Origin of the sequence: Saccharopolyspora cebuensis, from assembly GCF_039542665.1 — a bacterium.
Taxonomy (GTDB): domain Bacteria; phylum Actinomycetota; class Actinomycetes; order Mycobacteriales; family Pseudonocardiaceae; genus Saccharopolyspora; species Saccharopolyspora cebuensis.
The window spans coordinates 277751-333608 of the sequence record NZ_BAABII010000016.1; the positions used below are offsets into that span (position 1 = coordinate 277751).

A 55858-nucleotide genomic window follows, 5' to 3' on the forward strand; every position below is an offset into this window, starting at 1 on the left:
CGGGTGCGCCACCTGGCGCTGCCGACCGTGCGCGGCGAGCCGGAGCGGCTGCGGGCGCGGCTCGCCGCGCTGCTGGCCCCGGGGGACGTGGTGATCGCCGACGCGGTCACCGGCGCGGACCTGCGGGCCCTGGTCGAAGCGGGCGTCGCGCTGCCCCGCCCGCCGCACTGGGCCGGTGCCGCCGGGCTCGCCGAGGCGCTGGCCGACCGGGTGCGCCCCGGGCGCACCGCCGCCGCGCTGCCCGCGGTGTCCGGCCCGGTGCTCACCGTCGTCGGCAGCGCCAGCGCCGTCTCCCGGGCGCAGGCGGAGGTGCTCGCCGCGCGGGGCGCGCGGCACGTCGACCTGCCGGTGCGGCGGCTGCTGGCCGATCCGGCGGGTTCCGCGGGGCCGGTGCGCCGCGCGCTCGACGCGGGGGACGCGGTGGTCACCCTCGGCGGACCGGTGGACCCGGCTGCGGCGTCCCGAATCGGCGCCGCGCTGGCCGGGGCCTGCGCCGGAGCGGGCGACGGCGCGGCGCTGCTGGTGCTCACCGGGGGCGAGACCGCGCGGGCCGTGCTGGCCCGGCGCGGCACCACCGCGCTGCGGCTGATCGCCGAACTCGAACCGGGCGTCGTGCTCGCCCGCGCCGACCCCGGCGACCAGCTCGTCATCACCAAGGCCGGTGGCTTCGGCGCACCGGAAGCGCTGCACCGGGCCATCGCCGCGGTGCGACCGGGAAGAGCATGACTGCCCACCATCACCATGGGCGACGCGGCCCGGCTCTGCGGGGTCGACGTGCCCGGCGCCACCGCCGTCGTGGTCTGGGCGCCGGGGCTCAGGTGGGGATCGGGGGTCTGCCCGCGGCGCGCTCCGGTGCCGACGCGGTGGGCAGCGTGCGGGGCAGACCGGGGCGGTGCAGCGCGGAGACGAGCAGCGCCGCGCACCCGGACAGCGCGGCGGCGACCACCGGCGCCGCGGAGGAGCCGCCCGCGGCCGCCACCGCGAGGCCGATGCCGAGCAGGCCGCTGACCGCCTTGGCGCTGTAGACCAGGCCGTGCACCTCGGCGCTGCGCCGGTCCCCGAAGCACTCCCGGGCCAGCGCGGCGAACAGCGGGTAGAAGGCGCCGCCGCCGATCCCGGCGACCAGCGCCGCCACCAGCAGCGGCCCCGGACCGGCGGCGGGCAACGCCAGCAGCAGGAGCACCTGGCCGAACGCCTGGGCGGCCATCACCAGGCGCAGCGCGCGGCGACCGCCGAGCCGGTCGGCGACCGGGATCGCCAGCGCCCGCCCGGCTCCGCCGGTGGCGGCGAAGGCGGCGACGGCGAGGGCACCGACCGCGGGGCCGTGCCCGAGCCGCACCGCCAGCACCGCCAGGACGGCGGCGTTGAACAGCGACACCGTCGCCGCGCAGCACAGCGCACCGGCCATGACCGGCAGCACCGGCGTGCGCAGCGCCTCCACCGCCGAGAACTGGCGCACGGCGGGAGGGGCGCGGAACCGCCCGGGGTGCGCGGCCAGCGCCCACCGCCGGGGATCGACGTGCTCGGGCCACCAGTGCGGCGGCGGGTCCGACAGCAGCAGCCCGCAGCCCAGCACCACGGCCGCGACCACCCCGGCCAGCACCGGCAGCGCGGCGACCGACGCCGCGCCGTCGAGGGCCAGCGCCACCGCGAACGGCGCGGAACCCCAGGCGAAGGCCCCGGTGACCGAGGCGACCCGGGCGGCGGAGCGCTCCGGGAACCACCGGCCCGCGGTCGCGGTGCACGCCGCGTAGACCAGCCCGGCGCCGGTCCCGCCCAGCGCGGAGTAGCCGATCAGCAGCACCGCGAGGTGCTCGGCGCGGGCCAGCGCCAGCAGCCCGAGGCCGGACAGCAGCGCTCCGGCCACGAGGACCGCCCTCGGGGCCTTCCCGGGGCGTCGGCGGGCGACCGGGTAGGCGGCCCCGGCCTGGAACACCGTCCACAGCGCCAGCGCCCAGAGGAGCTCCGGCGCGGTCCGGCCGGTGCTCGCGGTCAGCGCCGGGACCGCGGCGCCGAAGGCGTACTGGCCGGTGCCGACCACCAGCACCGGAACCCGGCAGGCCCACAGCAGCGCGGTGCGGGAGCGGCCGGCGAGCTGCCGGGGGCTCTCGCCCACCCGGTAGGGCCTGCCGAGGTGGTCGCGCAGCACCCGGTGCGCGGGCGGGAGGAAACCGCTGCTCGCTCGGTCCATCGGTCACCCTCCCGAGGTGTCGGGGCTCACACGGCGAACCCGGTCGATTTTCGGCATACTGTATGCAGGAGAACGCGACGAGGAGGTGAACACACCATGCGACGACTGCGTTCCGCCCTGCGCCACTTCGCCCGGCTGCCGCGCGGCTACGCGGCCGACGGGCGGCTGCTCGGTCTCGGTCTGGCGACCGCGATGGAGTCCAGCAGGCGCTCCGCGGGCGGGGACCGGCCGGTCGCCGTCCCCGCGCAGCGGACCCCGCGCTGATCGCCGCGCATCAGCTCGACCGCCGGGCCGACCAGGCGTGCCCGACCCCGGTGAGCCGTTCGTGCACCCACACGAAGCCGATGGCGAACCCGATGCTGAGCATCGCCTGGTAGGCCAGGAACCCCAGCGGGCTCGGCGGCAGCGCGAAGCCGCCGTCGAGCACCAGCCGGGTGCCGACGTCCTGGACCAGCCGGGCCAGCGGGAACCCGATCACCCAGAACAGGGCCACCGGGGCGAACGCGCCGCCGCGCAGCACCCCGTGCGCCCGCAGCGCCCCGTAGCCGATCCCGAGCAGCGCCAGGGGCAGCGCCAGCAGCACCCCGGTGGTCACCGCCCACGCCACCGGAGCCCCGGCGACCAGGGGCAGCACGCCGGCGAACAGCCCCGCGCAGCACGCGATCAGCAGCCCCGGCGCGACCCGGTCCGGGGACAGGGCGACGACTCGACCCATCTCAGCTCACCACCACTCCGAAGCGGAACAGGCTGAAGAACAGCATGCCCAGGTAGAACACCGCTCCCGCGCCGATCACCAGGTTGGTGAACACGTTCGGCCGGATCGGTTTGGGCAGCATCAGGTTGTTCACCAGCAGCAGGACCACGCAGTAGGCGCCCATCGCGAACGTGGACAGGAAGGCCAGGATGTCCAGGATCGCGCTGGGACCGTCGGCCGGGCCGAACAGCAGGATCAGGATGCCGAAGCCGATCACGCCCCACAGGAACCCGGCGTAGAGGTGCGACATCTTCAGCCGCCGCGCCCCCGGCACGAAGTGGTAGGTCATGTCCGCCTGGCCCCGGGAGAACGAGTCGAACAGGCCCAGCGTCGCGTTCAGCCCGATCAGCGCGAGGAAGCCGAGGAACACCGACCCCAGCACCGGGCTGCCCGCGGAGGCGAAGGCGCTGGCCATCGCGTTGAGCGCGGCGTCCCGGTCGCCCTGCTCGATGAGCGTGCGGACGTTGGGGTTCTCCCGCGCCGCGGACTGGGCGAGCACCGTGAACGAAACCGTCACCAGCATCGTCACGCCCCAGAACAGCAGCAGTGCGTCGAAGGTGACCCAGCGCCGCCAGCCCTTCCACTTGCGCATCTCCTCGGGGTCGTCGGTGTCGAACATGAACCCCCGGCTGGGCATCGCCTCTTCCTCACCGGCGTGCCGCAGCCCCCGGATGCGCGGGATGTGCGCCCCCATCCCGGCGCCCTTGTCCCGCAGGTGCAGCGTGTACCACATCTGCTGCATCCCGGAGGGCCCGGCGAAGGCGATCGAGCCGACCACGATGGGGAACCAGGTGGCCGACATCGCCTCCTCCGGGAAGTAGCCGAAGTGGAACATCCCGGTGAGGGTGCTGACGAGGTCGTTGAAGTTGCCGACCATCGCGGCGATCACCGTCGCCCCGATCACCAGCAGCCCGATCAGGAACGACAGCACGTTCTCCAGCAGGCTGTAGATCACCTTGGCCAGGCTGAACAGCACCCCGACCAGCAGCAGTCCGAGGCAGGCCGTGACCACCCACGGGATGCCGGTGATCTCCTCGAACGCCGCCGCGCCCGCCGACAGGTGCCCCGGCCAGATGTAGACCACGATCGCCGTGACGAAGAAGAACCACATCACCGGTTTGGCGATCCGCGCCGCACCGGAGAAGATGCTCTCGCCGGTGGCCATCGCGTAGCGCGCCATCTCCAGCATCACGAACGCCTGCAGCGTGACGCCGATCAGGAACAACCACCGGATCTCCGGGCCGAACACCAGCACCAGGCGCGGCCACATGTAGGACTCGCCCATGCCCACGCCCAGCGCCACCAGGAACACGGTGGGACCGAGCAGGTGCACCGACGGCGGGGACTCGGGCAGCTCGCGGATCGGCATCGGTTCGAGCCGGCCCGCCTTCCACACTCTTGATTCGCCTAACGCGGGCTCCGCGTCTTGGTTTCCAGGTGCCTTCTCAGCGTCCACTCCGGACCTCCTAGTCCGCGATCGATCGAACCGGACGGTGCGGAGCGCGGCAGGGCGCGGGTCGCCCCGGGGCCGGGCCGTCCAGCGCGTTCCTCACCGGTCGCGGCGGGCGAGGGACGGGCTGGTGCGGTCCCGGAGCCGGGGTCGGCGCACGCGGTGTCGGCTCCGCTACCCGAGCAAGCCCGCCGCCCGGGCCCACCGGTACTTGGCCCCGAGCACCGCGACGGGCTTCTCGGTCGTGTAGGGATAGGCGACGATGCCGTGGTCGAACAGGTACTCCGCGGCCTTCTCGACCTCGGTGTCCCCGGCCAGCGAGGCGACGATCGGCTTGTCGATGCCCTGCTCGCGGGCCTCCTCGGCGACCCGCGCGGCGAGTTCGGCGAACACCATCGGCGGGGTGACGATGGTGTGCCAGTAGCCGAGCACGAGGGAGTGGATGCGGGGGTCGCGCAGCCCGAGCCGGAGGGTGGCCTCGTAGGTGCTGGGCGGCTCGCCGCCGGTGATGTCGATCGGGTTGCCCGCGGCCCCGAACGGCGGGATGTGCCGCCGGAACTCGGCGTCGAGGTCGTCGGGCACCTCCATCAGCCGCAGGTCGTTGGCCACGCAGGCGTCGGACAGCAGCACGCCGGATCCGCCCGCGCCGGTGATGATGACGACGTTCTCGCCCTGCGGGGTGGGCAGCAGCGGCACGCCCCGGGCGTACTCCAGCATCTCGTTGAGCCCGGGCGCCCGGATGACGCCGGACTGGCGCAGCACGTCGTCGTAGACCTTGTCGTCACCGGCCAGCGCACCGGTGTGCGAGCTGGCCGCGCGGGCGCCGAGCGCGGTGCGGCCCGCCTTGAGCACCACCACCGGCTTGCGCCGGGTGACCCGCTGCGCGGCCTCGACGAAGGCGCGGCCGTCCTTGAGGTCCTCCAGGTGCATCGCCACGCAGCGGGTGTTGTCGTCCTGCTCGAAGTAGGTCAGCAGGTCGTCCTCGTCCACATCGGACTTGTTGCCCAGGCCGACGATCGCGGACACGCCCATCCGGGTGGTCCGGCTGAAGCCGAGGATCGCCATCCCGATCCCGCCGCTCTGCGAGGTCAGGGCCACGCCGCCGCGCACGTCGTAGGGCGTGCAGAACGTCGCGCACAGGTTGTGCCAGGTGGAGTAGTAGCCGTAGATGTTGGGGCCGAGCAGCCGGATGCCGTGCTCCCGGGCCACCGCGACGACCTCCTCCTGGAGCTCGACGTTGCCGGTCTCGGCGAAGCCGGAGGGGATGAGCACCGCGGCGGCGACGTTCTTCGCCCCGCACTCCGCCAGCGCGGCGGCGACGAACTTGGCCGGGACGGTGAACACCGCCACGTCCACGTCACCGGGGACCTCGCCGATGCTGCGGTAGGCGCGGCGCCCCATGATCTCGTCGGCCTTCGGGTTGACCGGGTGGATGTCCCCGGCGTAGCCGCCGTTGATCAGGTTCTTCATCACCGAGTTGCCGATCTTGCCGTCCTCGTTGGACGCGCCGATGACGGCGATCGACGACGGGTTCATCAGCCGCCGCATCGCCCGCAGCACGTCCTGCTCGGAGTGCCGCACGGGCTCGGCCGGTTCCTCCTCGGACAGCACCACCCGGACGTCGGCGGCCACCGCGCCCGCGGCCGTGGCGAACACCGGGTTGAGGTCCAGCTCGCTGATCCGGGGGAAGTCGTGGACCAGGTCCGAGACCCGCCGCAGGACCTCGGCCAGCGCCTCGGCGTCCACCGGCTCGGCGCCGCGGGCGCCGCGCAGCACCTCGGCGGCGGCGATGTCGTCGAGCATCCCGCGCGCCTGCTCGGCGGTCAGCGGCGCCAGCCGGAAGGTGACGTCCTGGAGCACCTCCACCAGCACGCCGCCGAGGCCGAAGGCGACCACCTTGCCGAAGGTCGGGTCGGTGGTGGCGCCGACGATCACCTCCTGGCCGCCGACGACCTGCTGCACCTGGACCCCGGTGAGGCGCGCCTGCGCGTCGTGCGCCCGCGCGTTGGCCAGGATCGCGCGGTAGCCTTCGCGCACCGCCTCCGCGCCCTCGACGCCGACGAGCACGCCGCCCGCCTCGGTCTTGTGCAGGATGTCCGGGGACACGATCTTCAGCGCCACCGGCCCGCCGAACCCGGCCGCCAGCGCCACCGCCTCGTCCTCGGTCGTGGCCAGCCCTTCGCCGGCCGCGGGAATGCCGTAGGCGTCGCACAGCGCCTTGGCCTCGGGAGCGGTCAGCGCGGTGCGGCCGTCGGCGAGCGCGCCGTCGAGCACCGCGCGCGCCGCGGTCTGGTCGTAGGCCATCTAGATCACTCCGTTCGCCTTGAGCGCGGTCAGCCGGTCCGCGTCGATGCCCAGCCGTTCCTGGTACACCTCGCCGTTGTGCTCCCCGAGCAGCGGCGAGCGGCGCACCGCGACCGGCGATTCGGAGAGCTTGATCGGGCAGCCCACGGTGGTGAACGCGCCCCGCTCCGGGTGGTCCACGGTGACGATCATGCCGTTGTCCGCCAGCGAGGCGTCCTCGATCAGCTCGCGGGTGGACAGGATCGGACCGCAGGGGATGCCGTGGGCGTTGAGGCTGGCCAGCACGTCCCACTTGCCGTGGTGGGCCGACCACTCCTCGATCATCCCGAACATCTTGTCCAGCTTGGACAGCCGCGCTTCCGGGGTGGCCCAGTCCGGGTCCTCGGCCAGTTCCGGCCGCCCGATCAGCCGCGCGATCGGGGCCCAGCCCTGCGGTTGCACGATGACGTAGATGTAGTCGTTCGGACCGCCCGGGCTGCACCGCAGCGCCCAGCCGGGCTGACCGCCGCCGGAGGCGTTGCCCGAGCGCGGCACCTCCGCGCCGAAGGAGTCGTTCGGGTACTCGTCGAGCGGACCGTGCGCCAGCCGCTGCTGGTCGCGCAGCTTGACCCGGCAGAGGTTGAGCACCGCGTGCTGCATCGCCACCGAGACCCGCTGCCCGCGGTCGGTGCGCTCCCGCTGGAACAGCGCCGCCAGGATGCCCGCGACGGTGTGGATCCCGGTCCCGGAGTCGCCGATCTGCGCCCCGGTGGCCAGCGGCGGCCCCTCCTCGAAGCCGGTGGTGCTCATCGAACCGCCCATCGCCTGGGCGACCACCTCGTAGGCCTTGTAGTGCGTGTAGGGGCCCTCGCCGAAGCCCTTGATCGAGGCGTAGATCAGCCGCGGGTTCAGCTCGCGCAACCGGTCCCAGGTGAAGCCCATCCGGTCCACCGTGCCCGGTCCGAAGTTCTCCACCAGCACGTCCGAGGAGGCCACCAGCTCGGTGAACATCTCCTTGCCCTCATCGGACTTCATGTTCAGCGTGATGCTGCGCTTGTTGCAGTTGAGCATCGTGAAGTAGAGGCTGTCGGCGTCGTCGAGGTCCCGAAGCTGGCGCCGGGTGATGTCCCCGGTGGGGGCTTCGAGCTTGACCACGTCGGCGCCCAGCCAGGCCAGGATCTGCGTCGCGGACGGTCCGGACTGGACGTGCGTCATGTCCAGCACCCGGACCCCTTCTAGAGCGCTCATGCCGAGCTCCTTCGGGCGGTGGGATCGGTCGGTGGCCGGCAGCGGGGAGCTACTTGTACATGGTCTGGTTCATCGTTCCGGGCGCGTAGACGTCCGGATCGACCCAGACGTTGATCAGCGACGGCTTGCCCGACTCGCGGGCCCGGCGCAGCGCGGGGCCGATCTCGGCCGGGTCCCGGACCTCCTCGCCGTAGCCGCCGAGCATCCGGGCGAACCGGCTGTACTCGACGTCGCCCAGGGTGTTGCCGACCCGGCCGCGGTCGTCGCCGTACTTGGCCATCTGGCCGTAGCGGATCTGGTTCATCGACGAGTTGTTGCCGACGATGCCGACGAAGGGCAGTCCGAAGCGGACCATCGTCTCGAAGTCCCACCCGGTGAGGCTGAACGCGCCGTCGCCGAACAGGCAGACGACCTCCTTGTCCGGGCGGGCGTGCTTGGCGGCCATCGCGAACGGCACGCCGACGCCGAGGGTGCCCAGCGGACCCGGGTCCATCCAGTGCCCCGGCGACTTCGGCTGCACCACCTGACCGGAGAAGGTGACGATGTCGCCGCCGTCGCCGATGTAGATCGAGTCCTCGGTGAGGAACTCGTTGATCTCGTGCACCAGCCGGTACGGGTCGATGGGGGAGGCGTCGGAGTGCTGCCGCGGCAACCGCTTCTGGTACGCGGCGTCCTCGACCTCGCGCAGCTCGCGCACCCAGGCGCCGCGGCCGGCGGCGCCGTTGTCCAGCCGCCCGGAGGTGGCCTGGGCCAGCGCGGTGAGCACCGCGTCGGCGTCGCCGACGATGCCCAGGTCGACGTCGCGGTTCTTGCCGACGGTGCGGTAGTCGAGGTCGATCTGCACCACGGTCGCCTCGCTGGACAACCGCTTGCCGTAGCCCATCCGGAAGTCGAAGGGGGTGCCGACGATGATGATCAGGTCGGCGTTGTCGAAGGCGTAGCGGCGGGCGAGCTGGAAGTGCAGCGGGTCGGCGGGGGACAGGGTGCCGCGTCCCGCGCCGTTCATGAAGGCGGGCACGTTGAGCTCGCGGACCAGCTTGACCGCCGAGTCGGTGGCCCGGCACCCCCACACCTGGCTGCCCAGCAGGATGCACGGCTTCTCGGCCTTGGTGAGCAGGTCGGCGAGCCGTTCGATGCCGGCCGGGTCGCCGGCCGAGCGCGTCGAGGAGCGGTACTGGCCGCCGGCCGGCACCCGGGCCCGGTCCACCGGCACCCGCGCGTCCAGCACGTCGCGCGGGATCTCCAGGAACGATGGGCCGGGCGCGCCGTGGTAGCACTCCCGGAAGGCCATCGACACCAGGTCGGCGACCCGTTCGGTGTGCGGCACGGTCGCGGCGAACTTGGTGATCGGGCCCATCATGTCGACGTGCGGGAGGTCCTGCAACGAGCCCATCTTGTGCTGGGAGAGCGCGCCCTGTCCGCCGATCAGCAGCAGCGGGCTCTCGGCCCGCAGCGCGTTGGCGACGCCGGTCACCGCGTCGGTGGTGCCGGGGCCCGCGGTGACCACGGCGCAGCCGGGGCGTCCGGTGATCCGCGCGTAGCCGTCGGCGGCGTGCGCGGCGACCTGCTCGTGCCGGACGTCGATGACCTCGATGCCCTCGTCGACGCACCCGTCGTAGATGTCGATGATGTGCCCGCCGCACAGGGTGAAGATGGTGTCGACGCCCTCCGCGCGGAGTGCCTTGGCGACCAGATGCCCCCCGGAGATCAGCGGGGCGTCGGCGGCGTGGTCGGTGGAGGTGTGGGCCATGGCGGAGTCCTCATCCCCTCGGCGATCGGCATACTGCATACCGTATGAGCTTCAGGGATACCGCAGTCGGCCGTGGGTGTCCACCGCCCAGCCGCCGGGTTGCGACGTCCAGGTGAACCCCGCTCGGTCGTCCATTGCGGACGGTGGGTCCGGCTGATTCCGGCCGCGTCGCACCGCGTTCCTCCGACAGGACGATCGGCGCGGTGCGCAGAACGGACGCTTGTCGGGTGGTAGCCATACAGTATACTGCATTCACGAATGCCGGTCCCCCGTCGTCGCGCCCTGTCGTCGTGCCCCGTTGTCGCGTCACGGGCCGCCCGCGGCGGCGAACCCGGTCGGCGTCGGGGTCGGGAACGCGCTCGGCGACCGGCCGGACCGGCGCGTCCGGCTCGAGAGGAGGCACGATGGCCTACACCCGGCTGACCACACCGCTGGTGCGCGACGGCGGTGAGCTGCGCCCGGCGTCGTGGGACGAGGCGCTGGACCGGGCGGCCGAGGGCATCGCCGAAACCGTGCGGGAGCGCGGCGCCGACGCCTTCGGCATGTTCTCCTGCGCCCGCTCGACCAACGAGATGAACTACGTGGCGCAGAAGTTCGCCCGGGCCGTGATCGGCACCAACAACGTCGACTCCTGCAACCGCACCTGCCACGCGCCGAGCGTGGCGGGGCTCGCGCAGGTCTTCGGCAGCGGCGGCGGGACCTCCTCCTACCAGGAGATCGAGGACGCCGACCTGATCGTGCTGTGGGGGTCCAACGCCCGGGAGGCGCACCCGATCTTCTTCCACCACGTGCTCAAGGCGGTGCGCCGCGGCGCCCGGCTGTTCGTGGTGGACCCGCGGCGCACCAGCACCGCGCAGTGGGCCGACCGGTGGCTCCAGCTCGACGTCGGCACCGACATCGCGCTCGCGCACGCCGTCGCGCGGCAGATCATCGCCTCCGGACTGGTCAACCGCACCTTCATCGACCGCGCCACCGAGGGCTTCGACGACTACGCCGCCGACGTCGCGAAGTGGACGCCGGAGGTCGCCGCGCTGGAGACGGGGGTGCCCGCCGAGCTGATCGAGGAGCTCGCCCACGCCTACGCCAACGCCGACCGGGCGCAGCTCTGCTGGACGCTGGGCATCACCGAGCACCACAACGGCACCGACAACGTGCTGGCGCTGATCAACCTGGCCCTGCTGACCGGTCACGTCGGCCGCTACGGCAGCGGCCTCAACCCGCTGCGCGGGCAGAACAACGTGCAGGGCGGCGGCGACATGGGCGCCATCCCGAACCGGCTGCCGGGCTTCCAGGACATCCTGCTGCCCGAGGTGCGGGAGAAGTTCGACCGGAGCTGGGGTTCGGCCATCCCGCCGCGCTACGGCTGGCACCTGACCCAGATGTTCGAGGCGATGGACCGCGGCGAGCTCACCGCCGTCTACGCCATCGGGGAGAACCCGGTGCAGTCCGAGGCCGATTCCGGGCGCACCCGCAAGCGGATGGAGAACCTGCGGCACCTGGTGGTCCAGGACATCTTCCTGACCAAGACCGCCGAACTGGCGCACGTGGTGCTGCCCGCGACGGCCGCCTGGTGCGAGAGCGAGGGCACCTTCACCAACAGCGAGCGGCGGGTGCAGCGGGTCCGCAAGGCGCTGGACGCACCGGAAGGCGCCCGCGACGACATCGACATCCTTTGCGAGCTCGCCCGCAGGCTCGGCCACGACTGGCACTACGACCGGGCCGAAGCCGTGTGGGACGAGATGCGCGCGCTCTCGCCGATGCACGCGGGCATGACCTACCAGCGGCTGGCCGACCTCGGCGGCATCCAGTGGCCGTGCCCCACCGAGGACGGGCTGGAACCCAGCTACCTGCACTCCCGGCTGTGGGCCGACGATCCGGCCGAGCGAGGCGACCCGGCCCCGTTCGTGGTCGTCGAGCACCGGCGGCCGGTCGACGAGCTCACCGCGGAGTTCCCGCTGCGGCTGACCACCGGGCGCCGGCTGGATTCCTACAACACCGGCGTGCAGTCCGGCGGGTTCAGCTCCCCGCTGCGCCGGGGCGAGACGCTGGACCTCAACCCCGCCGACGCCGAGGCGCTCGGCCTGGTGGCGGGGGAGCGGGCCCGGATCACCTCGCGGCGCGGCTCGATCGTCGCGCCGGTGCGGCTGGATCCCGGCCTGCGGCCCGGATTGGCGTTCATGACGTTCCACTTCCCGGACGAGGTGGACGTCAACTCGATCACCATCGAGGCCACCGACCCGGTGGCCGGGACGGCCGAGTACAAGGCCTCGGCGATCCGGGTGGACCGGATCGGCGATGCCGAACCCGCCGCCTGACTGCTCGGACCCGCGGCGCGCGGTGGTGCGGGCCGCGCGCCGACAGCCTCCCGCCAGCCGCACGACCCAAGGAGGCCCCGTGGACCTGCACCTGCTCAGCTCCACGCCGACCGCCGTCGAGCAGGCGGCGATCGACGACCTGCTCGGACCCGGTGACGGCAACGGCCACGGGCCCGCGCCCGGGCGCGACCAGCTGCTGCCCTGCCTGCACGCGGTCAACGACCGGATCGGCTGGATCAGCCCCGGTGCGCTCAACCACATCTGCCGCCGGTTGTCCGTGCCGCCCGCCGACGCCTACGGGGTGGCCAGCTTCTACGCCCTGTTCGCGCTGCGCCCGCGGGCCCCCCGGGTGCTGCACGTCTGCGACGACCTGGCGTGCCGCACCGGGGGATCGGCGGAGCTGGTCGACGCGCTGCACCGCGAACTGGGGCCGCCGGGCGAGGACCGCGGCGGTGTCACCTGGACGACCAGCCCCTGCCTCGGGGTGTGCGAGCGGGCGCCCGCCGCGCTGTCCCTGGCGGCGGGCGACCCGGCCGAGGCGCGGCTGGTGGCCCCCGCCGACGGCGAAGCGGTGGCGGCGCTGGCCCGGGCCGAGGAACCCGGCGAGGAGCCCGAGCCGGTGGTTCCGCAGGCGGGCTCGTCCGGGTTGGCGCTGCTGCGCCGGATCGGCGTGGTGGACCCGGAGAGCCTCGACGACTACCGGGCGCACGGCGGATACACCGCGCTGCGCACCGCGCTGCGGCTGGGGCCCGCCGGGGTGATCCGCGAGGTGACCGAGGCGAACCTGACCGGCCGGGGCGGCGCGGCGTTCCCCACCGGCCGGAAGTGGGAGGCCACCGCCGGGCAGCCGGTGCGCCCGCACTACCTGATCTGCAACGCCGACGAGAGCGAACCCGGCACGTTCAAGGACCGGGTGCTCATGGAGGGCGATCCGTTCGCGGTGGTGGAGGCGATGACCATCGCCGCGTTCGCCACCGGCTGCTCGCGGGGCTACCTGTACCTGCGCGGCGAGTACCCGCGGGCGCTGCGCCGGATGCGCGGGGCGATCGACCGGGCCCGGGAGCGCGGCCTGCTCGGGCGCGACATCCTGGGCGAGCCCGGGTTCGACTTCGACATCGAGATCCGCCGCGGTGCCGGGGCCTACATCTGCGGCGAGGAGACCGCGATCTTCAACTCGATCGAGGGCTACCGCGGCGAACCCCGGACCAAACCGCCGTTCCCGGTGGAGCGCGGCCTGTTCGGCAAGCCCACCGCGGTGAACAACGTCGAGACCCTGCTCAACGTGCCGCTGATCCTCACCGGCGGCGCCGCGGCCTACGCGGGCACCGGCACCGGCGGTTCCACCGGCACCCGGCTGTTCTGCCTGTCCGGGCAGGTCCGCCGTCCCGGCGTCTACGAGGTCCCGTTCGGCACCACGCTGCGCGCGCTGCTGGACCTGGCGGGCGGGACGACCGGCGAGCTGCGCGCGGTGCTGCTGGGCGGGGCGGCGGGCGGTTTCGTCGGACCCGACCGGCTGGACCTGCCGCTGTCGCTGGAAGGCGCGCGCGAGGCGGGCACCACGCTCGGTTCGGGGGTGGTGCTGGTCTTCGACGAGACCGCCGACCTGCCGGACCTGCTGCTGCGCATCGCCGCGTTCTTCCGCGACGAGTCTTGCGGCCAGTGCGTGCCCTGCCGGGTCGGCACGGTCCGCCAGGAGGAGGCGCTGCGGCGGCTGGTCGGGCAGCGGGTCAACAGCAGCGGCGAGGACGATCTGGCGCTGCTGCGGGAGGTGGGCCGCGCGATGCGCGACTCGTCGATCTGCGGACTCGGCCAGACCGCGTGGAACGCGGTCGAATCGGCCATCGATTCCCTGGGCGCGCTGTCCGGAGGCGCGTCCGGGACCACGACGGAGGAGCGGGTATGACCATCGTCGATCTCGGACTGCCCCGCCGGCTGGTGGACATCACCCTGGACGGCGAGCAGGTCAGCGTCGCGGAGGGCAGCACCGTCCTGGACGCCTGCGCGGCGGTCGGCACCGAGGTGCCGACCCTGTGCTACGGCGACACCCTGCGACCGCGCAACGCCTGCCGCGTCTGCGTCGTCGAGGTGGAGGGCTCCCGGACGCTGGTGCCGTCCTGCTCCCGCGAGGTCACCCCCGGAATGGTGGTGCGCACCGACACCGAACGCACCCGGCACAGCCGCAAGCTGGTGCTGGAACTGCTGGCGTCCTCGGTGGACCTGTCCACCACGCCGGGGGTGGACGGCTGGGTCGAGGACTACCAGGCCAGGCCGGAGCGGTTCGGACCTCCGGAGCCGTCCGCCGACGACCGCGACCGGCGGGCCCCGGGCGAGCACGAGCCGCCGGACGGTTCGGTCGCCGCGACCGTCGCCCAGCCCGCCGCGGTGGACAACGACCTCTACGTGCGCGACTACGGCAAGTGCATCCTGTGCTACAAGTGCGTGGACGCCTGCGGCGAGCAGTGGCAGAACTCGTTCGCGATCACCGTGGCCGGGCGCGGGTTCGACGCCCGGATCTCCACCGAGTTCGCCGCGCCGCTGCCCGATTCGGCGTGCGTGTACTGCGGCAACTGCATCGAGGTGTGCCCGACCGGGGCGCTGAGCTTCAAGACCGAGTACGACATGCGCGCCGAGGGCAGCTGGGACGAGTCCCGGCAGCAGCGCACCACCACGGTGTGCACCTTCTGCGGGGTGGGCTGCAACCTGACGCTGCACACCCAGGACAACGAGATCGTGCGGGTCACCTCCCCGCACGAGAGCTCCGTCGGGCACGGCAACCTGTGCATCAAGGGGCGGTTCGGCTGGCAGCACGTCGGGCGGCGGAAGGATTCGCCGTGACCGGCGCGCCGGGGCTCGACCGGCTGCTGCGCGAGGTGGTCGGTCCCGGCGCGGCCGGGACCGATGCGCGCGGCCGGTTCCCCCGCGCGGCGGTGACCGCCTTCGGCGCCGCCGGGGTCCTCGGGCTGACGGTGCCGAAGTCCCGGGGCGGCGGGGGCGGCGGGCTCGCCGAGGCGGTGCGGGTGGTCACCGAGGTGGCGCGGCACTGCGGGTCCACCGCCGCGGTGCTCCAGGCGCACTACGCGGCGGTGGCGGTGCTGGTGCGCTGCGGGCCGCCGGAGCTGCTGCGCGCGGTCGCGTCCGGAACGCACCTGTGCACCGCGGCGGTGGCCGAGGCCGGGCGTCCGGAGGTGCTGCCGACCGGCGCACCGCCGGTCGTGCACGGCGGCGTGGCCGACCTGGTCGGGCGCAAGCGCGGGGTCGTCGCGGCGGGCGAGGCCGACGGCTACGTGTGGGCGTCGGCGGGGACGGGCGGGGTCGCGACCCTGTGGTGGGTGCCCGCCACCGCACCGGGCCTGCACGTGCCCGCGGTGGCCGACGGCGCCGCCGCGGTCGAGGGGATCGGGCTGCGGGGCAGCGCGACGGCCACCATCACCGCCGACCCGCTGCGCGTCCCGGCCTCGGCCGTGCTCGGCGGCGACGGTGGCGGTGCGGAACTGGTGCTGACCGAGCTGCTGCCGTGGTCGCTGGCGTTGGCCGCCGCGGTCGCCACCGGGCTGGTGGAGGCCGTGCTGGCGCGCGCGGTGGAGTGCGTGACCGGCCCGCAGCCGTCCTGGACCCGCTGGCAGGGCCCGCCCACCCGGCAACCGGAGGTCCGCGCCGACCTGGCCCGGATGGCCGGTCGGCTGGCGGCGGCGCGGTCGTCGCTGGACGACGCGGTGCAGGCCGCGACCTGGCGGCGGCCGGAGGCGCTGCGCCTGCTGCTGCAGGCGAGGGCGACGGCGGGGGAGACCGCCGTGCAGGTCGCCGAGCTGGGGATCAAGGTCTGCGGGCAGTCGGCGTTCCGGGCCGATCTCGGCGTCGAGCGGTGCTTCCGGGACGCGCACGCGGCGGGATTCGGCCCGTTCGGCACCGACGACGCGCTCGACCTGCTGGGGCGGCTGCTCTGCGATCTGCCGCTGCTGACCTGAGCACCTGCCGCCGCCCGCGCGGCGCCACCACCCGCGCCGCCGCGGGCCGGTCGCTCAGTCCTCGGCGCGCTCCAGGTAGGACTCGCGGGTGTGCTCGGTGTGCTCCCGCATGAGGCGCGCGGCCAGGTCGGCGTCGCCCTTGGCGATCGCGTCGATCAGCGCGGCGTGCTCGTCCCAGGACTTCTTGCCGCGCGATTTGGCGACCGGGGTGTGGTACCAGCGGACCCGGCGCGCCACCTGCCCGGCCAGCTCGCCCAGGATCTTGTTCCCGGACATCGCGGTGATCTGCGTGTGCAGCTCGGCGTTGGCGCTGACCACGGTGTCGATGTCGTCGGCCTTGAGCGCCGCGACGCCGCGCTTGTAGGTTTGCTTGAGCGCGGCGACGCCCTCCTTGGTGGAGTGCAGCGCCGCCAGCCGCGCCGATTCGGCCTCCAGCAGGGTGCGCACGCCGAGGAGCTGGTCGGCTTCCTCCGGGGTGGGGCTGTGGACGAACGCGCCGTAGCCCGGTCGCAGGTCGACCCACTCGTCCTTCTTGAGCCACTGCAGCGCTTCGCGCACCGGCTGCCGCGACACGCCGAGCATTTCGGCGAGTTCCTTCTCCACCAGGTGCCTGCCGGGCGCCAGCTCACCGGTGATGATCATCTCCAGGATGGCGTCGTAGACGGTCTCGCGCAGCGGCACCGGGCGCGCGACCTGGCGGCCGGACGCGGCCTGCGGCACATTCGAGGGCAGCGACATGCGGAGGACTCCGAGGGGCGTTCGGGGCCGACCGGTGTGTCCGGCCGACTCGTCGGATTTAGCATACAGTATGCGGGCGCGCGGTTTGCGGTGCGGCGCGCCGAATTCACCCGTTCGTCCACTGAGGACCACCGCTGGGCCGAACGGATGGAACGCGCCGGCATGCCTGGACACGCCGACCGGGGCGGGACTACAACGGCGGAACGGGACGGTGATCGGGCTCACCGCGCAGCACCGCAGTCGGCCGCCCCGCCTCGGAGGCGCTGATGGACGTGCCCGGCCACCTGTGGATCCCGATCGCCGTCGTCGCGGTCGCGCTGCTCCTCCGCGAGTCGTTCGCGGCGTGGCGCACCGACGGCGAACTCCCGCCCGGCCGCGCCGTCGCCGCGCTGACCGGTCATCTCGTGCTCGGCGCGCTGCTGTGCCTGCTCGTGCTGCTGGTCTCGGGCGGTGCGGCGGGAGGCGACTTCGGCGCCGCCTGGCTGCACTCGCTCGCCGTCAACGTCGACAGCGCCCTGGTGCTGCTGCTCCTGGTCGAGCTGGTCGACGTGCCCCGCGGCCTGCTGCTGGTGCTGGCGGTGCTCGGCACCGCCGCGGCGCGGGTCGTGCTGCTCGGCCTCGGTGCGCCCGGCGGGATGTCGTGGCTCTCCGCGGTGTTCGGTGCCGCGCTGCTGGGCGCGGTGTGGTTGCACCACAGGCGCGCGGAGCAGCCGCCGGGTGCGCTGCCGCGGGTCGCCGCGCGGCCGGTCGCCGCGGTGGCGTTCGGGGTGCTGGCCGCCGTGGTGTTCGCCGGTCACGCCACCGGGACCGGCGGTGCGCCCGGCGCGGTGCTCGCCGCGACCTTGCTGGCGCTGGCCGCGCTGCGCCCGCTGTGCGCGCTGCTGCGGACCCTGCTCGGCCGCGGCCCGGCGGCGGTCGGGCTGACCGCCGTGCTGGTGTTCGTCGGGGCGAAGTCGCTGCTGGCGGTGCTGCCGGGACCGGACCCGGCGCACGACCCGCGGGTGGTGCTGCTCTGCCTCGGGATGCTCGCCGCGACCGCGGTCCTCACCGCGATCGGCACCACCCGCGAGGCCACCACCTCGACCCGCCCGAGTGATCCATGACCCGTGCGGGAACGCCGGGGCCGGTGGTGCCGGGCTGAGCGGACCGCAGCGCTGTGCCCCGGGCTCCTCCGGGTGGCCTGCCAGCCCCGGAAGGGGTGGGGCTGAACTCCCCGGACGAGCTCAGCCGTCACACCGCTCGATCACTACGTCCTCGAGCTCATCAAACCGTCGAAGGTGTGCCCGTTGTCGCCGAGGGTGTCGGCGGCGAAGTCACCCACCTCGACCAGCGCGGGGACGGCGTAGGTTTCGTTCATGGTGGTTACCTCCGTGCCGTGGACGGTGGTGCCCGGTCGGGGCGCCTGCCTTGGGATCGGCCGTTCTCCGGGTGGGTTGAGGGGTTCGTGGCGTGGGTTCACCCGTGTTCCGCAGCGATGCCGCTCGATCGTGGATCACCACCCGTGCGCCTCAGAGGGCGTCGGCGATGGCCTTGCCCAGGTCTTCGGTGCCCGCCCCGCCCCCGAGGTCGGGGGTGCGCGGTGCGGATTGGTCGCCCAGCACCTGCTCGATCGCCCGCACCACGTCGGTGGCGGCCTCCGGCTGGCCGAGGTGGTCGAGCATCATCGCCGCCGACCAGATCTGGCCGACCGGGTTGGCGACGCCGCGCCCGGCGATGTCCGGTGCGGAGCCGTGCACCGGTTCGAAGGTCGACGGGTAGATCCGCTCCGGGTTGATGTTGCCGGACGGGGCGACGCCGATCGTCCCGGTCACGCCCGGGCCGAGGTCGGAGAGGATGTCGCCGAACAGGTTGCTGGCCACCACCACGTCGAAGCGCTCCGGGCTCATCACGAACCGGGCGCAGAGGATGTCGATGTGGTCCTGGTCGACCCGCACGTCGGGGTACTCCGCCGAGATCGCGGCGAACCGCTCGTCCCAGTAGGGCATCGAGTGGAAGATGCCGTTGGACTTGGTCGCCGAGGTGACGTGCGGTTTGTCCAGGTCGCGGGCCAGCTCGAAGGCGTACCGCATGATCCGGTCGGTGCCCCGGCGGGTGAACGCGGCGGTCTGCAGCACCAGCTCGGTCTCGGTGCCCTCGCCCTGCCTGCCGCCGAGCTGGGAGTACTCGCCCTCGGTGTTCTCCCGGACGACCCAGAAGTCGATGTCGCCGGGCTGCTTGTCCCGCACCGGCGGGGTGACGCCGGGCAGCAGCCGGACCGGCCGCAGGTTGACGTACTGGTCGAACGCCCGCCGGATCGGCAGCAGCAGGCCCCACAGCGAGAGGTGGTCGGGCACGCCCGGCCAGCCGACGGCGCCGAGCAGGATGGCGTGGTGGTCGCGGAGCCGGTCCAACCCGTCGTCGGGCATCATCGCCCCGGTGCTCAGGTAGGTCTGGCAGCTCCAGTCGAAGTGCCGGTAGCCGACCTCGAACCCGTACTTGGCGCTGACCACGTCGAGCACCCGCAGCGCCTCGGGCACGACCTCGTTGCCGATGCCGTCACCGGGCAACACGGCGATCTCGTACTGCTGCACACGCACCTCGCTCATTCCTGCGGTTCCGCTTGGCGCCATCCAACCCGCTCGGCGGCCGGGAGCCAAGGGGTGGGCTGGCGCGTGGCGCCGGCAGCGGCTACCAAGGACGGGTGGATGCCGCTGAAGCGCTGCGCGAGATCGCGTTCTGGCTGGAGCGCGCCTCCGCGCCGACCTACCGGGTCCGGGCGTTCCGCCGTGCCGCCGAGGCGGTGCGGGACCGCGTCGAGCTCGACGACCTGATCGCCGCCGGCCGGCTGACCTCGGTGCCCGGCATCGGCAAGACCACCGCCGCGATCGCCGCGCAGGCCCGGCGCGGCGAGGTGCCGGACTACCTGCGCGCCCTGCGCGAGGAGGCGGAGGTGCCCGCCGAGGGCGCCGAGCTGCGCGCCCGGTTGCGCGGTGACTGCCACACCCACTCCGACTGGTCCGACGGCGGCTCGCCCATCGAGGAGATGGCGCGCACCGCCGCCGCGCTCGGTCACGAGTGGGTCGTGCTCACCGACCACTCACCGCGGTTGACGGTGGCCCGCGGGCTCAGCGCCGAGCGGCTGCGCGAGCAGCTCGACGTGGTCGCCGCGCTCAACGAGCGGCTGGCGCCGCTGCGCATCCTCACCGGCATCGAGGTCGACATCCTCGACGACGGGGCGCTGGACCAGGACCCGGACCTGCTCGACGAGCTCGACGTGGTGGTCGCCAGCGTGCACTCCAAGCTGCGGATGGACGCCGCGGACATGACCCGGCGGATGTGCGCGGCGGTGGCCGATCCCCGCGTCGACGTCCTCGGGCACTGCACCGGGCGGATGCTCAGCGGGAACCGGCAGCGCCCGCCCTCGGCGTTCGACGCCGAGGCGGTGTTCACCGCCTGCCGGGACCACGGCGTCGCGGTGGAGATCAACTCGCGCCCGGAGCGCAGCGACCCGCCGGACGAGCTGATCGGCCGCGCCCTGGAGCTGGGGTGCGAGTTCAGCATCGACAGCGACGCGCACGCCCCGGGCCAGCTCGACTGGCTCGGCCTCGGCTGCGCGCGGGCCCAGCGCTGCGGCGTTCCCGCCGAGCGCGTGCTCAACACCAGGTCCCGGGAGGAGCTGCTGCGCCGGACCCGGCGCTGAGGCGTCAGGCCACCTGGAACGAGCGCTTCGCCAGCCCCATCCAGAAGCCGTCGACGACCTGCTCCGGTGGGGTCGACGGATCGGTCGCGGCACCGAGGGTGACGAACATCGGCGCGAAGTGCTCGGCGGTCGGGTGCGCGTAGGGCATCCCCGGTGCCCGGTCGCCGAAGGCCGCCAGTTCGTCGACGGCGCCCCGGGCCAGGGCTTCGGCGGTCCACGCGTCGAACTCCCGGGACCAGCCGGGTGCGGCGGCGTCCGGGCGGGGGTCGGCCAGGAACGGCAGGCCGTGGGTGGTGAACCCGGAGCCGACGATGAGCACGCCGGCCTCGCGCAGGGGCCGCAGCCTGCGGCCCAGCGCCAGCAGCCGCTCCGGGTCCAGCGTGGGCAGCGACATCTGCAGCACCGGGACGTCGGCCTCCGGGTACATCACCAGCAGCGGGACGTAGGCGCCGTGGTCCAGCCCGCGGCGGGGCATCCGCGCCACCTGCTCGCCGGCCGGCATCAGCGCTTCGACCTCGGCGGCGAGCCCCGGGGCCGCCGGAGCGGGGTAGCGGGCCTGGTAGTAGCGCTCCGGGAAGCCCCGGAAGTCGTAGGTCAGCGGCACCCCGGGATCGGTCGCGCCGAGGACCAGCGGCGCGGACTCCCAATGCGCGGAGACGATGAGGATCGCCCGGGGCCGGGGCAGGCGGTCGGCCCAGCGGGCCAGTTCGCTCGTCCACCGCGCGTCGTCCACCAGCGGCGGCGCGCCGTGGCTGAGGTAGAGGGCGGGCATCGGATTCATCGGGCCTCCTTTTTGAAGCTTCAAGTAAATCCTACGCCCCCGCCGTCCGTATGCTGGCGATGTGCAGGAACCGCGATGGCTCACCGACGTCGAGCAGCGCGCCTGGCGGAAGTTCGCCGCGCTGATCACCGTGCTGCCCGCCGCCCTGGAGTCCCAGCTCCAGCGGGACGAGGAGCTCACCCACTTCGGCTACTGGGTGCTGGCGATGCTCTCGGAGGCCCCCGGCGAGGAGTTGCGGATGACCGAACTCGCCACCCGCGCCAACGCCTCCCCCTCGCGGGTGTCGCACGTGGTGGCCCGGCTGGAGCAGCGCGGCTGGGTGGTCCGCCACCGCGCGCCCGCCGACGGCCGGGGCAGCGTCGCCGAGCTCACCGGCGCGGGCCGGGACAAGCTCGTCGGCGCCGCGCCCGGGCACGTCGACAACGTCCGCTCGCTGATCTTCGACGGCCTCACCGAGCGCCAGGTCGCGCAGCTCGACGAGCTGTGCGGGGCGATCCTGCACCGCATCGACCCCGACGGCGAGCTCTGCACCGAACCGCCGGGCTGAGCCGCCCCGGCGCTAGGCCGGCTCCACCGCCTCGTCGCGCTCGGCGAACTGGGTCCGGTGGAGCTCGGCGTAGAGCCCGTCGCGGGCCAGCAGCTCCTCGTGGGTGCCGCGTTCGGCGATCCGGCCCTCCGAGATCACCAGGATCCCGTCGGCCTCGCGGATGGTGGACAAGCGGTGCGCGATCACCAGCGCGGTCCGCCCGGACAGCGCGGTGCGCAACGCCTGCTGCACCGCGGCCTCCGATTCCGAATCCAGGTGCGCGGTGGCCTCGTCGAGCACCACGATCGGCGGTGCCTTGAGCAGCAGCCGGGCGATGGCCAGCCGCTGCTTCTCCCCGCCGGAGAGCCGGTAGCCGCGGTCGCCGACGAGCGTGTCCAGCCCTTCGGGCAGCTCGCCGAGGAGGTGGCCGAGCTGGGCGGTGCGCAGCGCGTCGAGCAGTTCGGCGTCGGTGGCCCCGGGGCGGGCGAGCAGCAGGTTGGCCCGGATGGTGTCGTGGAACAGGTGCGATTCCTGGGTGACCACGCCGACGTGCGCGTACAGCGAGTCCAGCCGGGTGTCCCGGACGTCGACCCCGCCGATGCGCACCGCGCCCGCGCTCACCTCGTAGAGCCGCCCGGCGAGCTGGGTGATCGTGGTCTTGCCCGCGCCGGAGTGGCCGACCAGCGCGATGGTCTGCCCGGGTTCGGCGCGGAACGACACCCCGCGCAGCACCTCGTGCGCCGGGGAGGTGTCGGTGCGGGCCACCGATTCCAGCGAGGCCAGCGAGACGTCGGCGGCGGCGGGGTAGCTGAACGAGACGTCGTCGAACTCGACGTCCGAGGCCCCGTCGGGCAGGGCGCGGGCGTCCGGCTTCTCCTGGATCATCGGCCGCAGGTCCAGCACCTCGAAGACCCGGTCGAAGCTCACCAGCGCGGTCATCACGTCGACGTGCACGTTGGACAGCGCGGTCAGCGGCCCGTACAGCCGGGACAGCAGCGTGGCCAGCGCGACCAGGGTCCCCAGCTCGAAGGCGCCCGCGAGCACCAGACCGCCGCCCAGGCCGTAGACCACCGCGGTGGCCAGCGAGGCCAGCAGGGTCAGCGCGACGAAGAACACCGTGCTGTAGACGGCCGAGGTCACCCCCATGTCCCGGACCCGGGCGGCCCGCTCGGAGAACCGGTCGGACTCCTCGTCGGTGCGGCCGTAGAGCTTGGTCAGCATCGCCCCGCCGACCCCGAAGCGCTCGGTCATCAGCGAGCTCATCTCGGCGTCGTAGCGCATCCGCTCGCGGGTGATCCGCTGCAGCCGGCGCCCGATCCAGCGCACCGGCAGCAGGAACAGCGGCAGCAGCGCCAGCGCGATCAGGGTGATCTGCCAGGACAGGGTGAACATGGTGGCCAGCACCAGCACCAGGCTCAGCACGTTGGAGACCACTGAGGACAGCGTGCTGGTCAGGGCCCGCTGCGCCCCGATCACGTCGTTGTTCAACCTGCTGACCAGGGCGCCGGTCTGCGCCCGGACGAAGAACGCCACCGGCATCCGCTGCACGTGGTCGAAGACCTCGCGGCGCAGGTCGTAGATCAGGCCCTCGCCGAGCCGGGAGGACAGCCAGCGCTCCAGCATGGTCAGCACCGCCTCGGCGATCGCCACCCCGGCCACCGCCAGTGCCAGCCACACCACCACGGCGAGGTTCCGCGGCACGATGCCGTCGTCGATGATCGCCTTGAACAGCAGCGGGTTGACGATGCCGAGCGCCGCCGAGATCGCCACCAGCACCAGGAACGGCACGATGATCCGGGAGTAGGGCCGCGCGTAGCGGAAGATCCGCCCGGCCAGCCCCGGCGACAGCCGCTGCCGCGTCACGGAGTCGTCGCTGGTGAAGGAGCGCATCGTCTCCCAGCTCGCGTTCATGTCGTTCCCTTCGCGCGCATCGCTCGGTCCGCCCTCGATCCTCGGACGTCCAGCGCGGTGGAGGTCAAGGCCGCCACCGGCAGCAGCACATCTTCCCAGGCGGTGCGCACCGGCGAGCGGGGATGCACGAGCTCGCGCGGCGGTCCGGACGTGCCGGGCGTCCGACCGCGGGCGCAGCGGGCCGCGAGGTCCCACCGCCGCGCGAGCTCGCGGGCGCTCAGGCCTCGACGCCGACGTAGGTGAACTCCCAGGAACCGTCCCGGCGCGCGCGGTGGCGCTCGTAGACCACGACGGCGCGCACGTGGGGCGATTTCAGCGGCATGGTGATGCGGGGGATCGGTTTGCCGGACGGGTCCGCCGACACCGAGACCTCGTGACCATCTTCCGGTCCGCCGCACAACCGGACCCGGACGTCCTCCACGAGGGACTCCCTTCCTTGATCGTCAACGACAGTACTGCGACCTCGTGGCGAGCGTCGACGTTCCGCGGTTCACTTGATCGGGTAGGGGGTACCCGTTCCGGCCGTCGCCGCGCCGTCGCTGGTGCCGACGGCGGGGCGGCGCTGCGCCGCCCGGCGGCGCGGTGGTGCTGTTCCACTCCGGTGGAAAGCCACCGCGCCGGTTCACACCATCTCGGTGATCGCCGGATCGAGGCCGAGCACCGCCCGGCCGTAGATCTCCGCGTTGACCGCCGGGTTGGCCACCGCGTGCCGGGTCGCGGTCTGCACGTCGCGCAGCAGCCGATTCAGCGGATCGCTGTCGGCCAGCGCCCCGGCTCCGTAGGCGTCGACGAGCACGTCCACCGCCTCGCGGCACTCCCGGACGGCGTGCGCGGCGCGCAGCCGCATCCGGGCCCGCCGCAGCCGGTCCGGCAGCACGCCGCGGTCGGCCGCCCCGTCGACCTCGGCGGCCAGCGCGTGCGCGGTCGTCCGCGCCACGTCGGTCTTCGCGGTCGCCTCGGCCAGCGCGAGCTGGACCGCGGTGGAGTCGCTGAGCCGCCGGTAGGTGGTGAACGGCACCGACCGGTGCTCGGCCTGCGCCAGCACGTGCTCCAGCGCGGCCTCGGCCATGCCCAGCACCGGGCCGAGCAGGCAGGTCAGCAGCGTGGGCACCAGGGCGGTCCGCAGCCGGGCCGAGTGCCGGTGCTCGGCTCGGCCGTCGAGCACCGCGCGGGTGCGCAGCAGCCGGTGCTCGGGGATCGCGAGGTCCTCGCCGACGAGCAGTTCGCTGCCGGTGGCGCGCATCCCGAGCGTGTGCCAGGTGTCCCGGACGGCCAGCTCCTCGATCGGCACCAGCGCCCACGCCGCGGGCCCGCCCGGCTCGTCCAGCGCCACGCCCAGCATCGCCCAGCCGGAGTGCCTGCACCCGGAGGCGGGGGCCCACCGCCCGGACACCCGCCAGCGGTCGCCCTCGTGCCGCGCGGTCGCCTTCGGCGTCAGCACCTGGCACACCCGGGTGTCCGGGGCGTCGCCGAAGACCTCGCGCTGCGCGGCGTCGGGGTACTGCGCGGTCAACCAGTCCCCGCAGCCGAGGATCATCACCGCCCAGGCGGCGGAGGGATCGCCCTTGGCGAGCTCGGCGGTGGCGTCGACGACCACCGCCAGCTCGTGCTCGGCGCCGCCGAAGGCGCGGGGCACCATCATCCGGAAGAACCCGGCGGACTCCAGCGCCTCGACCACCGGTCCGGCCAGCCGGCGCTCCCGCTCGCCCCGCTCGCGGTGCTCGGCGAGGAGCTCGCGCAACGCCCCCGCGCGCTCGACCGGGCCCGGCCTGTCTTCCTCCGGCATGAACACCCTCCCGTCGCCCGGTCCCAGTGTGCCGGTCGGTCCGGTGCCGGGGCGGGACGGGCCGGGGCGGCGCCTCAGGGCAGGACGAGCACCCGCAGGGTCCGCGGACCGTGCACGCCTTCCACCCGCTTGAGCTCGATGTCGCTGGTGGCCGACGGACCGCTGATGAAGGTCAGCGGGCGGGCCGGGTCGAGGCGGTGCAGCGCGGCCGGGACGTCGTCGACGATCTGCGACTCCCGGAGCACGCACACGTGCACGTCCGGCACCAGCGTGACCGCCCGGCGGCCCTGCCCGGGTCCGTGGTCGAGCACGATGGTGCCCGTCGACGCGATGCCCACCACAGCCGTGGTGACCACCGCGTCGACCCGGTCGAGTTCCGCCGCGCTCAGCTCGTCACCATCGCTGAGCAGCTCGAACGATCCCGCGGGCGGATACCACGCCTGGGGTAGTCCGCTGGGGGTGAGCACCCGCTCGGCCCCGCCCAAGGCGGTGGTGATGCGCCCGGGCAGGTCCTCCGGCCCGATCCGCTCGATCTCGGCCCGGTAGTCGGCGACCCGCTCGCAGAACAGCGCCACCGGGTCCGCGACGTCCCGCGACGTCGCGTAGTCCCGGGGGATGTCCGCCCGGGGCGTGCGCTCGGTGCCCGCCAACGCCTCCCGCACCCGTCGCAGGACCGCTTCGCGCGCGTTCACGACTTCTCCTCCCGGGTTCGGGTCCACCAGGACCGGAAGCTCTCCGCCGCGGGCGCCGGCGCGTCCCGGGCGTCGGTCCAGCGGGACAGCGGGGCGGGCAACCGGCCGATCCGCCCGCGCCGCCACAGCAGCCGCCGCCCCCAGGACGCCACCCGCTGCGCGGCGGCCAGCCTGCGGGCGTCGCCGAGCACCCAGGACGCCGCGGCCAGCGCGGCCGCCACCGGCCACGACCGGGGGCCGCGCTGCTCGTCCACGACCCGGGTGCGCAGGTGCACCAGCAGGCTCGGGATGTCGATCGCCACCGGGCACACGTCGTAGCAGGCGCCGCACAACGACGAGGCGTAGGGCAGCGACTTGTCGATTTCCGAGGCGGTGCCCCGCAGCTGCGGGGTGAGCACGGCGCCGATCGGTCCGGGGTAGACCGAGCCGTAGGCGTGCCCGCCGGTGCGCTCGTAGACCGGGCAGACGTTGAGGCAGGCGGAGCAGCGGATGCACCGCAGCGCCTGGCGCCCGACCTCGTCGGCCAGCGCGTCGGTGCGGCCGTTGTCCAGCAGCACCACGTGGAACTCCTGCGGGCCGTCGCCCGCGGCCACCCCGGTCCAGGTGGAGGTGTAGGGGTTCATCCGCTCGCCGGTGCTGGAGCGCGGCAGCGATTGCAGGAACACCTCCATGTCCTGCCAGGTCGGGACCAGCTTCTCGATGCCCACCACGCTGATCAGCGTCTCCGGGAGGGTCAGGCACATCCGCCCGTTGCCCTCGGATTCCAGCACCACCAGGGTGCCGGAGTCGGCCACCGCGAAGTTCGCCCCGGAGACCGCCACCTTCGCGCGCAGGAACTTCTCCCGCAGGTGCTGCCGCGCCGCCTCGGCCAGCCGCACCGGGTCATCGGTCAGGTCCTCCGGTGCGGGCGCGCCCGCCGCGCCCATCTCGCGCCGGAAGATCTCCCGGATCTCGGCCCGGTTGCGGTGGATGGCGGGCACCAGGATGTGGCTCGGGGCGTCGTGGCCGAGCTGCACGATGAGCTCGGCGAGATCGGTCTCCCAGGCGTCGATCCCGGCCGCGGCCAGCGCCTCGTTGAGCTCGATCTCCTGGGTGGCCATCGACTTGACCTTGACCACCTCCCGCTCGCCGGTGGCCCGGACCAGGTCGGTCACGATCCGGTTGGCCTCCGCCGCGTCGCGGGCCCAGTGCACGGTGCCCCCGGCCTCGGTCACCGCGGTCTCGAACCGCTCCAGGTAGGTGTCCAGGTGGGACAGGGTGTGCGCCTTGATCGCCGCGCCCGCCGCGCGCAGCCCGTCCCAGTCGTCCAGCTCGCCGACCACCTCGGCCCGCTTGGCGCGGATCGTCCCGGTGGCCCCGGCGAGGTTGTGCCGGAGCTGGGAGTCGGCCAGCGCGTCCTCGGCCGCGGTGGGGAACGCGGGCATCCCCAGATGGGTGGTCACGGGAGGTCTCCTTCCGTCGCGGCGAGGATCTCGGCCAGGTGCAGCACCCGCACGCCGGAGCGCTGGCGGGACAGCAGCCCGCCGATGTGCATCAGGCACGAGCTGTCCCCGGCGCAGAGCACCTCGGCCCCGGTCTCGGCGGCGTGGCGCGCCTTGTCCGCGCCCATCGCCACCGACACGTCGGGGTTCTTCAGCGCGAAGGTGCCGCCGAACCCGCAGCACTCGTCGGCGTGCGGGAGCTCGGCGAGGTCCAGCGAGCGCACCGCCCGCAGCAGCCGCAGCGGTCGGTCGCCGACCCGCAGCAGCCGGCTGGAGTGGCAGGTGGGGTGGTAGGTCACCCGGTGCGGGAAGTAGGCGCCGACGTCGGTCACCCCGAGCACGTCGACGAGGAACTCGGAGAGCTCGTAGGTGCGCGGCGAGGTCCGCTCGACCGCCCGGGACAGCCGCCGGTCGCCCGCCGCGACCAGCGCGTGCTGGTGGCGGACCGAGCCGGCGCAGGAACCCGACGGGGCCACGATCGCGTCGTAGTCGGCGAACGCCTCGACGTAGCTGCGCACCGAGGACTTCGCCTGCCGCCGGTAGCCGGTGTTGGTGTGCATCTGGCCGCAGCAGGTCTGGGCCATCGGGAACTCCACCTCGACCCCGAGCCGCTCCAGCAGCCGGGCGGTCGCTTTCGGCGCCTCCGGGAACAGGGTGTCCCCGAGGCAGGTCGCGAACAACGCCACCCTCATGCGCCACCACCTCCTTCGGTTCCGATCATCATGGGAGCATCCAGGACAGGACGGTGGACTGCAGGTAGATCAGCGCGCACAGGACCAGGAGCAGGCCGAGGCTCCACTTCAGCACCGCGCGCAGGATCGTGGACTCCGCCCCGGCCATGCCGACCGCGGTGGCCACGATGGCGAGGTTCTGCGGGCTGATCATCTTGCCGACCACGCCGCCGGCGGTGTTCGCGGCGACCAGCAGCGCCGGGTCGACGCCGACCCGTTCCGCCGCGACCTGCTGCAGGCTCGCGAACAGCGCGTTCGCGCTGGTGTCCGAGCCGGTGACCGCCACGCCGACCCAGCCGAGCACCGGGGAGAAGAACGCGAACGCGGAGCCGATCCCGGCGATGGCGGTGCCGATCGTGGTGGTCTGGCCGGACTGGTTCATCACGTACGCCAGGGCGAGGACGCTGACGATGGTCAGCCCCGACCACCGCATCGACACCACGGTGCTCCCCAGCTCGGCCAGCGCCGTCCGGAGCTTGAGCCGGTACACCAGGGCCACGCCGAAACCGCACAGCAGCAGCAGGCTCCCGGGTGACGACAGCCAGCTCAGGGTGAACACCGCGGTGTCCGACGGCTCGCCGGAGGCCGACAGCAGCGCCTCGTGCAGACCGGGCCACGGGATCTCGACGTCGGTCGCGGCCAGCGCGTCCTCCACCGGCCCCCACAGCTTGGCCACCGAGAACACCGCGATCACCAGCAGGTACGGGAACAGCGCCAGCAGGACCCGGCCGGCGCCCAGCCGCTGATCGGGCGCCGGGGACGCCGCGTCCTCGCCGGCCAGCCGGGACCGGGCCGCGTCGCTGTCCGCGGGCTGCCAGAAGCGCAGCAGGGCGAGCAGCGCCACCGCGCCGGCCAGCGCCGAGACGATGTCGGTCAGCGGTACCGAGATGTAGTTGGCGCACACGAACTGCGCGAGGGCGAACGCCGCACCGGTGACCAGCGCCGCCGGCCACGTCCGGCGCACCCCGCGCCGCCCGTCCACGACGAACACCAGCAGGAACGGGACGACCAGCGCCAGCAGCGGGGTCTGGCGGCCGACCACGGCGCCGATGTGCTCGAAGGGGATCCCGGTGAGCTCGCCCGCGGTGATGATCGGCGTGCTCAGGGCGCCGAAGGCGACCGGTGCGGTGTTGGCCAGCAGCACCGCGATCGCCGCGCGCAGCGGCGGGAAGCCGATCGCGACGAGCATCATCCCGGTGATCGCGACCGGGGCGCCGAACCCGGCGAGGGCTTCCAGCAGGCCGCCGAAGCAGAAGGCGATCACCACGGCCTGGATCCGCGGGTCCGGGGACAGCAGCGAGAAGGTCGCGCGCAGGTCCTCGAAGTGACCGCTGCGCACGGTCAGCTGGTAGAGCCAGATCGCGGTGATGACGATCCACAGGATCGGCAGCACGCCGAACGCGGCGCCTTGGGCCGCCGACATCAGGGCCATGCCGGTGGGCATGCCGTAGCCGAGCACGGCGATCAGCAGTGCGGCGGCGAGCCCGGACAGCCCGGCCCAGTGCGCCTTGACGCGCAGGGCACCGAGCAGGACGAACACGACGAGCAGGGGAACCGCGGCCAGCAGCGCGGACAGGCCGAGGCTGTCCGCCACCGGAGCGGTGACCGGTTGGTACACGAGTGCGACACCTCTCTGTGTCGTTGACCTTTGTATGGTCAGACCAAGAGCTGGAGGTACCGTAGAGATCGCTCGTGGGGCTTGTAAAGGGGGATGGGTGACCGGTTCGGAGATCGACGAGCGCGGCGGTTGGCGGCCGGTCGCCCGGGCACGCACCTACGAGCTGGTCATCGACCGCATCGAGGAGCAGATCGTCGGCGGTCAGCTCGGGGTCGGGGACCGGCTGCCCCCGGAGCGGGAGCTGGCCCAGATGCTCGGCGTGAGCCGCGCGGCGGTCCGGGAGGCGTTCCGCGCGCTCGAAGCCCAGGGCGTGCTGCGCATGGCCGTCGGCACCGGCCCGGACTCCGGGACGACCGTCGCCGCGCTCACCAGCCAGGCGCTGACCCGGCTGCTGCGGCTGCACGTGGGACTGGCCAACTTCCCGCTGCGGGACGTGGTGGAGGCCCGCGTGGCGCTGGAGCGCGCCAGCGCCCGCAGCGCCGCGCAGGGGGCCTCCGCCGAAGACCTGGCCGAGCTGGACGCGATGCTCGCCGAGATGGACGATCCCGAGCTGGACCGGGACCGGTTCAACGAGCTGGACACCGCCTTCCACGTCGGCCTCGCCGAAGCGGGCGGCAACCGGCTGGTCGCCGACATGACCACGGCGATCCGGGAATCGCTGCGCCGCCCGCTGCGGCAGGCCTTCCACGACCTCGGCGACGCGTGGGAGGTCATCGCCGCCGGCCTGCGCGAGGACCACCGGCGGATCGTGGCCGCGCTGCGCGAGGGCGACGCCGATCTGGCCGAACAGCGGGTCGAGGAGCACATCCGGGGCTTCTACGCGAAGATCCCCGGCATCGGCTCAGCGGGGTAGGGCGCCGCTGCGCGGGTTCGGCGCCACCCGCAGGTCCGCCTCGATCCGCCGCGCGGCGTCCAGCAGCGGCGGCAGCAGGCGCTCCCGCGCTTCGTCCGGCGTGGTCCGGCTGGCGTGGGAGGAGATGTTGACCGCCGCCACGACCCGGTCCGAGCGGTCCCGCACCGGTGCGGCGATCGACCGGAGCCCGGCCTCCAGCTCCTGGTCCACCAGCGCCCAGCCCTGCTCCCGGATCCGGTCCAGCTCCGCGCGCAGCGCCGCCTCGGCGGTGATGGTGTTCGGTCCCAGCGGCGCCAGGTCGGAACCGGCCAGGCGCTCGTCGAGCTCGCCGGCGGGCAGCTGGGCCAGCAGCGTCCGACCCATCGAGGTGGCGTAGGCCGGGAACCGGGTGCCGATGTTGATCGAGACCGTCATGATCCGCGAGGTCGGCACGCGGGCCACGTAGACGATGTCGGTCCCGTCGAGCACCGACACCGACGCCGACTCGTGCACCTCGGCGACCAGCGCCTCCAGGTGCGGCTGGGCGATCTCGGGCAGCGACACGCTGGACAGGTAGGCGAATCCGAGCTCCAGCACCCGGGGGGTCAGCGCGAAGACCCGCCCGTCGGTCCACACGTAGCCGAGGTGGACCAGGGTGTGCAGGAAGCGGCGGGCCGCCGCGCGGGAGAGCTCGGTGGCGCGGGCGACCTCCGCCAGCGTCATCTCCGGGTGCGCCTCGTCGAACGCGCGGATCACCGCGAGCCCGCGGGCCAGCGACTGCACGTGGCCGGAGGTGGCTTCCCCGGCGTCGTCGGCGTTCACTCGGCCTCGTCGAGGATCGCGGCGGCCCGCCCGAAGGCGGTGTTGGCGCGCGGCACCCCGGCGTAGATCGCGACGTGCATCAGCACCTCGCGGATCTCCTCGGGGGTCACGCCGTTGCGCCGGGCCGCCCGCACGTGCATGGCGAACTCGTCCTCGCAGCCCAGCGCGGCGAGGATCGCCAGCGTCAGCATGCTGCGGGTGGTGCGCGGCACGCCGTCGCCGTGCCACACCTCGCCCCACGCGTAGCGGGTGATGAAGTCCTGGAAGCCCTCGGTGAACGGGGTGATCCGGGAGTTCGCCCGGTCGACGTGCTCGTCGGAGAGCACGGCGCGGCGCACCCGCATCCCGGCCTCGCGGCGGCTCCGGTCGTCCGCGGGCGGCGCGGCGGTGAAGTGGTCGAGCAGCAGGCGGTTCACGGTCTCCGGCTGTTCGGCGTTGGCCAGGTGCGCGGCGGGGGAGAGCACCTCGACGCGCGCGCCGTCGATCCCGGCGGCGATCCGCTCGGCGTGCGACGGCGGGGTGGCCGGGTCCTCGGCCCCGGCGACGACCAGGGTCGGCGCCTGGATCGACCCGAGCCCGTCGAGCAGGTCCATGTCCGCGATCGCCTCGCAGCACGCGGCGTAGCCCTCGTCGTCGGCGGCGGCGAGCATCCCGCCGAACTTCGCCACCACGTCCTCGCGGTCGGCCATCGCCGGGGTGAACCACTTGGGCAGCGAGGGCTGCACCATCGCGCGGGTGCCGTCGGCGCGGACCGCGGCGGCGCGCTCCCGCCACATCGAGGCGGGGCCCAGCGCGGCGGAGGTGCAGATCAGCACGAGCCGGTCGATCCGCTCCGGCGCGTGCTCGGCCAGCCACATGCCGGTCATGCCGCCCAGCGACACCCCGGCGAAGTGCGCGCGGGCGATGCCGAGCTCGTCGAGCAGCGCCAGCACGTCCCCGCCGAGATCGGCCAGCGAGTAGGGCCCGGGACCGCCGGGCGTGCCGCCGTGGCCGCGCTGGTCGTAGCGCAGCACCCGGAACTCCCGGGACAGCGCGGGGACCTGCTCGTCCCACAGGGTCAGGTCCGTGCCGAGCGAGTTGGACAGCACGACGACGGGGGCGTCCTGCGGTCCGGTCAGCTCGTAGTTCAGGTTCACCGGTTCTCCCGTTCGGTGTGCGCGGTCAGTGCTCGGTCGATGAAGGCGGCGGCCGAACCGAGGTGGTCGGCGGGCTCGGTGGCGGCGCGGACCTCGTCCGCGGACAGCACCGCGCGGACCCGCTGGTCGTCCAGCAGCTCGGCGCGCAGCGACGTGCCCCGCTCGACCGCGCGGCGGCACACCTCGCTGACGAGGTCCTGCGCCTCGGTGCGGCCGAGCGCCGCCATCAGCGGGCCGGTGGCCGCCTCGGCCATCACCAGCCCGCGGGTCAGGTCCAGGTTGGCGGCCATCCGGTCCGGGTGGACCCGCAGCCCGGCCAGCAGCTCCCGGGTGCGCGCGGTGGCGGTCGCCGCCAGCCGGAGCAGCTCGGTCAGCGGTTCCCACTCCGCTTGCCAGCCGCCCGCGGCGCGCTCGTACTCCTGGGGCATCGCCGCGAGCAGGGTGGCCGCCAACTGCGGGATGCGGCGGGTGGTGGCGGTGACCAGCACCGCCCCGACCGGGTTGCGCTTGTGCGGCATGGCCGAGGAACCGCCCGCCTTGCCGTCGGTGAGCTCGCCGACCTCGGTCTGGGCGTGCAGCGCGACGTCCTGGGCGATCTTGCCCAGCGCGCCGCCCACAGCGCCCAGCGCCCCGGCGAGCTCGGCGATGCGGGTGCGGTCGGTGTGCCACGGCACCACCGGCTCGGCCAGCCCGAGCCGTTCGGCGACCCGCGCGACCACCTCGACGCCGGAGCCGCCCAGCGACGACAGGGTGCCCGCCGGGCCGCCGAGCTGCACCGCGAGCCGTTCGTCGCGGACCCGCACCAGCGCGGCGGCGGCCTCGTCCAGCGCGGTCAGCCAGGTCGCGCAGCGCAGCCCGAACGTCGTGGGCAGCGCCTGCTGGAGCAGCGAGCGGCCGATCATCGTGGTGCCGCGGTGTTCCCGGGCCAGCCGGGCGCACTCGTCGGCCGCCGCGCTCAGGTCCGCCAGGAGCGGGTCCAGGACCCGGCGGGCGAGCAGCATCGCGGCGGTGTCCACCACGTCCTGGCTGGTCGCGCCCCGGTGCACGTGCGCGCGGGCGGCCGGGTCGACGAGTTCGCCGAGGTCGCGCACCAGCGCGATGACCGGGGTCGCCGAGTCCGCCGCGCGGGTGGCGAGGGAGGGGACGTCGAACAGCTCGGCGCGGCACCGGGCGGCGATGGCGCTCGCCGCCTCCTCCGGGACGAGCCCGGCGTCGGCCTGGGCGGCGGCCAGGGCCGCCTCGAAGTCCAGCATCGCCTGCACCCAGGCGGTGCCGCTGGTGCGCCGCCGGGCCTCCTCGGTGCCGAACACGGCCCCGAACAGGTCGTCCTCGTCCTGCACTGCATCCCCCCGATCGTCGTCGCGCGCCGGGTGCGACCTCCTCGGCCGCGCCCGGCGCGGCCGTCTACACCGCGAAGAAGACGGTCTCGTCCTCGCCCTGCAACCGGATGTCGAAGTGGTAGTCGGCTCCGCTCGCGGCGGCGATCAAGGTACCGCGCCGCCGCTCGTCCACCGCGGAAAGGACCGGGTCGGCGGCGTTGGCCGATTCCTCGTCCGGGAAGTAGATCCGGGTGACCGCCCGGTTGAGCATCCCGCGCGCCAGCACCGTGACGTCGAGGTGCGGGGCCTCGACGGCGCCGTCCGGAGCCGGCAGGGGACCGGGCTTGACGGTGCGGAACCAGAAGCGCCCGTCGGCGTCGGTGGCGCAGCGGCCGAAGCCCTGCCAGCCCGAGGACTCCGGCCTCGGGTCGGCGGGGTGGTCGAACCGGCCCCGCGCGTCGGCCTGCCAGATCTCGATCACGCCGTCCGGCACCGGCTGGCCGGCGCCGTCGGTGAGCCGCCCGCGGACGATGACCGCGGCCGGGTCGCCCTCGCGGACCAGCTCGGGGCCGTCCGGCCAGACGATGCCGCCGGGCAGGGCGTAGAACGGGCCGACCGTCTGCGACGGCGTGGTGGCCGGGGGAGTCTGCGCAGCCATCAGTCGTCGTCCTCCTCGTCCTCGAACACCGCGGCCTGCTCGCCGCGCAGCACGATGTCGAACTTGTAGCTCAGCGCCCACTCCGGCACCGTGCTGTCCAGGTCGAACCGGGAGATCATCCGCTCCCGCGCCTTCGGGTCGCGCACCGAGTTGAAGATCGGGTCCTGGCCGAACAGCGGGTCGCCCGGGAAGTACATCTGGGTGATCAACCGCTGGGTGAACGCCTGCCCGAACAACGAGAAGTGGATGTGCGCCGGGCGCCAGGCGTTGTCGTGGTTGCGCCACGGGTAGGCGCCGGGCTTGATGGTGATGAACCGGTAGTTGCCCTCGGAATCGGTCGTGCAGCGCCCGGTCCCGGAGAAGTTCGGGTCCAGCGGTGCCGGGTGCCGGTCGCCCTGGTGCAGGTACCGCCCGGCCGCGTTGGCCTGCCAGATCTCCACCAGCGCGTTCGGCACCGGCTTGCCGCCGGAGTCCAGCACCCGGCCGCTGACGATGATCCGCTCGCCGAGCGGTTCGCCGTTGCGGGCGTGCTGGAGGGTGAGGTCGTGGTCGAGCTCGCCGACGCGGTCGTGGCCCAGCAGCGGTCCGGTCACCTCGGTGAGGTGGTGCGGGAGGTACTGCAGCGGCTGCTTCGGGTGGCGCAGGGCCGAGGAGCCGTACTCGGGCGTGTCCAGCGCGGGGTGGGAGTCGTCGTCCCGCGCGTAGGTGGGCAGGACCAGCCCGGCGGGCGTCCTGGTCTCGTTGGTGGTCATCGCAGCTCCAGTGTGTGCGTTCGGCGGGTCAGGCCTCGAGGACGACGGCCAGTCCCTGACCGACACCGATGCAGATGGCGGCCAGGCCCCAGCCGCCGCCCGCCCGGCGCAGCTGGTGCGCCAGGCTGCCGAGGACGCGGGCCCCGGAGGCGCCCAGCGGGTGCCCGATGGCGATGGCCCCGCCCTGGACGTTGACGAGTTCCGGATCCAGCTCCGGCCACTCCGCGAAGCATGCCAGCGATTGTGCCGCGAACGCCTCGTTGAGCTCCACGGCGGCCAGGTCGCCCCAGCCGATCCCGGCGCGCCGCAACGCGATCTCGGCCGCCCGCACCGGGCCGATGCCGAAGACGTCGGGGTCCACGCCCGCCGCGCCCCGGCCGGCGATCCGGGCCAGCGGCTCGGCGCCGATCCGGTCGGCGGCGCGCTCGCTGCCGATGAGCAGCGCGGCCGCGCCGTCGTTGAGCGGCGAGGAATTGCCCGCGGTGACCGTGCCGTCGGCGCGGAAGACCGGCTTGAGCCCGCCCAGCGACTCGGCCGAGCTGTTCGCCCGGACGCTCTCGTCGCGGGTCACGTCGGTGCCGGGTACCGCGACGACCTCCCGGTCGAACAGCCCGGCGTCCCAGGCCGCGGCGGCGCGCTGGTGGCTGCGCAGCGCGAAGGCGTCCTGGGCCTCGCGGTCGATCCGGTAGCGGTCGGCGAGCACCTCGGCGCTCTCGCCCAGCGCGATGGTCCAGCGCTCGGGCATCTCCGGGTTGACCATCCGCCAGCCGAGGGTGGTGGAGTGCAGCGTCCCGTGCCCGCGGGGGTAGGCGCCCTCGGGCTTGGGCAGCACCCACGGCGCCCGGCTCATCGACTCGACGCCGCCCGCGACCACCAGCTCGGCGTCGCCGACCTGCACGGTGCGGCTGGCGTCGATCGCGGCCTCCATGCCGGAGCCGCAGAGCCGGTTCACCGTCGCGCCGGGCACGCTGGTCGGCAGCCCGGCCAGCAGCACGGCCATCCGCGCCACGTTGCGGTTGTCCTCGCCGGCGCCGTTGGCGTTGCCGAACCGGACGTCCTCGATGGTGGCCGGGTCGAGGCGATCGTGCCTGCCGGTCAGGGCGCGCAGCACGTGGGCGGCCAGGTCGTCGGGGCGCACCCCGGCCAGGCCCTTGCCGTAGCGGCCGAACGGGGTCCGCACCGCGTCCAGGACGTAGGAGTCGTTCACCGTGCCTCGCTCGTGGTCGCCTGCAACGCGCGCAGGGTGGTCAGTTCGGTGTCGGTCGGCGGGGCGACCGCGTCGAGTTCGCCGGCGACGCGCAGCGGCCAGCCGACCGCCTCGCGGGCCTGCTCGACGGTGGCGCCGGGGGTCAGGGCGGTCAGCGTGAGCTCGCGGGTGCCGGGGTCCGGTTCCAGCAGGCCGAGATCGGTGATGACCTTGACCGGACCCCGTCCCCGCAGCCCCAGCGCCGCGCGGTCGTCGGGCCCGCTGCCGTAGCCCACCGAGGTCACGAAGTCGAGCTTCTCGACGAAGCTGCGCCGGCCCAGCCGCATCACGATGAGCACCTCCCGGCAGGAGGCCGCGATCTCCGGCGCACCCCCGGCCCCGGGCAGCCGCACCTTCGGGTCGGCGTAGTCGCCGCCGATCACGGTGGTGTTGATGTTGCCGAAGCGGTCGACCTGGGCGCCGCCGAGGAAGCCGATGTCGATGCGGCCGGGCTGCAACCAGTAGTTGAAGATCTCCGGGACGCTGACCACCGAGTCGGCGGTGTCGGCGAGCACGCCGTCCCCGATGGACAGCGGCAGCCGGTCCGGCTTGGCGCCGAGGGTGCCCGACTCGTAGACCAGCACCAGGCCGGGGGCGTGGGTGCGCCGGGCCAGGTTCGCCGCCGTGCTGGGCAGGCCGATGCCGACGAAGCACGCCGCGCCGTCGCGCAGCGAGCGCGAGGCGGCCACCGTCATCATCTCGTCCGCGCTGAACTCCGTGCTCATCGCGCGCTCCCCTCCGGCCGGGCGGCGGTGCCGGGCAGCACCTCGGTGGCCAGCCACTCCTCGAACTTCTCCCGGTCCCGGCTGATCGGGTCCCAGCGCCGGTAGTAGGCGTTGTCCCGCTCCGAGTAGCCCTGCGCGTAGGACGGGTGCGCCCCGCCGGGCACCTCGGCGACGGCGGTGACGGCCCACGCGGGCAGCACCACCGAGCCGGGCCGCGGGACCAGCTCGTCGACGATCTCCTCGACGGTGACCAGGGAGCGGGCGGAGGCCAGCACGGTCTCCTTCTGCACGCCGGTGATGCCCCAGAGCTGCACGTTGCCCGCGCGGTCGGCCTGCTGGGCGTGGATGATCCCGACGTCGGGGTTGATCGCCGGTACGGCCGCCAGCTCCTCGCCGGTGAAGGGGCAGGTGACCGTCTTGATCGTGGCGGTGTTGGCCGGCAGGTCGGTCCCGGCGTAGCCGCGCAGCACCGCGAACGGCAGGCCGGAGGCGCCCGCCGCGTAGCGGTTGGCCATGCCCGCGTGGCTGTGCTCCTCGATCTCCAGCGGGACCGGCCAGGAGTTCTGGATGGCGTCGCGGAACCGGTGCAGCGAGCCGACGCCCGGGTTCCCGCCCCAGGAGAAGATCAGCTTCCGCGCGCACCCGGCACCGATGAGCTGGTCGTAGACGATGTCCGGCGTCATCCGGACCAAGGTCAGGTCCTTCTTGCCCTGCCGGATGATCTCCTGCCCCGCCGTCACCGGGATCAGGTGGGTGAAGCCCTCCAACGCCACCACGTCGCCGTCCTGGACGAGCTCCGCGATGGCTTCGGCGAGCCGCAGGATGCGTGCCACCCCGACCAACTCCACTCTGTACGCATTGTGAACATTTGTTCTTGATGCGAACGATAGGGCGCACACGAACGAAGGTCAAGGGAGGAATGCGCTGTCGTCCCTGGTCGCAGGGCTGTCGCGGCGCACGTTCGCGCCGGTCGCGGGGGCTGAACCGATTCGCCCGTCCCGCACGTCGACCGCCCGGCGGTCGGGGGGCTCAGAGTTCGCCGTTGTCCGGCAGGGCGTCGTGGGGCAGGCCGAGCACGTCGATCGCCGCCGCGGCGGCCGCGTCGGCCTGGAGGTAGCCGGTCTCGCCCCACGCCAGCAGGTCGCCCGCCTTGCCGGGGTGGACCAGCAGCCGCCGGTAGGTGCGCCCGCTGTCCGGGTCGGGCGCGGCCGGGTGCACGCCGATGATCACGGCGGCCATCCGGACCTGCGCGTACGGCGAGATGCCGTCGTCGACGAGCTGGTAGCCGAGGTAGTGCGGGAAGGCGATGTCGAGGGTGACCTCCTCCATCGTCTCCCGCCGCAGGATGTCGGCGTAGCGCCACTCGCCCGGCTCCGGACGTCCGCCGGGCAGCGAGTGCTTGGTGCGGTCCAGGCGGATCAGCAGCCGCCCGTCCGGGACGAAGAGGAAGCCGTAGACCTGTCGCACCGGGAGCGGTCCGGGCACGGCCTCGGTGTGCCAGGAGAACCTGGGCATCGGGGCTCCCTTCCCTCGGCGCGTGGACGATCACCCTAACCGAGGTGGACCCCTGGTCCGCCGCGCCGCGCCGGGCCGCTCCAGCCCGCTGACACGAGAAAGAACTGTGGCCTGCTTCACAGTTCATCGGCCGGTTGCTATACCGATCTGCACCGGCCGTGCCGGGCCTGCGGGACCGGGCGCGCGGCCGCCCCTGGCGAGGAGGCACCGATGCCCGCTCCAGCCGATCGCGAAGCACCCCGTGCCGGGGCCGTGGCCCCCGAACTGCCCAGCACCTTCCTGCCCGCCGCCACCTACCGCTCGCTGCCCGAACCCCGCGGCTTCCGCACGATCTTCGGCGCGAGCATCATCCTGACGGCCACCGCGATCGGCTCCGGCGAATTCGTGCTGTGGCCGTACCTGACCTCCCAGGTCGGTCTCGTCCTGATGTGGACGGCGGTGCTCGGCTTCTTCATCCAGTACGTGCTCAACATGGAGATCGAGCGCTACACCCTGGCCACCGGCGAGACGGCGGTCAGCGGCTTCACCCGGATCTGGGCGCCGCTGGGCGTGATCATCACGGTGCTGGCGGTGGTGCCGAGCCTGTGGCCGGGCTGGGCCACCGGCGCGGCGACCACCTTGACCTACGTGGTCGGCGGGGGAGACCCGGTGCCCATCGCGATCGTCGGCATGGTCGCCATCGGCTCGGCGCTGACCCTGTCCAAGCTGGTCTACCGCACCGTCGAGCAGGTGGAACTGGTGCTGGTCGGCGGGATCGCGGTCTTCCTGGTGGTGGCCGCGTTCGTCGGCACCACCGGCGCGGACTGGCTGGCCTTCGGCGCCAGCTTCCGGCACGTCGGGACCCTGCCGCCGATCGAGGAGGTGGGCGGGGTCGCCGCGCTGCTCGGCGCGATCGCCTTCGCCGGGGCCGGGGGCGGCAACAACCTGGTGCAGAGCAACTGGGTGCGGGACAAGGGGATGGGGATGGGCGCGTTCCTGCCCCGGGTGGTCTCGCCGTTCACCGGCAAGGAGGAGGCCGCCGCGGCCACCGGCCACATGTTCCTCGACGACGAGGACAACCGCCGCCGCTGGAAGGGGTGGTGGCGGGTGGCCAACGTCGAGCAGTTCTTCACCTTCTTCGTGCTCGGCTGCGGCACCCTCATCATCATGTCCGTGCTCGCCTACGCCACGGTCTACGGGATGTCCTTGCCCTCCGGGGAATTCGACTTCATCCGGGCCCAGGGCGAGGTCTTCGGCGAGCGCTTCGGCGCCTGGTTCCGCACCGCCTTCTGGATCGCCGGGACGATCGCGCTGTTCTCCACCCAGCTCGGCACGATGGACTGGGTCAGCCGGATGGCCGCCGACACGCTGAAGGTCTCGTTCTTCCGCAGCAGCACCAGGGTCACCGAGAGCCGGATCTACTTCGCGATGGTCTGGCTGCTCATCGCGGCGGGCTCGACGATCCTGCTCGTCGGGTTCCAGGAACCGCTGGTGCTCATCCTCATCTCGTCGTCGGCGGGCGGCGTGGTCATGTTCCTGTACTCGATGATGCTGATCTACACCAACCGGCGGTTCCTGCCGCGCTCGATCCGGCTCGGCGGCTGGCGGTTGCCGATGATGCTGTTCGCCGTCGCGTTCTACGGCTACTTCTCGATCGCGCTGCTGGTCGAGCAGTTCGGCAAGATGTTCTGAGCGGTGGCGGCGGGCCCCGGACCGCGGCCCGCCGCCACCTTCCGTCAGCGCTGGAACCGGTCGGTGTGCAGACCGCGGAGGAACGCGGCGAACTGGTCGCGGCTGACCGCGAGGGTCCGCCGCCGGGTCTGGTCGGCGTCCTCCTTCGAGTCCTGCACCAGCACGGCCCCGCCACAACCGGCGACCAGGACGCATTGACCGCCGCCGCTGCCCGAACGGCTCGACTTGCGGAACCGGACCGAACCCGCTGCTGCGACTGCTTCAGTGCCGTTCATCCCTTAGCTCAACCCCTTCTCGGTCTTCTCGATCAGACTGAGGCTGTCCTGCGGGGACAGGGCGATGCTCTGCACTGCGGCGAAGACGTAACCATACCGCCGGATCTCCGCCTGTCCCTCGTGAAAAGTCCAGCTCGTCTGTCCGTCGATGTACACCGCCTCTGGATCTTCCGCCTGCGACCACTGGAAGCACCGGGTCGAGCAGCAGCGCGCGGACCCGGTGCCGACGCCGCGTTCGCCGGAACGCTCCACCTGCGCCAGCCCGGATCCGCGGCTGCTGGCGGCCGTGCTCGCCGGGCTCCGCCGCTGGTGACTGGCGCCCCGGCCGGCCGCGCGGTTCGGCGAGCCAGGTGGGCGACTCCGCGGCGGTTCCCCTTTAGGGTGATCGAGTTCGGTCGTCCAGGAAGGGACAGCATGTCCGAGACCACCGTCGTGGCGCCGGCGCGCGCCCGGGGCGCCGTGTCCGCGCTGTTCCTGCTCAACGGGGCGACCTTCGCCAGCATGGTGCCGCGCTACCCGGAGGTCAAAGCCGGGCTGGAGCTGTCCGGCACGGCCTTCGGCGCCGCCGTCGCGGCGGCCCCGGTGGGGTCCATCCTGGCCGGGCTGGTGACCGGTGCGCTGCTGCGGCGCTGGCGATCCGGCCAGCTCGCGGTCTGGGGTTCGGCCCTGCTCGCCGCCGACGTCGTGCTGGTCGGCGTGGCGGGGCAGTGGTGGGCGCTGGCGGGCGTGCTGCTGCTGTGCGGGATGCTGGACGCGGTCGTCGACGTGTCGATGAACGCGCACGGGCTGCGGGTGCAGCGCCGCTACGGCCGCTCGATCGTCAACTCCTTCCACGCGCTGTGGAGCATCGGGGCCATCGTCGGCGGGTTGCTCGGGTCGCTGGCCGCCGGGCTCGCGGTGCCGGTGGCGGTGCACCTGGCGATCACCGGCGCGGCGACCGCGGGCGCCGCCCTGGTCGCGCGGCGGTTCCTGCTGCCCGGGCCCGACGACGCCGAACGGTCGGAGTCGGCCCGCCCGGCGGGCCGCCGCCTGCTGCCCGGTCCCGCCGCGCTGCGCCCGCTGGTGCTGCTCGGCCTGCTGTGCGCGTCGGCCGCGCTGATCGAGGACACCGCGGCGTCCTGGGGCGCGGTGTACCTGCGCGGGGACCTGGGCGCCGCCCCCGCGCTGGCCGGCCTGGTGTTCGTCGCGCTGCAGTCCACGCAGGCGGTGGGGCGGTTGTTCGGCGACCGGTTGGTGAACCGGTTCGGCGCCCGTGCGGTGGCGCGGTCGGGAGCGGTTCTGGTGGTGGTCGGCGTGGGCGGTGCGCTGCTGTGGCCGTCCGTGCCGGGCACGGTGCTGGGCTTCGCGCTGGCCGGGTTCGGCGTGGCCACCGTGATCCCGGCCGGGTTCAACGCCGCCGACGACGTGCCGGGGCTGTCGGCCGGGGTGGGGCTCACGGCGGTCGGCTGGGTCTACCGCGTCGGCCTGCTGGCCGGGCCGCCGGTGGTCGGGGTGCTGGCCGATGCGGCGGGCTTGCGGTTCGGGCTGCTCGTGGTGCCCGCGGTCGCGGTGCTGATGCTGCTGCTCGCCGGACGGCTGCCCGCCCGGCGCACTTAGCCCAGCAGCTTGGTCAGGAAGGAGCCGACCCGGCTCACCCGGCGGACCCGGACGTGCTGCCCGGCAACGCCGTGGATCTCCCAGAGCTGCCCGCAGTCCTCGCACCGCCACATGCCGATCCGCGAGCTGTCGGGCTCGCACGGGTGTCCTCGGCGTCCTCGTCTCATCCGCCCTCCCTCGGCTCGGTGCCGCTGCCGATCAGATCACGCCCCGCCGGTGCTGGACAGCCGCCGACGGGGGCGTGATCGGGTGAACCGGTCACCTGCGGCGCCGACCGGGCTCCGCGCCGCCCGGTACCGCTACTGTCCGGGGCGAAGCCGGGAGGATGGATTCCAGCATGAAGAACAAACCGCCGTACGCGCTGGCCTCCGTGGACAACGCGCTGCTGCTGTTGCAGATGCTGCGCGACCAGGGCGCGGTGCGGGTCAGCGAGGCGGCCGAGGAGCTCGGCATCGCCCGCTCCACCGCGCACCGGCTGCTGGCCATGCTGGTGTACCGCGACTTCGCCCTCCAGGACGACCGGCGCACCTACGTGCCCGGTCCCGCGCTCGGCGCCGATCAGGTGCTGGGGCCCGCGAACCAGCCGTTGCGCAAGGCGCTGCACCCGCACCTGGAGGCGTTGTGCGAGCGGGCCCGGGAGACCGCCAACCTCATGGTGCGGGTGGGCACCCAGACCCGGTTCCTGGCCAGCGCGGAATCCGACCAGGTGCTGCACGTGGGGGACCGGCGCGGCACGATCCTGCCCGCCCACCGCTCCTCCGGAGGCAAGGCGATGCTCGCCGAGCTCGACCGGGACCGGCTGGAACAGCTCTACCGGCCCGGGACGCCCGAATCGGTGCTGCCCGACCGGGAGTGGAAGGCGCTGCTGCGCGAGCTCGCCGCCGCCCGCAAGCAGGGCTACGCGCTCAACCGGGAGCAGACCGAGACCGGGGTGTCGGCGGTGGGCATGGCCCTGCACGACGGTTCCGGGCAGGTGGTCGGCGCGCTGTCGGTGTCGGCCCCGACGGCGCGGTTGGGCGCCGACCGGATCCCCGCCGTGGTGCGGGAGGCGCGGAGCGCGGTGGCCCGGGCCGAGCAGGACCTCCGGTCGCTGCCCGAGTGGTGAAGTTCTGCCCAGCAGAAAACGGCCCGCAGCGGGCTCGCCGCGTCCGCGGAGCGGAGGAACTCGGCGGGCCCGGCGCCGCCGAGCACAGCGGTCCGCTGTGGACGTCGTCCGGCCACGAGGGACCCGCACCGCGCAGCGGTGGCGGACGCACCCGAGCACCACCCGTCCCGCTTCCGGGATCCGGCGCTCGCCCCGGTCAGGTCGGCCGGGGGCGCCGGCGGTCCAGCAGGTGCGGGTCGCCGCAGCCGTGGTTGAGCGCGGGCAGCGCGGTGGGTTCGGTGCGGGCCGACTCGCGCACGGTGAGGAAGGCCAGCACTCCGCCCGCCGCGCACACCCCGGCCGAGATGAGCATCGCCCGCCCGAACCCGGCGCCCAGCGCCGCGCCCGCCTCGGTGCCCGACAGCCCGGCCAGCAGCGGCAGCACGGCGATGGCGATCAGCCCGGCCATCCGGGACAGCGCGTTGTTGACCCCGGAGGCGACCCCGGCGTGGTGCTCGTCGACGGCGCCGAGCACCGCGGCGGTCAGCGGGGCCACCGTGATCGACAGGCCGAGGCCGAACACGACCACGCCCGGCAGCACTCCGCCGAGGTAGGTGCTGCCCGGGACCGCCCAGGTCAGCAGGGCCAGCCCCGCGCCGCACACGATCGGGCCGACCGTCATCGGCGCCCGCGCGCCGATCCGCTGCGCCAGCGCGCCGATCCGCCCGGACAGCAGCAGCATCATCGCGGTGATGGGCAGCGTCGCCACCCCCGCCTCCAGCGCGCTGTAGCCGAGGGATTGCTGGAGCTGCAGGGTGAGCAGGAACAGCGCGCCGCCCAGCGCGGAGTACACGGTGAGCGTGGTCAGGTTCGCGCCGGTGAACTGCGCGGAGCGGAACAGCTCCAGCGGCAGCAGCGGTGCCCGGACCCGGCTCTCCACCACCGGGAACGCCACCAGCCCGCCGATCCCGACGACGAGCGCGGTGGTGGTGATCGCGGTCCACCCCGAGGACGGGAGCTCGATGAGCGCGTAGACCGAACCCGCCAGCCCCGCCGTGATCGCGGCGGCGCCGAGCAGGTCGGGCGCCCCGCCGAGGTCGGGGTTGCGGGTCTCGGTCACCCGGCGGAGGGCGAGCAGCGCGGCGAGGGCGATGGGCAGGTTGATGAAGAACACCCAGCGCCAGGACACCGCATCGACCAGCCAGCCGCCGAGGAACGGTCCGACCGCGGTGGCCACCCCGGTCATGCCCGCCCACCGGCCGATGGCCTGGCCCCGGTCGTCGTGCCGGATCGTGGAGTTGATCAGAGCGAGGCTCCCGGGCACCAGCAGCGCCCCGCCGACGCCCTGCACGAGCCGGGCGACGATCAGCGCCTCCGCGGTGGGGGCCAGGCCGCAGCCCAGGGACGCGGCGGTGAAGACGATCAGCCCGAGGGTGAACACCCGCCGCCGCCCGTACCGGTCGCCGAGCGCGCCGCCGAGCAGCAGCAGCGCGCTGAGGGTCAGCAGGTAGGCGTCGAGGACCCACTGCAGCACCGACAGGTCGCCGCCCACGTCGCGGCCGATGGCGGGCAGCGCCACGTTGACCACCGAGCCGTCCAGGAACGCGACGCCGGAGCCGAGGATCGCCGCGGTCAGCAACCAGGTCGCGGCCCGCGAGCGCAGCGGGGTGCCGCCTGGCCGTTCGGTCGCCATCGGCCGAGGGTAGGGGCCCGCGGCAGCACCGGCCCGACGTTCGGAATACCGGACGGCGTTCGATATTGCTAACCTGGAGCCGTCGCCGCGGGGCGAGCCCGCTACCATGTCCGGACGCCGCTCGCCCGGCGGCGGTGGCTGACGACTGGAGAGGGGCGCTGGCGGTGGCACGAGCGGTTCCGGCGGTGGAACGGGCCTTCGACGTCCTGGAGCTGTTCCTCGACGTCCCCGAGCTCAGCGCCCCCGAGATCACCGCGAAGCTCGGGTTGCCCCGCACCACGGTCCACGAGCTGGTCGGCACCCTCGCCGAGCGCGGCTACCTGACCACCTCCGGCGGCAACCGCTTCCGGCTCGGGGTCCGCAGCTTCCAGCTCGGTGCGGTCTACGCCGAGCGGCTCGACCTGGCCCGGGAGGGCCAGGCGGTCGCCGAGGAGATCGCCGAGCGCTGCCAGGAGACCGTGCACGTCGGGGTGCGCGAGGGCGCCGGGGTGCTCTACGTGGCGAAGGTGGACAGCAGCCACCCGGTGCGGATGGTCTCGGCGGTGGGCCGGTTGCTGCCCGCGCATTGCACCGCCATCGGCAAGGTGCTGCTCGCCGCGCTGCCCCGCGCCGAGTTCGACGAGGTCTACCCCGAACCGGAGCTGCCCGCGATGACGGCGGGCAGCATCACCAGCCGCGCGGCGTTGCTGGACGAGCTGGCGGCGATCGCCGGCGGGGGAGTGGCGCGCGAGCACTGCGAGTCCAACGACGCCGTGGCCTGCGTGGCCGCCCCGGTGCGCGACCACAGCGGCGCGGTGGTCGCCGCGATGAGCATCTCCGCGCCCATCCTGCGGTGGAACGACGAGGTGGAGCAGGCGCTGCGGGAACTGGTCGCCGAGGGCGCGCAGCGGCTGTCCGAGCGCCTCGGTTCCGCGCCCGCGGCCTGAGCACCCGAGGTTGGCCCGCCGCGGAGCCCGGGTAACCCCGGCCCGGGAGGCGGTAGTCGATGGCCGAAGTGCCGGAGCAGCAGGACGAGCAGTGGTTCCTCGACCGGTTCGGTGGTGGTGGTCCCGGTGCGGGCGGCGCCGGTTCCGCGCTGCTGCGCGACGTCGCGGCGGTCCGGGCGGAGCTGTACCGCGCACCGGACGCCGCGGGCGTGCTCGACCGGGTGGCCGCCGCGGCGGTGGCGGCGTTGCCGGGCGCGGGGTGGGCCAGCATCACGATCCGGGACCTCGGCGGGGAACTGCACACCCCCGCCTACACCGACCCGAGCGCACTGGTGGTCGACGACCTCCAGGAGGACAGCGGGGAAGGGCCGTTCGAGGAGGCGACCGCGGCCGCGGGCACCGGGATGTCGGGCAGCCCCGACCTCGCCCGGGAACCGCTGTGGCCGCGGTTCGGCCCGCAGGCGGCCGGGTACGGCATCCGGGCGGTGCTGGCGACCGGGATCTTCCCGCCGCACAACCGGCCCGCCGCGCTGAGCGTGTGCGCCACCGAGCCGCGCGGGCTGGCGGCCCTGGACCCGGACGTGGCGGTGCTGCTCGCCGGGTTCGCGCTGCCCGCGGTGGAACGGGCGGCCGGCCCCGCCGTCGACGACCTGCGCGCCACCGCGCTGCTGCCGCCGGTGGACGACGACGAGATCCTCGGCGGGGCGACCGCCGCTCTGGTGGACAAGCGCGGGCTCAGCATCGCGGAGTGCTACCCGGTGCTGCGCCGGGCGGCCCGCGAGCTCACCTCGGTGGCCGGCTGATCAGGCCCGGATGATGACCACCGGGCAGGTGGCGTGCTGGGCGACCCGCTGGCTCACCGAACCCAGCACCGCGCCGTAGAAGCTGCCGTGCCCGCGGCTGCCGACCACCAGCAGTTCCGCCCCGTCCGAGGCGTCGATGAGGATCTGGGCGGCGTCGCCGTGCCTGAGCTCGCGCTCGATGCTGTCCCGCGCGCCGCGCTCGTCCTCGACCGCCTCGACGGTGTCCTCCAGGGACTTGGCCGCCGCCTTCTCGAAGTCGTCCGGCGGCATCGGGCCGCCCTCCCAGCTGTAGAACGCCGGGTACTCCCAGGAACCGATGGCGTGGACGGCGGCGCCGGACAGCGCGCCCTGCCCCGCGGCCCACCGCAGCGCCGCGCGCGACGAGTCCGACCCGTCGACACCGACGACGATCCTGCGCCCTTCGGTCATCGCGATCCTCCTTCCACTGTGGTCGTGACCGTGCCGGGACCGACCGCCTCGGCGACCAGCTCGTCGGAGAGCTCGCGCAGCCGAGCGCGGGCGGCCGGGTCGAAGGCCTGGTCCAACGGGCGGGATTCCCGGGAACCGTGGAAGAAGCGGCCGGTCACGCCGTCGAAGGCGGGGTCGGTCACCAACCGCAGGGCGGCGTCGGCGCCGTCGCGCACGGTGTTGACCGGGGTCACCCCGGCCTCGCGGACCATCGCGGTGTTCATGTACGTCGCCGGGTGCAGCGCGTTGGCCTCGACGCCGCGGCCGCGCCACCGCTCGGCGAGGTCGAAGGTGAACATGATCTGGGCGAGCTTGCTCTGCGCGTAGGCCCGGGTGCCGGTGTAGTCCGATTCGACCAGCGGGTCGGCGAAATCGATGGTCCGCTGCCCGGCGGAGGCGATGCTGAGCACCCGGGCGGGCGCGGAATCGAGCAGCAGCGGCTCCAACGCGGTGATCAGCCGGTAGCCGGCCAGGTAGTTCACCGCGAAGCGGAGCTCGATCCCGTCCCGGCTGACCTGGCGCGCGCCGTCCGGGCCGCCGGTGCCGATCCCGGCGTTGTTCACCAGCGCGTCCAGCCGGGGGCAGCGGGACCGCACGTCCTCGGCGAGCCGGTCCACCTCGTGCAGCGCGGCGAGGTCGGCGACCAGCACCTCGACCCGGTCGTTGCCGGTGCCGTCGGTGATCTCCGAGCGGGCCTGCTCGACCCGCACCGGGTCGCGGCCGTGCAGCAGCACCCGGCGCCCGGTTCCGGCCAGCAGCTCGGCGAGGACGCGCCCGAGGCCGTTGGTCGCGCCGGTGATCAGAACCGTCTGCTCGTGGGGAGTGCGCACGGGCCGCTCCGGTCGTCGTCGGGATGGGCGGTCCTCCCCAGTGTGCGTACCGGAGGCCGCCGCTGTCATCCGCGGCGGCGTGTCGGGGCGGAAGTCGCCCGACCTGGCGACCCGCGCGCACCCCGGGTGTCCGGGGAGACCTGCGGGGAACCTGAGGTCCATTGTGTACTGATCATGGCAGCGGGGGGAATTCGTCGACCCGTCCGGGTATTCATTCGGTGATGTGCTTGTCACCGATTGTGACTCGGGGCTACACCTGGGATTCGTGTGACGGAAGACGACGTGCCAACCGAAGGAGTCGAGCGACATGACGACCAGTGGTGATGGCTCCACCGCACGCTACTTGGTGCTGCTGGAGGACGACGCGACCATCGTCGGTACCCGCGAGTTGCACCGGCTCACCGGCATCCGGTGCGCCGACACCGCCGACGCCTCCGGTGCCGGACCGGCCGAGCTGTTCCGGGACGCGGGCGGCATCGTGCTGCACGACCTCGGCGTCGCCCTGATCTCGGCGGCCCCGGACCAGGCGAGCGCGTTGCAGAGCGCCCTCGGCGGGCCGATCGCCGCGTTCGAGCAGGAACGCACCGTGCACGCGATCGGCGAGGCCGGTGCCGCCGCCCCGCCGGAGGGCGAGCACACCTGGGGCCTGCGCGCGGTGGGCGCCGACCGGGCGCAGCAGACCGGCGCCGGGGTCCGGGTGGCGGTGCTCGACACCGGCATGGACCTCAAGCACCCGGACTTCGCCCAGCGCGACATCGTGACCGGGACGTTCGTGGACGGCCAGGACGTGCAGGACGGCCACGGCCACGGCACCCACGTGATCGGCACCGCCTGCGGCCCGCGGACCTCCGAGGCCGGACCCGGCTACGGCGTCGCCTCCGAGGCCAGCATCTACGCGGGCAAGGTGCTCGGCGACAACGGCTCGGGCACCGACAGCGGCATCCTGTCGGGCATCCAGTGGGCGATCTCCAACGGCTGCGCGGTCGTGTCGATGTCGCTCGGCGCGGCCACCCAGCCGGGCCAGGCGTACTCGCAGGCGTTCGAGCGGGTCGCCCGCCGGGCCATGGAGCGCGGCACGCTGATCATCGCGGCGGCGGGCAACGAGAGCCAGCGCTCGACGGGCGCCATCGCCCCGGTCGGGCACCCGGCGAACTGCCCGTCGATCATGGCGATCGGCGCGACCGACCAGCAGGACCAGATCGCGGACTTCTCCTCGGGCACGGTCGACCAGATCGGTCAGGTCGACCTGGTCGGCCCCGGGGTGGACGTCTACTCCAGCTGGCCGGGCGCCGAGCGCTACCGCAAGATCAGCGGGACCAGCATGGCCACGCCGCACGTCGCCGGGCTCGCAGCGCTGCACGCGCAGCAGCACAAGGAGCGGGCGTGGGGCCTGTGGGCGCGCCTGTCGCAGGTCGCGCGGCGGATGCCGCTGCCGTCCACCGACGTGGGGGCGGGGCTGGGCCAGGTGCCCTGACCCGCGTGCGGCGGGCGATCGGGGCCGGCGGGGTCATTCGCCTTCCTCGATCGCCTGCGCGGCGACCCTGGTGGACAGGCCGAGGTCCTCGGCGGCGGCCGCGGCCTGGTCCAGGGCGACCTGGGTCGCCGAGGGCTCGGCCACGCTGGTGGACTCGTAGCGGGCGGCCAGCGTGTCGAGCTGCCGGGCCAACCGGGCGCCCGCGGCGGTGAGGGCGAGCAGAGCCTGCCGGGCCGCTTCCTTGTCCGCGGCCGAACTCACCCGCCGCCGGGCGCGCTGCTCGATCTCCCGCCCAGCGCGGGAGATCGACTCGGCGGTGTCGCCGACGTCGCCCCACGATGCGCTGCTGTCCATCTCACCTACTCCCGTCGCCGCCCGGACGCGGCCCGGGCGACTCTCGGGCTACCCGGCGGCCGAGGTCGACACACCCGGGCTCAGCGGCCCAGGAGTGCGCGGGCGCGGACCCCGGTGACCGCCGCGGCCGCGGCCAGCGCCACCCCGGCGCGTCGCCGCCGCGGCACCGACACGCGGCGTCCGAACACCGCGTAGCCGGATTCCACGACGCGGTCGAGGATCTCCCCGTAGAGCGTGTGCGCGGTGGCCACGCAGGGCCGCGATTCCGGGGCGAGCAGCTCGATCCCGGGCCGGGCGGCCCGGTAGTCGGCCCGCACCCGCGCGACCTGCTCGGACAGCGCCTGGCGGACCCGCCGGTCGGGACGGCCGGTGCGACGGCACCACTGGAGCCGGTCGCGGTCCACGCCGTGCACGGCGAGCTCGTCGGCGGGCAGGTAGACCCGTCCCCGGTCGAGGTCCTCGCCGACGTCGCGGATGAAATTGGTCAGCTGGAAGGCGCGGCCCAGCGCCGCCGCGTAGGGCGCTGCCTCGGCCGGGCGGGACACCGTGCCCAGCACCGGCAGCACCTGCAACCCGATCACCGCCGCCGACCCGTGCACGTAGGCGTCCAGCGCCGCGCGGTCGGGGTACTCCCGGACCGACAGGTCCATCCGCATCGAGGTCAGGAAGTGGTCGAACAGCGCCGGGTCGATGGCGTAGCGGCGCGTCGTGTCGACCAGCGCCGCGACCACCGGGTCGGTGCTGCCGCCGTCGCGCAGCCCCGCGCGCAGCACGGACTCCAGGCGGTCCAGCTCGGCGTCGCGCTGCTCCGGCGGTCGCCGCCGGTCGTGGTCGTCGACCACGTCGTCGACCCAGCGGGCGAAACCGTACAGCGCGTGCACCGCGGGCCGCTGCCGGGCGGTGAGCATCCGGGTGGCCAGGAAGTAGGTGCGGCCGTGGAGCGCGTTGAGCCGCCTGCAGCGCAGGTAGGCGGCGCGCAGCCGGGCGTCCCGGACGCCCGCCGCATCCAGTTCGCGCCGGGAGTTCGCCGACGGACGGGGACCTGGACGCATACCGGAATCTCAGCACACGGCACCGGTCGGGGTGCGCACGGTCGCGGCCGCAGGTGAACCCGATCACGAGGAGCGCGGAGGGTGACCGACGACACCGTTGCCCCGCGGATCGCTGACTGTTGAACGATTCACCGATATGCTCGCCGGGTCACCGCGCACACCCCCTCGTGCGGTGTCCGATGCCCAGGGCCTGAACCCCCAGCAGGCCCTGGGCATCCCCCGCCCAGCGCTCCGGAAACCCAGCGCTCCGGAAACCCAGCGCTCCGGAAGCCCAGCTCAGGAAGCCCGGCGGGCGCGCCCGCCGCTCGCCTCGGCCACCGCCGCCTCCAGCTCGTCGCGCTTCATCTTGGACCGGCCCCGGATGCCGAGCTCCCGGGCGCGGTCGTCGAGCTCGCCCTTGGTCAGCTCCGCCAGTTCCGACCGCCGGCTCGACCGCGAGCCGCCGCGGGACGACCGCGCCTGGTCGACGCTGCGGCGCAGCGCTTCGGTGAGGTCGATGACGTCGGTGGCCTCCGGGGGCGGTTCGGCCGCCTCCGGCACCGCTCCTTCGGCCTTCTCGGCCAGCAACCGCTCGACCTCGGCGGTGTAGGTGTCGGCGTACTCCTCGGGTTCCCAGGAGCCGCTCATCGACTCGATGATCGTGGTCGCCATCTGGAGCTCCTTGCCCGCCGGTTCGGCCTGCGCGGCGTCGGTGTCCAGGATGTCGGCGGGATCGCGGATCTCGTCGGCGAAGAAGAGGGTGTTGAGCGCCAGAGCGGTGTCGTCGGCGCGCACCGCGGTGAGGTACTGCTTGCCGCGCAGCACGAACCGCGCGATGCCCGCCTGGTTGGTCTCCTGCATGGCCTGGCGGAGCAGGTTGTAGGGCCGGAAGTTGTCCTTCTTGTTCGGTGCCAGCCAGTAGGTCTTCTGGAAGAACACCGGGTCGATCTCGTCGAGGTCGACGAAGGTGGTGATGTCGATGGTGCGGGACCGCCCCGGCGCGATCTCCTCCAGCTCCGAGGGCTCCACGGTGATCACCGCACCGCCGATCTCGCGGCCCTTGACGATGTCGTTGTAGTCGACCTCATCGCCGGTCCGCTCGTTCACCCGCCGGTAGCGCACCCGGTCCGCGGTGCCCCGCTGGTACTGGTGGAACGCGATCGTGTGGTCCTCGGTCGCGGCGTAGAGCCCGACCGGGATGGTGACGAGGCCGAAGTTGATCGAACCCGTCCAGATCTTGCGCGGCATCGCTGCCTCCCTCCGCCCGGCGCCCGCCTGCCGAGGTCTCCACCATGCGGTGACCGCCGCGTGATCGCCAGATCCGCCGAGGCTCAGCCGGTGACCAGGCAGTGCCCGCCGTCGGGGGTGCGCTTGGTGCGCCCGCGCGCGGCCAGCAGCTCCAGCAGCGGCACCGCCACCCGCCGGGAGGTGCCCAGCGCCTGCCGCGCCTGGCTGAGGGTGAACGGTTCGGGCAGCTCCGCCAGCCGCTGCACGGCGGCGTCCAGGGCGTCGGGCAGCAGCACCAGGCCGGGGGCGAGCCGCACCAGCGCGCCGGTGCGCTCGGCGGCGGCGAGTTCGCGCTCGCCGAGTCCGAGGGCGTGGAGCCGGTCGGCGGTCGGGGCCTGGAACGGTTGCTCGGCGAGGTCGGCGCGGATCGCCTCCACCGCCGCGCGCACCCCCTCCGGCAACCGGTCGGACGACCCGATCCGCCCGTCCCGCGGCGCCAGCCCGGCGGCCCGGGCCACCGCCTCGAACAGCGCGGCGTCGGGCAGGCCGAGCGCGCGGCGGGCGGCCTCGGCGGGCATCCCGTCGTCGAGCGGGTGGGCGCGCTGGTGCTCGCGGACCAGGCCGGGCAGCCGGGCGGCGAGCTCGTCCCGGCGGCGGTCGTCGAGCAGCCAGGGGCCGGCCGACGGCGGTGCGGCGCCCATCCCGCGCAGCTCGTCGACGTGCACCAGGCCGCGGCGGCGCAGTTCCGCGGCCGCGTCGGGACGGCCGGTCAGCCCGGCCAGCTCCGCGGCCCGCGACCGGGCCGCCCCGCGGCGGGTCAGCGCGGGCGGTCGCACGTCGAGCACCACGAGCCCGCCCGCGATCCGGTGCGCCCCGGGATCGCGCAGCAGCGCCCGGTCCCCGATGCGCAGCGGCAGCGGAACGGAGGTGGTGAGCCGGGCGGTGTCCGCGCCCAGCGGCCGGACCCGCACCGGCACCGCGGCGGCGCCGACGTGCAGCACCGGCTCGCGCGGCAGCGCCGCGGCATCCGGCACCCGGGCGTCGAATTCGGTGACGTCGAGCCACCGGCCGGGCGCGAGCAGCGCATCGCCCCGGCGGACCTGGTCCAGGTCCGCGCCGCGCAGGTTGACCGCCACCCGGGCCACGCCGGTGACCTCCGCCGCCTCGGTGCCCAGCGCCTGCAGGCCGCGGACCACGACGTCCCGGCCTGCCGGGTGCAGCCGGAGCCGCTGGCCGACCCGCAGCCGCCCGGCGGCCAGCGTGCCGGTCACCACCGTTCCGGCGCCCCGGATGGTGAACGCCCGGTCCACCCACAGCCGGGGATCGGCCTCCGGGTCCGGTTCGGGCAGCCCGCCGACCAGGTCGGCCAGCGCGGCGCGCAACCGGTCCAGGCCCGCGCCGGTGGTGGCGCTGACCGGTACCGCGGGCACGTCGGCCAGCGCCGTGCCGTCGAGCCGTTCGCGGGCCTGGGTGAGCGCGTCGGCGGGATCGGCGAGGTCGCAGCGGGTCACCGCGAGGATCCCGTGCCGCACGCCCAGCGCGTCGAGCGCGTCGAGGTGCTCGGTGGACTGCTCCTGCCAGCCCTCGTCCGCGGCGACCGCGAGCAGCGCGGCGGGCACCGGGCCGATCCCGGCGAGCATGTTCGGGACGAACCGCCCGTGCCCGGGGACGTCGACGAAGGCGACCCGTTCGGCGTCGAGGTCGGTCCAGGCGAAGCCGAGGTCGATGGTCAGCCCCCGGCGGCGTTCCTCGGCCCAGCGGTCCGGTTCCATCCCGGTGAGCGCGCGGATCAGCGTCGACTTGCCGTGGTCGATGTGCCCGGCGGTGGCGATCACGTGCATCAGCGGACTCCCAGCACGGTGCGGCGGAGGAGGTCGTCGTCGTCCGGGGCGAGCGCGGCGAGGTCGAGCAGGCAGCGCCCCTGCTCCAGCCGGGCGAGCACCGGCGGTTCCCCGGTGCGCAGCGGCGCGGCGTAGTGCTCGGGCAGTTCGACGGCGGCGCTGGGCAGCTCGACGCCCGGTGCGCCACCGCCGCCGACGGTCGCCGCCGAGTCCCGCGCGGTGGCGGGGACACCGGCCGCGGCCAACGCGTCGGCCAGCCGGTCGGCGCGGAGGCGCAGCTGCTCGGGGTCCTGCCGCAGCGCGCGCTCGACCGGCGTGCGCGGGCCGCGCAGGGTGGCTTCCAGCGCGGCCAGCGTCAGCTTGTCCACCCGCAGCGCGCGGGCCAGCGGATGCCGCCGCAGCCGCTGGACGATCTCCTCGCGGCCCAGCAGCAGACCCGCCTGCGGTCCGCCGAGGAGCTTGTCCCCGCTGGCGATGACCAGGTCGGCGCCGTCGGTGAGGCTGGTGGTGGCGTCCGGCTCGCGCGGCAGCACCGGGTGCGGGCGCAGCAGGCCGGAGCCGATGTCGGCGACCACCGGCACGTCGAGCTCGCGCAGCGCCGCGACCGGGACGTCGGCGGTGAAGCCGCTGATCACGAAGTTCGACGGGTGGACCTTCAGGATGAAACCGGTGTCCGGGCCCAGCGCCGCCCGGTAGTCGTCGAGCCGCACCCGGTTGGTGGTGCCGACCTCGCGCAACCGGGCGCCGGTGGCGGTGAGCAGCTCGGGGATGCGGAACCCGTCGCCGATCTCGACCATCTCGCCGCGGGCGAGCACGATCTCGCGGTCCTGGGCGAGCGCGGTGGCGGCCAGCGACAGCGCGGCCGCTCCGTTGTTCACCACGTGCGCGGCTCCGGCCGCGGGCACCTCCTCGGTGAGCGCGCGCAGCACCGACGCGCCCCGGGGCCCGCGCTTGCCGGTGCGCAGGTCGAGCTCCACGTCGGTGGTGCCCGCGGCGTGGCGCAGCGCGTCGACCGCGGCCTCGGACAGCGGCGCGCGACCGAGGTTGGTGTGCAGCAGCACGCCGGTCGCGTTGAGCACCCGGCGCACCGCGCTGGCCGAGGCGGGCAGCCCGGCCAGCGTCCGTTCGACCACCTCGCCGGGGGCGATCTCGTCGTCGCGGGCGCTGCGCTGGGCCTCGTGCACCGCGCGCTTGACCAGGTCGGCGCCGAGGCGGGCCACTTCCCGGGCCACCTCGGGCTCGCTCAGCACCCGGTCGGTCCCCGGGATCTGCCGTCGGGTGTCCACCATGCCGGGCACTCTAGAGGGCCGCGCCGCGCCGGGCTGATCAGCCCGCGACCTTGCCAATGGCCGTTGACAACGTTGGTTATGCTCCGCTCATGCCGCCTACCTCGGAGCCGCCTACCTCGGAGCCGCAGCCCACGGAGCCGCAGCGCTGGGTCGACACCGCGGACGGGCTGCGGCTGCCGGTCTGGGAGCGCGGCGACCCCGCCGCGCCGACGGTGCTGCTGGTGCACGGCTATCCCGACGACCACGCGGTGTGGGACGGGGTCGCCGACGTGCTCGCCGAGCGCTTCCACGTGGTCGCCCACGACGTGCGCGGCGCCGGGCGGGCCGGGGTCCCGGCGCGGCGCTCCGGCTTCCGCCTCGACCGGCTCGCCGAGGACCTGCGCCGGGTGGCC

At 74.0% G+C, this 55858-nt stretch carries 55 protein-coding genes (2 of these 55 cut by a window edge); 18 read left to right on the plus strand and 37 right to left on the minus strand.

Translation table 11 applies throughout. The annotated features are described in order from the left end of the window. Positions 1–726: the 3' portion of a four-carbon acid sugar kinase family protein gene (locus tag ABD976_RS21445; protein WP_345365991.1), read on the plus strand. The gene continues 450 nt to the left of window position 1, outside the view; the window shows 726 of its 1176 coding nt (coding positions 451–1176); the start codon falls outside the window, past its left edge; it ends in the stop codon at positions 724–726. A gap of 88 nt (positions 727–814) precedes the next feature. Here the strand turns inward: ABD976_RS21445 and ABD976_RS21450 are convergent, their stop codons facing one another. Then, positions 815–2191, minus strand: a complete 1377-nt coding sequence (locus ABD976_RS21450; protein WP_345365994.1) for an MFS transporter — start codon at positions 2189–2191, stop codon at positions 815–817. Positions 2192–2287: 96 nt separating this feature from the next. On the opposite strand from ABD976_RS21450, the gene ABD976_RS21455 reads away from it, so the two are divergent. Further along, positions 2288–2455 (plus strand): hypothetical protein, encoded by a 168-nt coding sequence (locus ABD976_RS21455; RefSeq protein WP_345365996.1) that lies wholly within the window; start codon positions 2288–2290, stop codon positions 2453–2455. 10 nt (positions 2456–2465) lie between these two features. Here the strand turns inward: ABD976_RS21455 and ABD976_RS21460 are convergent, their stop codons facing one another. The 5 genes from ABD976_RS21460 to ABD976_RS21480 form a co-directional block, all read right to left on the minus strand. Continuing rightward, positions 2466–2906, minus strand: coding sequence for a hypothetical protein (locus ABD976_RS21460; protein WP_345365998.1), 441 nt, complete (start codon positions 2904–2906; stop codon positions 2466–2468). 1 nt (position 2907) lies between these two features. Next, complete coding sequence (locus ABD976_RS21465; RefSeq protein WP_345366000.1) at positions 2908–4314, minus strand: Nramp family divalent metal transporter; 1407 nt, start codon at positions 4312–4314, stop codon at positions 2908–2910. A gap of 255 nt (positions 4315–4569) precedes the next feature. Next, a complete protein-coding gene (locus tag ABD976_RS21470) occupies positions 4570–6699 on the minus strand; it encodes an acetate--CoA ligase family protein (RefSeq protein ID WP_345366002.1) in 2130 nt (709 codons plus the stop codon). Next, positions 6700–7926: a formyl-CoA transferase gene (gene frc / locus ABD976_RS21475; RefSeq protein ID WP_345366004.1), complete on the minus strand. Its 1227-nt coding sequence runs from the start codon at positions 7924–7926 to the stop codon at positions 6700–6702. It lies immediately after the preceding gene. A 49-nt stretch (positions 7927–7975) separates the two neighbouring features. Further along, positions 7976–9676 (minus strand): thiamine pyrophosphate-binding protein, encoded by a 1701-nt coding sequence (locus ABD976_RS21480; RefSeq protein WP_345366005.1) that lies wholly within the window; start codon positions 9674–9676, stop codon positions 7976–7978. Positions 9677–10080: 404 nt separating this feature from the next. Here ABD976_RS21480 and ABD976_RS21485 point away from each other — a divergent pair, with 404 nt between their 5' ends. The 4 genes from ABD976_RS21485 to ABD976_RS21500 all read left to right on the plus strand — a co-directional run bounded on the left by ABD976_RS21485 (position 10081) and on the right by ABD976_RS21500 (position 15956). Next, positions 10081–11991 (plus strand): molybdopterin oxidoreductase family protein, encoded by a 1911-nt coding sequence (locus tag ABD976_RS21485; RefSeq protein WP_345366006.1) that lies wholly within the window; start codon positions 10081–10083, stop codon positions 11989–11991. Positions 11992–12070: 79 nt separating this feature from the next. Further along, complete coding sequence (locus tag ABD976_RS21490) at positions 12071–13894, plus strand: NAD(P)H-dependent oxidoreductase subunit E (protein WP_345366008.1); 1824 nt, start codon at positions 12071–12073, stop codon at positions 13892–13894. Further along, on the plus strand, positions 13891–14826 hold the full coding sequence (locus ABD976_RS21495; protein WP_345366010.1) for a 2Fe-2S iron-sulfur cluster-binding protein: 936 nt from the start codon (positions 13891–13893) through the stop codon (positions 14824–14826). The genes ABD976_RS21490 and ABD976_RS21495 overlap by 4 nt, the downstream gene beginning before the upstream one ends. Further along, entirely contained in the window at positions 14823–15956 is a 1134-nt protein-coding gene (locus tag ABD976_RS21500; protein ID WP_345366012.1) for an acyl-CoA dehydrogenase family protein, read from the plus strand. The genes ABD976_RS21495 and ABD976_RS21500 overlap by 4 nt, the downstream gene beginning before the upstream one ends. Positions 15957–16010: 54 nt before the next feature. On the opposite strand, the gene ABD976_RS21505 is transcribed toward ABD976_RS21500, so the two are convergent. Beyond that, positions 16011–16694 (minus strand): GntR family transcriptional regulator, encoded by a 684-nt coding sequence (locus tag ABD976_RS21505; protein WP_345366014.1) that lies wholly within the window; start codon positions 16692–16694, stop codon positions 16011–16013. 266 nt (positions 16695–16960) lie between these two features. Between ABD976_RS21505 and ABD976_RS21510 the strand changes: the two genes are divergently transcribed. Next, the gene (locus tag ABD976_RS21510; protein WP_345366015.1) at positions 16961–17797 is read left to right on the plus strand and encodes a hypothetical protein; all 837 of its coding nucleotides are present in this window, start codon (positions 16961–16963) and stop codon (positions 17795–17797) included. A gap of 143 nt (positions 17798–17940) precedes the next feature. Here ABD976_RS21510 and ABD976_RS21515 read toward each other — a convergent pair whose 3' ends face one another. Together ABD976_RS21515 and ABD976_RS21520 are read right to left on the minus strand one after the other, a co-directional pair. After that, positions 17941–18051, minus strand: a complete 111-nt coding sequence (locus ABD976_RS21515; protein ID WP_345366017.1) for a lasso RiPP family leader peptide-containing protein — start codon at positions 18049–18051, stop codon at positions 17941–17943. 151 nt (positions 18052–18202) lie between these two features. After that, positions 18203–19279 (minus strand): tartrate dehydrogenase, encoded by a 1077-nt coding sequence (locus ABD976_RS21520; protein WP_345366018.1) that lies wholly within the window; start codon positions 19277–19279, stop codon positions 18203–18205. Positions 19280–19374: 95 nt separating this feature from the next. Here ABD976_RS21520 and ABD976_RS21525 point away from each other — a divergent pair, with 95 nt between their 5' ends. Further along, a complete protein-coding gene (locus ABD976_RS21525) occupies positions 19375–20373 on the plus strand; it encodes a PHP domain-containing protein (RefSeq protein WP_345366019.1) in 999 nt (332 codons plus the stop codon). A 4-nt stretch (positions 20374–20377) separates the two neighbouring features. Here ABD976_RS21525 and ABD976_RS21530 read toward each other — a convergent pair whose 3' ends face one another. Continuing rightward, complete coding sequence (locus ABD976_RS21530; protein WP_345366021.1) at positions 20378–21154, minus strand: dioxygenase family protein; 777 nt, start codon at positions 21152–21154, stop codon at positions 20378–20380. Between the two features lie 61 nt (positions 21155–21215). Here ABD976_RS21530 and ABD976_RS21535 point away from each other — a divergent pair, with 61 nt between their 5' ends. Further along, positions 21216–21701 (plus strand): MarR family winged helix-turn-helix transcriptional regulator, encoded by a 486-nt coding sequence (locus tag ABD976_RS21535; protein WP_345366023.1) that lies wholly within the window; start codon positions 21216–21218, stop codon positions 21699–21701. A gap of 12 nt (positions 21702–21713) precedes the next feature. Here the strand turns inward: ABD976_RS21535 and ABD976_RS21540 are convergent, their stop codons facing one another. The 7 genes from ABD976_RS21540 to ABD976_RS21570 form a co-directional block, all read right to left on the minus strand. Beyond that, positions 21714–23591: an ABC transporter ATP-binding protein gene (locus ABD976_RS21540; RefSeq protein ID WP_345366025.1), complete on the minus strand. Its 1878-nt coding sequence runs from the start codon at positions 23589–23591 to the stop codon at positions 21714–21716. A 217-nt stretch (positions 23592–23808) separates the two neighbouring features. Then, the gene (locus ABD976_RS21545) at positions 23809–24012 is read right to left on the minus strand and encodes a hypothetical protein (RefSeq protein WP_345366027.1); all 204 of its coding nucleotides are present in this window, start codon (positions 24010–24012) and stop codon (positions 23809–23811) included. 201 nt (positions 24013–24213) lie between these two features. Then, the gene (locus ABD976_RS21550; RefSeq protein WP_345366029.1) at positions 24214–25377 is read right to left on the minus strand and encodes an acyl-CoA dehydrogenase family protein; all 1164 of its coding nucleotides are present in this window, start codon (positions 25375–25377) and stop codon (positions 24214–24216) included. 74 nt (positions 25378–25451) lie between these two features. After that, a complete protein-coding gene (locus tag ABD976_RS21555; RefSeq protein WP_345366031.1) occupies positions 25452–26069 on the minus strand; it encodes a LutC/YkgG family protein in 618 nt (205 codons plus the stop codon). Further along, positions 26066–27493, minus strand: coding sequence for a LutB/LldF family L-lactate oxidation iron-sulfur protein (locus ABD976_RS21560; protein ID WP_345366846.1), 1428 nt, complete (start codon positions 27491–27493; stop codon positions 26066–26068). Before ABD976_RS21560 ends, ABD976_RS21555 begins: the two co-directional genes overlap by 4 nt. 14 nt (positions 27494–27507) lie before the next feature. Further along, the gene (locus tag ABD976_RS21565) at positions 27508–28242 is read right to left on the minus strand and encodes a (Fe-S)-binding protein (protein ID WP_345366033.1); all 735 of its coding nucleotides are present in this window, start codon (positions 28240–28242) and stop codon (positions 27508–27510) included. A gap of 28 nt (positions 28243–28270) precedes the next feature. Then, complete coding sequence (locus ABD976_RS21570) at positions 28271–29899, minus strand: L-lactate permease (RefSeq protein ID WP_345366035.1); 1629 nt, start codon at positions 29897–29899, stop codon at positions 28271–28273. A 97-nt stretch (positions 29900–29996) separates the two neighbouring features. Between ABD976_RS21570 and ABD976_RS21575 the strand changes: the two genes are divergently transcribed. Further along, positions 29997–30752 (plus strand): FadR/GntR family transcriptional regulator, encoded by a 756-nt coding sequence (locus ABD976_RS21575; RefSeq protein WP_345366037.1) that lies wholly within the window; start codon positions 29997–29999, stop codon positions 30750–30752. Here the strand turns inward: ABD976_RS21575 and ABD976_RS21580 are convergent. The 9 genes from ABD976_RS21580 to ABD976_RS21625 form a co-directional block, all read right to left on the minus strand. Next, positions 30741–31553 (minus strand): IclR family transcriptional regulator, encoded by an 813-nt coding sequence (locus ABD976_RS21580; RefSeq protein ID WP_345366039.1) that lies wholly within the window; start codon positions 31551–31553, stop codon positions 30741–30743. The two genes, ABD976_RS21575 and ABD976_RS21580, sit on opposite strands and share 12 nt — an antisense overlap. Continuing rightward, a complete protein-coding gene (gene pcaDC, locus ABD976_RS29630; RefSeq protein WP_369774451.1) occupies positions 31550–32689 on the minus strand; it encodes a bifunctional 3-oxoadipate enol-lactonase/4-carboxymuconolactone decarboxylase PcaDC in 1140 nt (379 codons plus the stop codon). Before pcaDC ends, ABD976_RS21580 begins: the two co-directional genes overlap by 4 nt. Beyond that, positions 32686–34029, minus strand: a complete 1344-nt coding sequence (gene pcaB / locus ABD976_RS21595; protein ID WP_345366041.1) for a 3-carboxy-cis,cis-muconate cycloisomerase — start codon at positions 34027–34029, stop codon at positions 32686–32688. The genes pcaDC and pcaB overlap by 4 nt, the downstream gene beginning before the upstream one ends. A gap of 64 nt (positions 34030–34093) precedes the next feature. Then, complete coding sequence (gene pcaG, locus ABD976_RS21600; protein ID WP_345366043.1) at positions 34094–34666, minus strand: protocatechuate 3,4-dioxygenase subunit alpha; 573 nt, start codon at positions 34664–34666, stop codon at positions 34094–34096. Continuing rightward, a complete protein-coding gene (pcaH, locus tag ABD976_RS21605) occupies positions 34666–35418 on the minus strand; it encodes a protocatechuate 3,4-dioxygenase subunit beta (protein ID WP_345366045.1) in 753 nt (250 codons plus the stop codon). Before pcaH ends, pcaG begins: the two co-directional genes overlap by 1 nt. 28 nt (positions 35419–35446) lie before the next feature. Beyond that, the gene (locus ABD976_RS21610) at positions 35447–36625 is read right to left on the minus strand and encodes a thiolase family protein (protein ID WP_345366047.1); all 1179 of its coding nucleotides are present in this window, start codon (positions 36623–36625) and stop codon (positions 35447–35449) included. Further along, a complete protein-coding gene (locus tag ABD976_RS21615; protein ID WP_345366049.1) occupies positions 36622–37389 on the minus strand; it encodes a CoA-transferase subunit beta in 768 nt (255 codons plus the stop codon). The genes ABD976_RS21610 and ABD976_RS21615 overlap by 4 nt, the downstream gene beginning before the upstream one ends. Next, entirely contained in the window at positions 37386–38222 is an 837-nt protein-coding gene (locus tag ABD976_RS21620) for a CoA transferase subunit A (protein ID WP_345366051.1), read from the minus strand. The genes ABD976_RS21615 and ABD976_RS21620 overlap by 4 nt, the downstream gene beginning before the upstream one ends. Positions 38223–38418: 196 nt before the next feature. Then, positions 38419–38904: an NUDIX hydrolase gene (locus tag ABD976_RS21625; protein WP_345366053.1), complete on the minus strand. Its 486-nt coding sequence runs from the start codon at positions 38902–38904 to the stop codon at positions 38419–38421. Between the two features lie 210 nt (positions 38905–39114). On the opposite strand from ABD976_RS21625, the gene ABD976_RS21630 reads away from it, so the two are divergent. Then, positions 39115–40575 (plus strand): Nramp family divalent metal transporter, encoded by a 1461-nt coding sequence (locus ABD976_RS21630; RefSeq protein WP_345366055.1) that lies wholly within the window; start codon positions 39115–39117, stop codon positions 40573–40575. A 44-nt stretch (positions 40576–40619) separates the two neighbouring features. Here ABD976_RS21630 and ABD976_RS21635 read toward each other — a convergent pair whose 3' ends face one another. After that, the gene (locus ABD976_RS21635) at positions 40620–40850 is read right to left on the minus strand and encodes a DUF397 domain-containing protein (protein ID WP_345366057.1); all 231 of its coding nucleotides are present in this window, start codon (positions 40848–40850) and stop codon (positions 40620–40622) included. A gap of 3 nt (positions 40851–40853) precedes the next feature. Beyond that, entirely contained in the window at positions 40854–41006 is a 153-nt protein-coding gene (locus tag ABD976_RS29695) for a Scr1 family TA system antitoxin-like transcriptional regulator (protein WP_486374964.1), read from the minus strand. Between ABD976_RS29695 and ABD976_RS29700 the strand changes: the two genes are divergently transcribed. Both ABD976_RS29700 and ABD976_RS21645 read left to right on the plus strand, forming a co-directional pair. Next, positions 40999–41163 (plus strand): hypothetical protein, encoded by a 165-nt coding sequence (locus ABD976_RS29700; RefSeq protein WP_345366059.1) that lies wholly within the window; start codon positions 40999–41001, stop codon positions 41161–41163. The genes ABD976_RS29695 and ABD976_RS29700 overlap by 8 nt on opposite strands. A gap of 101 nt (positions 41164–41264) precedes the next feature. After that, a complete protein-coding gene (locus ABD976_RS21645) occupies positions 41265–42446 on the plus strand; it encodes an MFS transporter (protein WP_345366061.1) in 1182 nt (393 codons plus the stop codon). Here the strand turns inward: ABD976_RS21645 and ABD976_RS21650 are convergent. Next, positions 42443–42613: a hypothetical protein gene (locus ABD976_RS21650; RefSeq protein ID WP_345366063.1), complete on the minus strand. Its 171-nt coding sequence runs from the start codon at positions 42611–42613 to the stop codon at positions 42443–42445. The two genes, ABD976_RS21645 and ABD976_RS21650, sit on opposite strands and share 4 nt — an antisense overlap. Before the next feature lie 170 nt (positions 42614–42783). On the opposite strand from ABD976_RS21650, the gene ABD976_RS21655 reads away from it, so the two are divergent. Next, positions 42784–43551: an IclR family transcriptional regulator gene (locus ABD976_RS21655; protein WP_345366065.1), complete on the plus strand. Its 768-nt coding sequence runs from the start codon at positions 42784–42786 to the stop codon at positions 43549–43551. Positions 43552–43747: 196 nt separating this feature from the next. Here ABD976_RS21655 and ABD976_RS21660 read toward each other — a convergent pair whose 3' ends face one another. Continuing rightward, on the minus strand, positions 43748–45223 hold the full coding sequence (locus ABD976_RS21660) for an MFS transporter (protein WP_345366067.1): 1476 nt from the start codon (positions 45221–45223) through the stop codon (positions 43748–43750). 164 nt (positions 45224–45387) lie between these two features. On the opposite strand from ABD976_RS21660, the gene ABD976_RS21665 reads away from it, so the two are divergent. Next, positions 45388–46149 (plus strand): IclR family transcriptional regulator, encoded by a 762-nt coding sequence (locus ABD976_RS21665; protein ID WP_345366069.1) that lies wholly within the window; start codon positions 45388–45390, stop codon positions 46147–46149. A 59-nt stretch (positions 46150–46208) separates the two neighbouring features. After that, complete coding sequence (locus tag ABD976_RS21670) at positions 46209–46952, plus strand: GAF domain-containing protein (protein WP_345366071.1); 744 nt, start codon at positions 46209–46211, stop codon at positions 46950–46952. On the opposite strand, the gene ABD976_RS21675 is transcribed toward ABD976_RS21670, so the two are convergent. Both ABD976_RS21675 and ABD976_RS21680 read right to left on the minus strand, forming a co-directional pair. Then, a complete protein-coding gene (locus ABD976_RS21675; RefSeq protein ID WP_345366073.1) occupies positions 46953–47381 on the minus strand; it encodes a universal stress protein in 429 nt (142 codons plus the stop codon). After that, entirely contained in the window at positions 47378–48250 is an 873-nt protein-coding gene (locus ABD976_RS21680; RefSeq protein WP_345366075.1) for an SDR family NAD(P)-dependent oxidoreductase, read from the minus strand. The genes ABD976_RS21675 and ABD976_RS21680 overlap by 4 nt, the downstream gene beginning before the upstream one ends. A 307-nt stretch (positions 48251–48557) precedes the next feature. Here ABD976_RS21680 and ABD976_RS21685 point away from each other — a divergent pair, with 307 nt between their 5' ends. Then, positions 48558–49724 (plus strand): S8 family serine peptidase, encoded by a 1167-nt coding sequence (locus ABD976_RS21685; RefSeq protein WP_345366077.1) that lies wholly within the window; start codon positions 48558–48560, stop codon positions 49722–49724. A 33-nt stretch (positions 49725–49757) separates the two neighbouring features. On the opposite strand, the gene ABD976_RS21690 is transcribed toward ABD976_RS21685, so the two are convergent. The 5 genes from ABD976_RS21690 to selA all read right to left on the minus strand — a co-directional run bounded on the left by ABD976_RS21690 (position 49758) and on the right by selA (position 55466). Next, on the minus strand, positions 49758–50078 hold the full coding sequence (locus ABD976_RS21690; RefSeq protein ID WP_345366079.1) for a hypothetical protein: 321 nt from the start codon (positions 50076–50078) through the stop codon (positions 49758–49760). A gap of 80 nt (positions 50079–50158) precedes the next feature. After that, on the minus strand, positions 50159–51130 hold the full coding sequence (locus ABD976_RS21695; protein ID WP_345366081.1) for a phytoene/squalene synthase family protein: 972 nt from the start codon (positions 51128–51130) through the stop codon (positions 50159–50161). Between the two features lie 276 nt (positions 51131–51406). Next, a complete protein-coding gene (ku, locus tag ABD976_RS21700) occupies positions 51407–52357 on the minus strand; it encodes a non-homologous end joining protein Ku (protein WP_345366084.1) in 951 nt (316 codons plus the stop codon). A gap of 83 nt (positions 52358–52440) precedes the next feature. Continuing rightward, positions 52441–54177, minus strand: coding sequence for a selenocysteine-specific translation elongation factor (gene selB, locus ABD976_RS21705; protein ID WP_345366086.1), 1737 nt, complete (start codon positions 54175–54177; stop codon positions 52441–52443). Further along, positions 54177–55466, minus strand: coding sequence for an L-seryl-tRNA(Sec) selenium transferase (gene selA, locus ABD976_RS21710; RefSeq protein WP_345366089.1), 1290 nt, complete (start codon positions 55464–55466; stop codon positions 54177–54179). Before selA ends, selB begins: the two co-directional genes overlap by 1 nt. 89 nt (positions 55467–55555) lie before the next feature. Here selA and ABD976_RS21715 point away from each other — a divergent pair, with 89 nt between their 5' ends. Continuing rightward, a protein-coding gene (locus ABD976_RS21715) for an alpha/beta fold hydrolase (RefSeq protein WP_345366091.1) crosses the window boundary here: on the plus strand, positions 55556–55858 show its 5' end (the start). 636 nt of this gene lie beyond the right edge of the window; only the first 303 of its 939 coding nucleotides appear in the window; the start codon lies at positions 55556–55558; its stop codon lies off the right edge, out of view.

Coding starts and splice junctions, on each gene's coding strand:
- ABD976_RS21450 (WP_345365994.1), bottom strand. CDS start 2,191: ATGGACCGAGCGAGCAGCGGTTTCCTCCCGCCCGCGCACCGGGTGCTG.
- ABD976_RS21455 (WP_345365996.1), top strand. CDS start 2,288: ATGCGACGACTGCGTTCCGCCCTGCGCCACTTCGCCCGGCTGCCGCGC.
- ABD976_RS21460 (WP_345365998.1), bottom strand. CDS start 2,906: ATGGGTCGAGTCGTCGCCCTGTCCCCGGACCGGGTCGCGCCGGGGCTG.
- ABD976_RS21465 (WP_345366000.1), bottom strand. CDS start 4,314: ATGCCGATCCGCGAGCTGCCCGAGTCCCCGCCGTCGGTGCACCTGCTC.
- ABD976_RS21470 (WP_345366002.1), bottom strand. CDS start 6,699: ATGGCCTACGACCAGACCGCGGCGCGCGCGGTGCTCGACGGCGCGCTC.
- frc (WP_345366004.1), bottom strand. CDS start 7,926: ATGAGCGCTCTAGAAGGGGTCCGGGTGCTGGACATGACGCACGTCCAG.
- ABD976_RS21480 (WP_345366005.1), bottom strand. CDS start 9,676: ATGGCCCACACCTCCACCGACCACGCCGCCGACGCCCCGCTGATCTCC.
- ABD976_RS21485 (WP_345366006.1), top strand. CDS start 10,081: ATGGCCTACACCCGGCTGACCACACCGCTGGTGCGCGACGGCGGTGAG.
- ABD976_RS21495 (WP_345366010.1), top strand. CDS start 13,891: ATGACCATCGTCGATCTCGGACTGCCCCGCCGGCTGGTGGACATCACC.
- ABD976_RS21505 (WP_345366014.1), bottom strand. CDS start 16,694: ATGTCGCTGCCCTCGAATGTGCCGCAGGCCGCGTCCGGCCGCCAGGTC.
- ABD976_RS21510 (WP_345366015.1), top strand. CDS start 16,961: ATGGACGTGCCCGGCCACCTGTGGATCCCGATCGCCGTCGTCGCGGTC.
- ABD976_RS21515 (WP_345366017.1), bottom strand. CDS start 18,051: ATGAACGAAACCTACGCCGTCCCCGCGCTGGTCGAGGTGGGTGACTTC.
- ABD976_RS21520 (WP_345366018.1), bottom strand. CDS start 19,279: ATGAGCGAGGTGCGTGTGCAGCAGTACGAGATCGCCGTGTTGCCCGGT.
- ABD976_RS21530 (WP_345366021.1), bottom strand. CDS start 21,154: ATGAATCCGATGCCCGCCCTCTACCTCAGCCACGGCGCGCCGCCGCTG.
- ABD976_RS21540 (WP_345366025.1), bottom strand. CDS start 23,591: ATGAACGCGAGCTGGGAGACGATGCGCTCCTTCACCAGCGACGACTCC.
- ABD976_RS21550 (WP_345366029.1), bottom strand. CDS start 25,377: ATGCCGGAGGAAGACAGGCCGGGCCCGGTCGAGCGCGCGGGGGCGTTG.
- ABD976_RS21560 (WP_345366846.1), bottom strand. CDS start 27,493: ATGCCCGCGTTCCCCACCGCGGCCGAGGACGCGCTGGCCGACTCCCAG.
- ABD976_RS21565 (WP_345366033.1), bottom strand. CDS start 28,242: ATGAGGGTGGCGTTGTTCGCGACCTGCCTCGGGGACACCCTGTTCCCG.
- pcaG (WP_345366043.1), bottom strand. CDS start 34,666: ATGGCTGCGCAGACTCCCCCGGCCACCACGCCGTCGCAGACGGTCGGC.
- pcaH (WP_345366045.1), bottom strand. CDS start 35,418: ATGACCACCAACGAGACCAGGACGCCCGCCGGGCTGGTCCTGCCCACC.
- ABD976_RS21615 (WP_345366049.1), bottom strand. CDS start 37,389: ATGAGCACGGAGTTCAGCGCGGACGAGATGATGACGGTGGCCGCCTCG.
- ABD976_RS21625 (WP_345366053.1), bottom strand. CDS start 38,904: ATGCCCAGGTTCTCCTGGCACACCGAGGCCGTGCCCGGACCGCTCCCG.
- ABD976_RS21630 (WP_345366055.1), top strand. CDS start 39,115: ATGCCCGCTCCAGCCGATCGCGAAGCACCCCGTGCCGGGGCCGTGGCC.
- ABD976_RS21635 (WP_345366057.1), bottom strand. CDS start 40,850: ATGAACGGCACTGAAGCAGTCGCAGCAGCGGGTTCGGTCCGGTTCCGC.
- ABD976_RS29700 (WP_345366059.1), top strand. CDS start 40,999: ATGTACACCGCCTCTGGATCTTCCGCCTGCGACCACTGGAAGCACCGG.
- ABD976_RS21645 (WP_345366061.1), top strand. CDS start 41,265: ATGTCCGAGACCACCGTCGTGGCGCCGGCGCGCGCCCGGGGCGCCGTG.
- ABD976_RS21650 (WP_345366063.1), bottom strand. CDS start 42,613: ATGAGACGAGGACGCCGAGGACACCCGTGCGAGCCCGACAGCTCGCGG.
- ABD976_RS21655 (WP_345366065.1), top strand. CDS start 42,784: ATGAAGAACAAACCGCCGTACGCGCTGGCCTCCGTGGACAACGCGCTG.
- ABD976_RS21660 (WP_345366067.1), bottom strand. CDS start 45,223: ATGGCGACCGAACGGCCAGGCGGCACCCCGCTGCGCTCGCGGGCCGCG.
- ABD976_RS21670 (WP_345366071.1), top strand. CDS start 46,209: ATGGCCGAAGTGCCGGAGCAGCAGGACGAGCAGTGGTTCCTCGACCGG.
- ABD976_RS21675 (WP_345366073.1), bottom strand. CDS start 47,381: ATGACCGAAGGGCGCAGGATCGTCGTCGGTGTCGACGGGTCGGACTCG.
- ABD976_RS21685 (WP_345366077.1), top strand. CDS start 48,558: ATGACGACCAGTGGTGATGGCTCCACCGCACGCTACTTGGTGCTGCTG.
- ABD976_RS21690 (WP_345366079.1), bottom strand. CDS start 50,078: ATGGACAGCAGCGCATCGTGGGGCGACGTCGGCGACACCGCCGAGTCG.
- ABD976_RS21695 (WP_345366081.1), bottom strand. CDS start 51,130: ATGCGTCCAGGTCCCCGTCCGTCGGCGAACTCCCGGCGCGAACTGGAT.
- ku (WP_345366084.1), bottom strand. CDS start 52,357: ATGCCGCGCAAGATCTGGACGGGTTCGATCAACTTCGGCCTCGTCACC.
- selB (WP_345366086.1), bottom strand. CDS start 54,177: ATGCACGTGATCGCCACCGCCGGGCACATCGACCACGGCAAGTCGACG.
- selA (WP_345366089.1), bottom strand. CDS start 55,466: ATGGTGGACACCCGACGGCAGATCCCGGGGACCGACCGGGTGCTGAGC.